Here is a 53,734-nt window from a genome sequence, read left to right on the forward strand (position 1 = left end):
TCTGTTTTCGTAGATGTTGCCTACAACCTCGCAATTAGTATGTCGTAGCCACAATTCACATCCGTGTTGTTTGGATTTAAGACGATACGCTCCACCGTAATGCCTTACAACCTCGTAATAAGTCGGTTCAGAATAGACATCCTTAGACATTTTGACAATGTCGCCTTCAAAGATTTCCTTGCCGTTCTTGTCCTTGAGTCCTGTTGTTTGCATGAGTTCGATTTCGTCAGTTTTGTAACAATAGATAAATCTATCGTCTGGTAAACCATTCTCAAAATAAACTTGTTGTGTCACTATTTCTTCGTTTTCGTAGTCAATAGCAAGAATGTCATCTGAAAAAAACATACGTTTTTCTGTTTTTATCCACGCTATATATCTTGGTGTCATGTTAAATCCTCCTAAGCATTAACAACTGGAAAATGAATATCACCAATCACTAAAGAGCCTACGCTGTAATAATAGCCGTTATGCTCTGCTTCACAATTGGCAATAGCTACAGGGTTCTGATTATGGAAGATAGTTACTTTGTTTTTATAACCAGTTCCCCAATGGTCGGGGATTTCTTCCGGTTCTCCAATTTCAACATTAGTAATCACAGCGTCAAGTGATACATCTTGGAACTCCCCATCTGCTGAGGCACAGCAATCACTTTCAGACATTTCAATAGTGACCTTTGTGCCGTCTTCAAGCAGCAAAAAGTCCTTATCCCATTTCACAATACGCTTAAAGAGCAACAATTCTTTAAGCTCTTCCAACGACCCGTACCTTGCATTTTTCCAATCAGGCTCATAATAGTCTGGTAGTTTAATAGTTTCTGTCATAGTAACACCTCGTCTCCAACTTTCACTTTTTCATACACGTCCTTCGTAACCACGAACACCCCGTAATCACGAATCGTAAGCGTGTATAGTTTTCCATGTCGTCCTTTCTCGACCACCTTACCAAATATCTCAGCGCCTGCGTTATCTGCCTTGTAGATAACCATCGGCTTCTTTTCTTCCAAATCTCGAATCCTGTCCATCTGCCAGATGTTTAATCCAGCAGACAATAAAATCCAAATAGCTATGAATCGTTTCATGTTCACTCCCTGTAATTATTGTAAATTTCAATAGCTGGAATTGATTCATTGTCAATAGCAGAAGTAATTATTAGCTCGTTTCCAACTTTTTTTTGAAATTCTAGCAACTCCTCTATCGAATTGATTTCGATAAAATGCCCCTCTGCACCGTTCGGAAATTCTCTTTGTATTCGACCTTTAGACGTTTTATGATTAACTCCTTCAGAAAGCCAACTGCCTTCTATCCTAGAAAATCGCTCATCATATTCTTCAAATGTCGAACAGCCTCTAACTTGTATTTTTGTGTATTTTTTAATCACGGCGTTAGGGATTCGATTTTCAACCCACCCGCTTGTGCTTGTTAGTAAAAATTCCATCACTCAACCTCCTCAAAATAACTATGAAATTTACTTAAATTGACAATAACGACCTCTTCGACAAAATGTTTTTCGATGTCAAAGTCTGGATCATTTTTTCCAAACTCTTTCTTAATGGCTTTTTCAGCCAGCGAAGGTAAATCGAATATGCTTGCTCCGTTTTTTAAGGCAAGCGGATTTCCATGTTGATTCACTATTCGATAACCCACATCAAACGGTCTGATTTCCCTTGGGACTTTTATGCATTTACTTTGATTCTTCATTCCTTCTTCAAGCGTTTGTATCATCCTTCTACCTCCTCAATCTCAATCCCTGGGCAATCAAACACCCAGCCGAAGCCAGCGTCTTCTAGTTCTTTGCGGGTGTGTGCTGTACGAAATTTTTTATCTAATGTTATATTCTTTAACGTCCAAGCGTGAAGGTGCTTAATCAAGGTTAAGTAACTATATGCTGATTCAATCCATTTAAACCTTACATAATACCTTTTCTCTTTCTCGACCTCGTAGCCGTCAAGCCATGCACGAGCGAAGAGATCTCTGTTGGATTTCTTTTGATACCATTCCGTAAATTCCTGGCTTCCATTGCTACAAGCATAATGCAACGCATCCTCTAGTTCTGGACTATGTTCTCTTGCACCCTCAATCACATCATCCACAAACTGCGGAACTTTGACTTTTTCTGGCTCGTCTAGTTGTTTCAAGTCTTCTAGAAAAATTTGACGAGCTAGTTCTCCTGTTTTACCATTCCACTTCCCCTCATATCTTTTGTATTTCTCAATTAATTCCTTAACATTCATCTTCCAACTCCTTAACTTATCTTATGGCTTTCCAGCTCTCCAAATTCATGCCCTTGGTTTACAAAATACGAACCAATCAGAACCGCATCTGCCTCGTCATCTTTGACGTTCAGGTCGAATTCATCAGACACCTTAGCAACTGCCTGCAGTTTCATCGATTTTTTGCTACGGTCTTTGTAACTAAACTGCCAATACTTGCGCCAGGTCGACACATTCACGAAGTACACATTGTCAGCAATCAGTCGGCCAAGAATGATACCTGTCACAATTCCAATACTAATCATAGACTGCTGATTTGGCCCCATGACTGAGTTCTTCTCGACCACAATTGATTCAAAATGGCAGTCGTACTTATGGAGCGCTCTCGATTGAATCGCTCGCAATTCACTAGCCATGAACCGCCCACGTTCAAAGAACGATTTGCTTTTATGCTTTAAGACACCACTCTGAACAAGATCAGAGCCGTGAAATACGGCCCAGCCTGTCGCAGTAGTTGAAATGTCTAACGATAATGTCAGAGATTTCATTGCAGTTCTCCCTTGAATCCACAGAGATCAAATAGGTTTCGTTTATTACTCTCAATAAACTCAAAGAACTTCTGAAGTTCGGCCAAGTGACGCTTTTCTCTCTTGATTCCAAGGCTCGTATGATACTCTGTCGGCATTTTAGGTGTCGCCTTAATATCTAACCAGTAGAGAGGCTCAAACACGTCGCCACTTGTATCAAGAGAAGCATCTGCATCTGTATTTCTAAAATGCATCTGCATATCATATTCAATTTTATTGGTGATCGTGATGGTCTTGTCCACGATTTCAAGTGTGATATCTGTTCCTGGTATGTCGATTTTGTTTAGCATTTATTTTTCTCCTTATGCGTGTTTTGTATTTTTGTTGATTTCTACCAGCCATTGTTCTGCAGTTTGCCGAATTTCTTCTGGAGCTGATAAATTGTGTTTCCCCCTAATTTGAGTGATTCGGTCATCCTTGTATTCCAAAGTGAAAAACGGCTTGTCTGGTTCATCTTTTGACCTAACGAATATGATTGTTGTTTTGCCGTTCGCATGATCTTGAGTATACCTAGCACTACCAACACAATGAGACAATGCCTTCCCTTCCAAAATCAATTCTCCGGAATTATAGGCCGGTTTAAAGAGATACTGGCCTACCGCTTTCTCGTATTTGGCCAAAGATTTCAGACGCTTCTCGAACTTGCGCTGTTCAATCTCGCTCTTGTGCTGTATGAGCAGCTTAACCGCATTATCATGCGCTTTGACTAAATCTTTCGGCATGATGAGATTGTCAGTATCAATGGGTATATCAAGCTCGTTCAACATGCTGATATAGTCTACATAGTAGTCAAAATTAACTTTGTTTTTTAAGAACCAATTCTGGAATCTGTTCATTTTGGCAGCTTTGGGGATTTTGTTGATGTCTTGATAAGTCAGGATTTTTTCAATACCAGGAACAAGCGTGCCACCTCTCAATTTGATGCGACGTTCTAGCTCATAATCTCTGAAGGACCTATCTGTATTTTTGAAAAATCGCTTATTTTCATGAAGCCATTTCTTTGTTACGACACGGCAATCAACCGCTTTTCTCACATGCCATCCATCATATTCAGTAACATCATAAGCGAGATCCGTAGCCATTCTCCAGGCATTTATTTTCTGAAGAAACTCGATTTCAGAGCGGTATTTATACATGTGTGGCAAATGATAGTAGCCCAACCCACGAGGAAATTCCAAGTACTTCAATTCGGAAATTTCTCGAATCTTATTCTCCCAATTGTTTTCAAAAAATATTGTTCCTGAATATGCTCCTTGGCCTGTGAAGTTAGGAGTAAGCCCAGGAGCGTAGACTCCGCATCTTTCAGTCAGTTGTGTAACTTGATTGTCGCTCATCTGCTCAAAGTTTGTAAGTTGCCTCCTAATAGATTGCTTGCCGTTCGTGTATCGCGACCAGAATCCGTAAGATTGGATTTCAATCCGTTTGCACGTCACAAGAATAATTGCGAAACTGTAGAATTTGTCGTAAAAGTCTAATCTGCTCGATTTTGTCAGACGTTTTTCGATAACTCTACAACCTGTCCGATCGCTCTGAATAGTTTGAGATTTGTTAGACCATTTGATGGTCGGGATCTGCGAATAGCACCAGTCAAAGAATTTTTGGGGCGGTTTCAAACGTCCGGCAATTATTTTTTGATTTTTTGTCATGCTAATTCTCCGAATAAATCGAGCTGACCGTCAATAACATTTTTCTGTTTTTTAACTTTTTTAGATTTTGGTTTTTCAGGTTGTTGGCCGACTACTACAGTCGCATGGATTGCCTCAACCTTTTTGGTTTTGCCAGTAAAGTACTTATAGACCCAACCGAATACGGTAGAGTCATCTACCATCGCACAAGTTCCTGACTTAAAGTTCTTAGCCTGGCTAGCGCAATAGTTCAAAGCTTCTCTAATAGATTTCTTATCACCCAAAACTCCTTCGAAAAGCTTTTCGTCCTCTTGATCACAAATCCAATTGTGTATTGCATCTTCAGCTGGTCCATGATCTCCTTTTAATTCCTCTAGCAATTTTGCCAGAGCCTTTTCTTTGATTTCATTCATGTCATTTCAAAAAAATGCGACTGCCTTTGTGAGAATTGGCTAAATACGGGCAGTCGCTCGTCCAAGGTCACATGACCTTTACTGACGTTTTCTAGTTCGCAGTTTTACAAGAATGCACGGCTTGTTGTTTTTTGAGTTGTTTCCAAAATGGAAAAAGTTGGTTTATTTAATCAGTTCATCCAATTCTGCCTGCGTCAACGGCTCGATACGTTGATAACCTTGGACAGTGTAGTTTTTCTTGTATTCAAATCCCAAATCCGCAAGGCTATTCTTGAAATAGTCTTTTTCTTCCGTGTCAGCGAAATACACTTCCAAGGTCATTTTTTGGGTATATCGTTTTAAGCCGTTTTCAGCCCCACTGACAGCTTTTTGTTGGTTTTGGGATAATTGCCCACCGTCTAAGATTTCGCCCGTCTCTGGGTCAAATTCTTGCGTTTCCTCGTCGATATGACAGCCAAGTATTGTTCTAAACTCTGGATGTTCATTTTGTTGCTGAGCTAAATCTTCTTCACGTTCTCGTTCAGCTCGCTCTTGAGCCAATCTAACTTCTTCTTTTTGCTTTTCAAAAGCGTGGTCTACCTTGATTTGTTCCAACACTTCAACCAAAGTCATGTCTTTCAACATCCGAATATATGGCTGGTCTGTCATTCCGTACTCGGCACATTGTCCTGAGATTGCTGAGATGGTTTTCTTATACTCTTCTTGCTTCTGATACTCAAATGTAATCATGTCATCAAGCGACTTCATCGTAACTTTCTTGAGTGTCACACCGTCAGCCATGAAATCGCCTGCCTTGATGTACTCAAGGGCTTTCTCGTCAAATAGACGAGGGTCAAGCATGTATTCTGACGCCTTATTTGTGATATAGCTCTTGACTGTATCCAGTCTGAGTGCTTTCTGATGGTCTTCAAACTCTTTGACATCTTTCGCAATCTTTTTGATAACACCGTCCAGCGGTTCAACCTGCTCGGTGATGTATTCGTTGAAATCATCAGCAGTTTTTGACAAATCCTTTTTGATTTTGATACGCTCGTCAGATATCTGCTTGAACAGTTTTCTGAGATCAGCTAAAACCTGCTTATCGTCCTTGATTGTCGAAGCAGTAACTGTATAATTCTGGTACTTCGTTACCACTTCTTTAATATTTTGTTCAAACAATTCACGGTCTAAAATCTCAACCTCTGCCTGAGTGACACTTACTTGTAATTCTTGCATGTTAGTACTCCATTTCTTCTAAGAGTTCGCCTTGTAACGGTTCGCTCTGGATCGACTCCTCAACTTGAGTAGGTTTAGGAACTGGGTGATTCGCCTCTTGTACTTTGTTGAATTGTTCAATCTGAGCCATCTTGCGTGCTACGACATCCTCTCGACTTTCTTGAGGTGTGACATCTTTGATACGGTCAAATGTTTCTCCACCGTCATCCTCTGTGTACATATTGCCTAAGTCCTCAGGGAAAGCCTCTCTAAGAGCATTTACCAGAGCCGTCTTTCTAATCATGGTAGCTGGCATAGAGTTCCAGGTGCTTTGTTTCTTGTCATATTCCTCACGGCTAACAAAGATTTCCACAGGTACCTTGAAATTTTTACGGTACACTCTTGCCCATCCGCCTATTAGTGTGTCTCCTGGGAGCATGATTGCCCCTTTGCGTTCGTGCATAACGCCCTCGCCATCCACTGTCACTACTCCAGCCTCAAATCCCTCATAGTCTTTACATTGAGCGGCACGTTTCAAGAAAGCCTCTTTGGAGACAATCAAACTGAACTCAGTGCCTCCATTACGATTTTTGTAAGCCACAATGTAGACCTCGTTAGCAAATGGGTTAAGATTGCGACCTTTACATAAAGCTAGAGCCTGACCTATTTGTTTTTCAGTCAACAGGTTTTGTGGGTCAAAATACTTTTTGATGTCTGCCCCAGTCAATGAACTTGGGTCAGTAGTAATGTCACGTTTTGTCTGTGCTACTAATTGATTATTTGTCATTTTCTTCTTCCTTTCGTCTTCTTCAAATTCCAATTTTCACGTTTTATACGTCTATTTTCGTTTTGTAATTTCAAAATAATATTTTGTTGGTTGTTGATAATTTCTCCGAGCTCAATTCCAAGATGCATATAATCAGCTCGCCAGTTGTCGATTTCTGCAAGTAGTTCCTCAATCATATTTCATCACCCACATATCGATACTGACCACATCCAACATAGATGTACTCGCTTGGGTCGAGTTCTTCTCGCTCTTCGGGTGGTTGCATCATATCTCTGTCATAATCAAACATGAGCATACACCTTTCCAAGTTCCAGCACTCGTTTCACATATCCGGCCTTGGACGTTAGCCCAAGATCCAGCAATTCGTTTTTTTCTTCATGGTTGGCCAAAAGCCACACACGGTTTTCAAGTTCAATTCTAGTCATTATCTTATCCTCAGCGTAACACTTTCATAATCACTTTCTTAGGTTCTGGCAAAGCTAACGGCTCTGGCTTCAAACCTTCAGGGCGTTCTTTATCAAACGTAAATCCTTGAAACTCTCTGCGGATGTTTTGACGGATTTCCTCACGTTCAAGCTCACGACCGATTTCAACCGCTTCGTTAAACGCTTGTATAATCTTCGTATCACGTTCTTCCAACTTTCGTTGTTTCTCAAGTTCGTGCAGCTCCATTTGTCGTGCTAAAATTCCTGCTCCGATAAATCCTAAAATCACTGCGCCAGTTCCTAAAATCTGGTTGATTAATGGTGGTTCAAACATTTTTTCTCTCTCTCCTTACGCTCTTAATTTTCGTACTTCTTTCTCTAATTCCAAAATCTCATAAACATCATTGACATCGTACATAATATCTTTCCCTTGCTTACGAAATCTTAATCCTTTACGTTCTAACTGCTTAACATAGCCATGAGTGAAGCCGAACTTCTTCATCAAAGCCTGTTGATTGATTGGCATGCGATCATTCTCTAACTGCTCCTTGACCTGCTTTTCAGCAAAGGCCAACAATTGATTCGTGAACAATTCAGCACTTTCGCCATCCAATCGTAATTGTAGCGTTATACCTTCCATTTTTTTACATCCTCTCAACTATGCGGGCAAGCATTTTTGTGATATAATTCAATTAGTAATTTTTGATTAGCGCCTGATTGCCGTCAGGTGCTTTTATTTTTAGGTTCTATAGACGCTTCCATTTGTTGCATAGTACGTCAGTTCGTTCATCTTTCTTGTGAACTGGTAGTCGCTTGTAATCAGCAACCGCTCTTTCAGCAAGCTAGATAATCCGTAATGTTCTTCTTCAAACTGTTCAATAATTTTCTGACGTTCTTCAGTAGTCGCTTGCTGACAAGGTGCGTCTAGACTCTGTGTCATTGCTAAATTTGAACGCATTAGTCTTCATGTTTCCTTTCGTTATTCTATCTACGAGGCTTTTCTCGTAAAGTTGCTCCAAGTGATTGCCTCCATAGTTCGTGGTTATAATCGTATTCGTCCTGTTTTCAAGTATCTGATACAGGACTTTTTGCATCCAGTTGTTCCCCTGCTTGATTTCATCGCCTACACTTGACTCTTTGCCAAGGTCGTCCAAAATCAAGAAGTCCACTTTCTGCAAGAACTGGATAGTCCGTCTTTCTTCCCACTTGGAATCCTTGTATCTAAAAGCGTCTTTCATCCGTGAGAATAGTTCCATAGAGGGAATATAGACCACTGAGCGCTTCAACTGGAACTTCTGGAAACTCTCGTTCAGCGTCTTGGCAATTCCAACTGCTAGATGGCTCTTGCCAACTCCAGGCGGACCGCTGATAATCGTATTCCCCTCATATCGCTCCTTCACATAGTCAACCGTCACACGCTTAGCGAAATTGACTGCTTCAGCGTCTTGGTTTGTGTGAATCTCAAAGTTGCCGATAGTAGCATTTTGTAAATCAGGTGGAATGATGCTCTCCTTAGAAAATAAAGAGTAGGATCTTGTATTTCTGATTTGAGCCTCAGCTTGAGCAAGTTGTTCGCCTGCTTGACTGTTGATTTTCTCCTGTTCACATTCAGGGCAATAAGTCCGCACATTCTGCGTGCAAGGGTTGACTGAGCGCCACATATAGACTCCCTCATGCTTGGGGCATTGGGTATCCAAAGTTTCTATCTGTAAAAATCTACCCTGCAATTCATCTCTTGATACTGCTCGCATAGCACCCTCCTAGAATCCCAGTCGTGGGTTGTAACCATCATCTGATAATTTCAAGGTATTTCCTTGATAAGCACTTGACCGCTTCGGTTTCTGTCTGTTCTCTACTAACTCAGCAGTCACTAGACCCTTCTGCTTCCAATCTCTCAAAATACTACTGAGATACTTGAAGTAAGGTTTACCATTACCTACGCATTCCTTGATTGCTAATTTGATAACCTCTTTACTATGGTCTTGTAAGAAGTAATTCAAATCTTCAATCTCAAACGGTGTCGGCTGTCTTCCAAACTCTGAAAAAATCCAATCGTGAACAATTCCAAGGTCATTTTCTGCTGGGGCGTCCTCTATACTATCTATATAGTTAGCACCACCACCCTCTGATTCACTCAGTCTTGATAAATTAGTATTGATATTATCAGTCTTGATTGTGTCAACTTTTTTTACTTCTTGAAGTAAAGTTTTTTTACTTCCGTGGTCAACTTTTTTTACTTCTTGAAGTAAAGTTTTTTTACTTCCGGAAATGTATAACCTGTTTGGTTTATTCACACCTTGCCGAAACTCTCTAAGCAATCCCATATCAGCAAGTTCTTTTTTTGCTGATATGATTGTTGGTTTACTACAATTAAGCTTCTCCATAAGTTGCTCGTTCGTATAATAGACGTAAACATCCCCTTTCTCATCAAACCATTTGTTTTGAATTGACAATGTCCGCCTATCAAAGAGAAACATATATATCTGCTTAGCTTTGTCACTCAGCACATTGTATGGCGGTTCATAAAGCCACTGAGGCATCTGATAAAAAGCATTGTTTTTCACTTCGCTTATTTTCAATCATTCTTTCTCCTTCGATACAAATATTTTAAAATAGAAAATATTATTTTGTTTAACTTGTTAAACATTTACTTTAAAAAAAATCTTTCACTTGCTTATTAAAAACTACTGCTAATTTTTGAAGCGTTCTAATTTTCACTGTTGACGACTGACCTGACTCAATCAAGTGTATTGTTGTTCGAGAAACATTTGACTTCTCTGCGAGTTCTTCTTGAGACATCTTCTCTTTCTCGCGCCATTTTCTTAAACGTTCTCCTTGCACGCACTCACCCCCTTATCTAAATTCATCCAAGCTGACTTCCAGTGCATCAGCAATTTTGCACATATTCGTCCATGACATCTCTTTCATCCTTCCAGCCTTTAGGTTAGAAAAATTAGATGGATGGACATTTGATTCTTTGGCCAATCTGTACATCGACCAGCCTTTTATTTTTAATTGTTTTTCAATTTTATTCCACATCAGAAATACCATATGTTGTGTTTTTCAATCACATCAGATCCTTTCTTATACAATATGTTGACAATCAAATATGTTTGGTTTATAATATATCTTGACTAAGACCTCTCACGTTTTAGTCAAAATTCCAATAGAAAGGAGGTAATGTTATGACTCATTATTGGTATAACGATCGCGTTGATACTAACAATAATCACGAAGTACATAAACTTTCTTGTAAGTATCTACCTGATACAATTCATTCCACGTATCTAGGAAAATTCGACTACAATTTTCAAGCCATGGAATATGCTAGGCAAACCGAACCCTACAAGCAGTTTGACGGTTGCTACTTTTGCATGCCAACCGAACATAACGGCTAATTTGACTGAGTTGCTTCCTGCAACTCTTTTTTATGCTCTCGATTGCTAGCAATTGTTGAACGATACTCTTGAATAAAATGGTACTTCATTGTCTCAATAAAGAACTTCCGTTCATCAATCAACATTTTCCTCAAAAATTCGCATTCTTTTCTTAGTGCAATCAATTCTTGTATTCCTTCTGCTGCTGTTTGAGTTACTTCTGCTAATTTTTCCATACCAGAAATATCAACATTAACATGTGGCTGTTCCATTATCGTTCCCCCTTATTTTACTTTCCAGCGCCCTGAGTTCAATCTCATGGCTGACTTGTTTCAATAGCTTCTCACACGCTATTTTAGCTTCTCTGTACGTTGTAGATTCGCTGATGAAGTAATCAGCAAGTTCGATGATTTTATCTTCCATGAATTTCTCCAAAAATCGGTCTTAAGACCGATGTCCCCCCTTCAAAAACAGTATATATTTATATTATCCTTAACAAGAAAGGAGCTGATGCAAATTGGCAAAATTTTTGAAGGGGACTGTGGTTCAGTGATTCAGTTTGGTTAGGTAACCAACGCGTTTTTACTGCGAGTGTGACTGCACGGAGCCTGTCGCTGACTATAAGAGGGACTGCAGCTCTGCTTATAGCGGGACTGACAGATAACTACCTAGCGGCACTCAAAGACTAGCCAAACCACGTTGATTGCAGTGCTGGACGCATGACCAGCGAAGTTTCAACCAGTTGCTTTACACCGACTGTGAAACCTTATCAAAGTATGCAAGTCTTGACCTAGTGTAAAGTAGGTTAAGACTTTTTTATCGCTCAGGAACTTGTGAATCGTTCAAAGAAATCTTAGAATCTAGTTCATCCACTTTCTCAGCAATATATGTCACGGTCCTCAATATCTCATTGAGGGCTGTTCTTTCTAGTTCGTTCATTTTTCTACTCCTATCGGTAAAAACTTTGCTTTATTTGTATTTATTAGCAATTTCATTTATTGTATCTAAAACAAATTTTTGCATCTTTTCTCGTGCTTGCAATTCATTTTGAAAGAAAGAATCAAGCATTTCGGTCAATCTATTCGAATATCCTCGCAATAGCATTACCGTTACCAAAAACGAAGTAATTACTGAGACGAGAACTGCTGAAAAAACACTTTCCATTTTCCTACTCCTTCCCTTTTTTATCACATCGGTATTCCACTATCTTACGAATAGTGAAAGATACAATCACAAATCCTGCTAGGATTATCAAACCAACATTTTCATCCATTGCTTTTCACGGCAAATGATGGTACACTATCAAGTAGAGGTTGGGGCTTCTGCCCCTTTCTCTACTTTTTGTTTTGAAGCTTACGTTTGTGTTCTAAGATTTGTTTGTGCCACAAACGTGCTTCTCTGACTAAGCCTAGTGCCAAGATGACGGTTGCAGTGTCCTTGGTTGCTAGGCTTTTTATGATGTGTTCCATCATTTGCCTTACCTCCTTTTCTTTAAGCTTGATTATAGTTTAACACGTTAAACATAAAATGTCAAGTGTGTTAAACAAAAAAATTTACTTTTTTTATTTAAAGATGTATAATAGATTAAACAATATATAGAAAGGAGTTTTTAAATGAAGTTAGGAGAATTGCTCAAATCATATAGAACGGAGCATAAATTATCGATGGATGCTTTTTGTGAATTATCTGATTTAACTAAAGGGTATATTTCTATGCTTGAAAAAAATGAACATCCGAAATCCAAAAAGCCCATTGTCCCATCTTATGACACAATAGAAAAAATTGCTAAAGGAATGCAAATTTCTACAGAAAATTTAATTGATATGCTTGATGATGATCAAGAAATTCAAATCAACGCCACTCCAGCTCTTCTCTCAAAATCTCCTATCCAATCCATCTACGACAAACTAGAACCGCCTGGACAAAGTAAAGTTATCACATACGCTGAAAAATTACGTGACGAACAAGAGAAACGAAGAAAAGCTAAGATAAACGAAGTATCGGAGAAAATTGTTCAACTCTATGGTTACGACTACTACGACCACGCTACTTCTGCTGGTACTGGGCAGTATTTGAATGATGTACGAGTTGAACAGATAGAGTTGCCAATAGATGTAGATGCTGACTTTGTAATCCCGATCAAAGGGGACTCGATGGAGCCTGATTATCATGATGGCGACCTAGTGTTTATCCAGACAAGTGTTGACTTGAATGACGGTGTTATCGGAGTGTTTAACTACAACGGAGAGGCATATATCAAGCAACTGGTTATTGATACAGAACAATCCTACCTACATAGCTTGAACCCTGATTACAAAGATATGCCAATCACACCAGAAACAGACTTCCGAATCATTGGAGAAGTCGTTGATTTATATAGGGAGAAATAAAAAAGGAGATTGAAATGTCTCACAAAAATCAAATTGAAATCTATCAATTTAACAGTCGTGCAAAATATTGGCTAGTTCGAGCAGAGGGTGGAAAGTATTACGATGATTTTAAATACAACCACTTCATTTCTATTCATCACAACCAAGTCACGCTTGCAGATTTACAGACTACTAACTTACTCCTCACAACAGAAAAAACTATAGAGCACTACAAGCAACAAATTGCAAGAGTGTATCAAGACAAAAGTCTATCAAAACACCAAATTACATTTACTGCTAAACGACTCTATAGCTTTATAGAAGATATGAGTGTAGGAGATTACGTCATAGTTCCATCATTTAAGTCTAACTATTTCTTGATTGGACAAATCACAAGTGATGTCTATGAAAAAGATATGCCGAAAGAGCAACTAACCCTAAACCATGGCTACGAACAGTCTACGGATATCAAACGTCGAGAAGTCAAGTGGATTAACGAAGTGCCACGAAGAAAAGTAAATCCAAAATTTCTATACAGTACACTGACAGTCCATCACACTATTTTTAATATCACAGATTTATCAAAATACATCAACGGTCTCATATCTCCGCTTTACTTCAAAGATGGGAAATTACACCTTCAGTTGAGAGTTAATACTAATGAACCTATCACATCAAGTATGTGGAAAAATCTCTATTCTATTATCGATGAATATAAAAATCCTGAAATTAATGAGGAAATCGTTGCCACTTCTAACGTAGAGAGTCCAGGAGATATAACTCTACAATCCATAAGTCAATTCATATCGGACAATCATTGGATGCTGAACTCAGGCTTAATAGGACTAGGGCTTTTGTTTGGAGATATTGATATCAAAGGTATTAAAGTGAAGGGACTCTTCCCATACTTGCAACAAAGAAAAACAGCCAGTTTGGAAGAACGCAAACTGACTGTAGAAGTTGAGACTATGGAAAAAGATGCCAAGCTGAAAGATGCACAGCGAGAAGTAGAAATAGAAAAAGCTCGCAAAGAACTAGAACTACTAAAAAATGTCAGGGCTTTTGAAATAACCGTTGACTCTCCTAATGTCTCTTACGAAAACGTAGCCCAAACGCAAATGGATTCCGATGAGAATCAGGGTGAGGGATGATTTTTACGACTAGAATAAAAATCACAAAGGTTATTAAAATAATATCCCTGTCTAAAAAGAAAAGAGTGAGAGAAAAAATAGAATATAACAATAAATATCCCCAAAGGATTTGAATGTTTTTCATACCAACTCCTCCTCTTTGCTTTCTTAATTTGATTTTAGCAAAAACAAACTGTTTAGTAAAGGTAGACAAGGCTAATCACCTAGTAAGACCTATTGCTATTTATTTCGATGACTAAATAGATGCCCGTAGCGCTGATTAAAACACTCTCTTTTTAAAGCGAGTTCTCCCTCGCCTGTTTTAATATCCGTGCGGACTCTATCAGCAAATTCATTGTGGCGCAATTCCATTTCTTTTTTAGATTGCTCCATCTTTTGACGCTTTTGATTGATGTGAGTAAAAAAAGAAAACATATTATCGCAGCACCTTTCATCACTATTCTACAACGAACAATAGTAAAAAGCAACTGTTTCCAAAATGGAAATAGTTGGCAACAATAAAAATAAATTTAACAAAAAACTTGACAAAAACAACAAAAGACTCTATAATGGATTTAATCTAAGTGAATGCTCCCCCCTGGGAGCCTAGAAGAGTCTTTGCATCTATGCAAGGGCTCTTTTTGATTTACGAAGGAGAGATATGGAAACAAAACCGTTCAAAACATTCCGAGAGCAGATAGAACTCCTAAAATCTCGAGGACTTACCATCCGAGATGAAAACAGGGCAATCAGAATTTTATCGACATACAGCTATTACGAAATCATAAACGGCTATAAAGAAATTGGTATTGAACAAGGAGAGAAATTTAAAGAGGGCGCAACATTTGAAAAACTCGTAGACTTTTTCCTCATGGACAAAAGCATACGAACAAATATCAATCTAGCATTACAAGAAATCGAGGCTCATCTTAGAACCGTTCTTTCCTACGTAGTCGCAGAACATTACACTGCAGACCAAAATAAATACCTTCAAAGAGAGAACTATGAACGAGGTGCTAAAAAATTCAAAGAGTCTGAACGATCTAAGTTTCTACGTAAATGTTATAAAATCACCCAAGATAAGACTCAACCATATAAACATTATCGAGAAAAGCATGGCAACGTGCCGCCTTGGATTCTTGTTAAAGGGATGACTTTTGGTCACCTAATCACTTTTTATAAACTACAAAAGTCGCATATAAAGACAGAAGTTATCCAGCGCATGACAGGACTAGACAAAGAAAATATAGATAATGATATTAAACAATTGTTCATCAATGTATTTTACTTCTTACTCTCCTATCGAAACAGATGCGCCCATCTTGGAAGAGTTTATAACTTCACAACAGAAAAGAACAAAATCAATTACAATAAATTCTTTCACAATCGATTGCACATCACAGAAGAAGATTACAAGAATGGGCAAGGACAAAACGGCTTGAGAACACTCATCTGTTCCCTAACCTTATTCAAAACTTGGGGTCCAGTATCACCAGTGGGATTATTGAACTTCCAAATTATGGAAGCTATCAACTCCTATCTGTTGAAATATCCAGAAGATAGAGATTATATAAACCAACAAATAGGCGGTGAACTTATTCCTATCGTCTAAACAAAAAAATCCCCACACTCTCCATCGCCAAACTTTGAGTGTGAGGATTCAACTTTCCATCTAGCAAGCAATGGAAAGGATGATAAAAAAATACACCTATAGTTTATCATAAGTTCTACACCTTTTCAACTATGCGGGCAAGCAATCGAAAAGAAAGGACTTTTTATGATAAAAAAATATATTACAAAAAAAGGAGAGACTAGATATCTCTTTCAAACATACCTGGGCATAGACCCTGCAACTGGAAAAGAAAAACGTACAACACGCCGTGGGTTTAAAACTATTAAAGAAGCAAAGGCTGCCGAACGTGACCTTCTCTTAGATGTTGAAGAGAATGGTTTTTCAAATAATGGAGATTTCCAGAACCCTACATTTGCTGAAGTCGCTGATTTGTGGCTTGATAGCTATAAGAGCACTGTAAAACCAACAACCTATCAGAACGTTAAGAAAAAACTTGATGTTATGATTGACTTGTATTTTACAGATATGAACATCCAACAGATCAGTGTCGCTTATTGTCAGAAGGTTGCTATAAAGTTAAGTAATCGCTATATACTCTATGCCAATTACTACTCTGTCATTAGCCGTATTTTCAAGTATGCCACTTCTCTTGACATCATTAAGTCAAACCCATTAGACAAGATTATCAAGCCTAAAAACAAGCCCTTAAAGGCCAAAGAGAACTACTACAGCAAACAGGAACTAACAGATTTTCTAAAAGTTTGCAAAGCAGATTGTAAAACAGTAGAGTATACCTTTTATCACTTGCTAGCTTTTACTGGTTTGAGATGTGGTGAGGCACTTGGACTCATGTGGTCAGATGTTGATTTTGAAAATAAACGGTTGGATGTTTCGCGGACAGCTGTCGTAGTTGGTAAAAAACAAACTGTTCAGGATCCTAAAACCAAGAGAAGTAAGAGAGTTATCACCTTGGATGATGAAACTCTGCATGTATTGAAACTCTGGAAACGTCAGCAGATAAAAGAATATTTTCGGGCTAGTGTGCCTTACAAACATGATTCAAATTATATCTTTACGAATAGTTTCGGAGGTTGGATTTCTCCTTCAGCTGTGAAAGAGAGACTTAGAAGATTCTTTTGTGAACATAACGATATCAAAAAAATCACTCCTCACGGATTCAGGCACACACACGCTTCTCTCCTCTTTGAAGCAGGTGTTACAGCTAAAATCATTTCAGATAGATTAGGACACAATAATGTTCAAACTACCCTTGATATGTACACCCACATCAATGATAATCAACGTGTTGAAACCGTGGATCAGCTCATGACTTTTATCCGTTCAAGCTAAAAGTAAAGTCGTATTCAATCTCGTATTCACTTTTAGATAGACACTATAAAACCAATGATTTCAAGGGTACAGGAAACCGTGAGCAGTTTATACCATAATCCGCTTTCAACGATAAAGAAAAGGTAAGAAAAATGAAACATTTAGAAATTGAATTGAAAACACTATTGAAAAAAGATGAATACAATCGTCTAAAAGACCAGTTCACAGACGTCACTCCTGTTCTTCAAAAAAACCACTACATGGACACACCTGATTTTGAACTGCGAGAAAAGAAAATTGCTATGCGCATTCGAACCTTTGAAGACTGGGCAGAATTGACACTCAAAGTCCCGCAGAGTGTTGGAAACATGGAATACAACCAAAAATTGCAACTAAAAGATGCTGAAAACTATCTGTCTAAGGAAGAACTTCCTCAAGGGCTAGTACTGGATGAATTGGCGAAACATGGCATCCAAAGCAAGAACTGGCAGGTACTTGGTTGTCTAACAACACTTCGCTATGAAATGCAAACAGCTATCGGTCTCATGGCTCTGGATGAAAGTCAATACTTTGATATGACGGATTACGAATTGGAGCTTGAAGTGGAAAATCACGAGCAAGGCAAACAAGATTTCCAAAAATTTTTAGAGGAAAATCAGATTTCTTATCAAAAAGCTCCTTCAAAATTGGTTCGATTTGTCAAAAGTATGAAAAATAGCTGAAATAATCTCCATTTTTTGGTAAAATAGAAAAGATAAAAATACAAAAATCCCAGTTCATATAGGTAAGGCAAATATCACTAGGATTTAAAAAGTTTACAGAGGACGGTCTATAATGTCAGATAGAAAAAACATGAAACTTTTCGCACTCAACTCTAACCAAGAGATTGCACAGAAAATTGCTGAAGCTGTTGGTGTCCCACTTGGAAAACTATCGTCACGTCAATTTTCAGACGGAGAAATCCAAGTGAATATCGAAGAAAGTGTCCGTGGTTATGATGTTTACATCATCCAATCAACAAGTTTCCCTGTTAACAACCACCTAATGGAATTGTTGATCATGGTCGACGCTTGTGTGCGCGCAAGTGCCCACAGTATCAACGTTGTCCTTCCATATTTTGGCTATGCACGTCAAGACCGCATTGCTTGTCCTCGTGAGCCACTTACAGCTAAACTAGTTGCCAATATGCTGGTTAAGGCTGGTGTTGACCGTATCCTGACTCTTGATTTGCATGCCGTTCAGGTTCAAGGTTTCTTTGATATTCCAGTGGATAATCTTTTCACTGTTCCCCTATTTGCAAAACATTACTGCGATAAGGGACTACTCGGTTCAGATGTTGTTGTCGTTAGCCCTAAAAATTCAGGTGTCAAACGTGCGCGTAGCTTGGCTGAATATCTTGATGCTCCTATCGCCATTATCGACTATCCTCAAGACGATGCAACTCGCAACGAAGGTTATATCATTGGTGATGTTGAAGGTAAGAAAGCCATCTTGATTGACGATATTTTAAATACAGGACGCACCTTCTCTGAAGCTGCTAAAATCGTTGAACGTGAAGGGGCTACAGAAATTTATGCTGTTTCTAGCCACGGTCTCTTCGTCGAGGGAGCTGCTGAACTTCTTGACAATACTAAGATTAAAGAAATTCTTGTGACTGATTCAGTAGCAACAAAAGAAAAAACTCCTAAAAACGTATGCTACATCACTGCTAGTGAGTTAATTGGTGACGCCATCGTCCGTATCCACGAAAGAAAACCAGTCAGCCCACTCTTTGCCTACAACAAAAAGAAATAAGGTGATTCTTTGATTTATTTGGACAATGCTGCGACAACTCCTATGTCAGCAGTTGCTATTTCAGCTATGACCAAGGTGATGCAAGAAACCTACGGCAACCCTTCTAGTATTCATGGTCATGGTCGTCAAGCTGGTAAACTCTTACGAGAAGCCCGTCAGGAACTAGCTCAGTTACTGGGGACAAAACCTCAACATATCTTTTTCACTTCTGGTGGGACAGAAGGCAACAATACTGCTATCATTGGTTACTGCCTTCGTCACCAAGAACAAGGAAAACATATTATCACAACTGCTATTGAGCACCATGCTGTCCTTGAAACAATTGATTACTTGGTTCAACACTTTGGGTTTGAAGCAACCATTATCCAGCCAGAAAATCAAGAAATCACCGCCCAGCAAATTCAAGAGGCCTTACGTGACGATACGATTTTGGTTTCTACCATGTTTGCCAATAATGAGACTGGAAACCTACTGCCCATTGCTGAAATTGGCCAAATACTCAAGCAACACCCAGCCGCCTATCATGTCGATGCAGTTCAGGCTATTGGTAAAATCCCTATACACCCAGAAGAATTGGGCATTGATTTTCTCACTGCTTCTGCCCACAAGTTCCATGGTCCTAAGGGAATCGGTTTTCTCTACGCATCTAGCATGGATTTTGATTCCTATCTTCATGGCGGAGACCAAGAACAGAAAAAACGAGCCGGAACTGAAAATCTAGCTGCCATCGTGGGTATGGTTGCAGCCCTAAAAGAAGACCTAGAAAAACAGGAAGAACATTTCCAACATGTACAAAATCTAGAAACTGCCTTTCTTGCAGAGCTAGAAGGAATTCAGTATTACGTGAATAGAGGACAACATCATCTCCCTTATGTTCTCAATATTGGATTTCCTGGTCAGAAAAACGACCTCTTACTCCTTCGGCTAGATTTGGCTGGAATTTCAATCTCTACTGGCTCAGCCTGTACGGCAGGCATTGTCCAATCCAGCCATGTTCTTGAAGCCATGTACGGGGCAAATTCAGAACGCTTGAAGGAATCCGTTCGTATCAGTCTCTCGCCAGAAAATACTGTTGAAGACCTACATACCCTCGCAAAGACCTTAAAAGAAATTATCGGAGGTTAGCCATATGGCATTTGAAAAAACCATTCAGTTAAAAAATTGTCGTTACGACTACACTCTTAGCCCTTCTGTTAAAAAATTCACCCTTAAGGACAACACCTTTTTTGAGACTAAGGTTGGTAACTATGAATTGACTCGCCTACTTGAAAAAGTGCCAAACAGCGGTGAAGGCTTCCAACTCAAAATCATCATTAACAAGGAACTTACAGGTGCTAAAATCAATATCACTGACAAGTTTGGGCTACGTCTAGTTGATATTTTCAAATCAGAAGACCACCACATTCATCAGGAAAAATTCTATTTCCTCATGGATAGCTTGGTAGAACGTGGTGTCTTTACAAAATCGGAAAGATAGAGCCAAAATGTTTGAACTGACCTATAAGGACAGCTATCATGTAGAGCGCACTCTCAAGTATGAGGATTACGAGGCTCTCATGCTAGCTCTGTCAGGATGTGTGACTCTGCCAGATACACTTTATGTAACTTCTTTGACCTTTAAAGGACAGGAAGTTTACCAAGGACTGGTCGGAGACCTCTACCGTTTTCTATCACATGCAGATTTTTTACAACAAAACTAAGATTTTTCTTAGTTTTTTCTTGTTTTTGTTGATTTTTTCACAATGTTTCTATAAAATAGAAGAATAGAAAGGTTGTGATTTTGTGAAAGATAAACAGTCTGCTATTCCAAAAGCTACAGCAAAAAGACTCTCTCTCTACTATCGAATTTTTAAGAGATTTCATGCAGAAAAGATTGAACGTGCCAACTCTAAGCAAATTGCAGAGGCCATTGGGATTGATTCAGCGACCGTACGTCGTGATTTTTCCTATTTTGGTGAACTAGGTCGGCGTGGATTTGGATATGATGTCAAAAAACTGATGACATTTTTTGCCGATTTGCTCAATGATAACTCTATTACCAATGTCATGCTGGTTGGTATTGGAAATATGGGCCATGCCCTTCTCCACTACCGCTTCCACGAGCGTAACAAGATGAAGATTATCATGGCCTTTGACCTAGATGACCATCCCGAAGTCGGAACCCAAACTCCTGATGGAATTCCTATTTACGGGATTTCTCAAATCAAGGATAAAATCAAGGATGCTGATGTGAAGACTGCTATCCTGACCGTTCCCAGCGTTAAGTCACAAGAGGTTGCCAATCTCTTGGTTGATGCTGGCGTGAAAGGAATTCTTAGTTTTTCACCAGTCCATCTGCATTTACCAAAAGATGTGGTCGTTCAGTATGTCGATTTGACAAGTGAACTCCAAACACTCCTCTATTTCATGCGAAAAGAGGATTAGAAAGCGAAAATCATTTTATGAAAAAACCAGTTATAGGGATTACAGGAAACGAAAAAACTCATCCTGATGATGACATCATGATGAGCTACGCAGCAAAAGGCTTTGTTGAAGGCGTTAAAGACGCTGGAGGGATTCCCATCATCCTACCGATTGGTGATCAAGAAATGGCCTGCCACTATATCAGTATGATTGACAAGCTCATCTTGACAGGTGGGCAAAATGTTGATCCAAAATTCTATGGTGAACCAAAAACCATTGATAGCGATGACTACCACCTTCAAAGAGATATATTCGAACTAGCCCTCATCAAGGAAGCTATCAAACAGCAAAAGCCGATTTTCTCTGTCTGTCGTGGGACTCAACTCTTTAACGTTGCCATGGGTGGAACTTTGTACCAAGATATCGAAGATCACTGGCAGGATTGTTCCGCCGAGTACACAACCCAACGCTTGGTGACAGAACCTGATACAGTTCTTCGAGAAATCTATGGAGAAATCTCCCATATCAACTCCTTCCACCACCAGAGCATCAAGGATTTAGCACCAAATTTAAAGATTGCGGCTCATGATCCTAAAGATGGTATTATAGAAGCTGTTATGAGTACGGATGATGTCGCCTTTCTCGGTGTCCAATGGCATCCAGAGTTTCTTTTTGAAAATCGTCCCAAAGATAAAAACCTCTTTGACTATGTCGTTAATGAACTTTAGATTAAATCTGTTTTTTCACGGTAACTAAAGTAACTAGAATATGAGACAATCAAATGGTCCAAGAGGACAATTCCCATCAGGTCGCAGGCTTCTTTAACAAGTTTAGTGACATGATCATCATTTCGGCTAGGGGCTACCGCTCCCGAAGGATGATTGTGGACCAAGATGAGAGAAGTCGCCATATGCTTGATAGCATAGTGAAGAATCTCACGTGGTTCAGCAATACTACGAGTAGCTGAGCCGATAAAAATGGTCTGTTGATGGATGATTTGATTTTGAGTATTGAGATAGAGCGCCACCAGGTGCTCTTGTTTTTTGTCCCCCAATTCCTGTTGCATCTTCTTGGCCAACTTTTGACTGCTGAGAATACTTTCCATCTCAAGAGTCTCGTGTTTATGAATACGATGCCCCAGTTCAATCATAGCTTGCAATTCTATGGCCTTAACACGTCCAATACCAGACAGACTCTGCAATTCCTGCAGGGTCATTTTTTTCAAATCCGTTAGGTTTGAAAGATTGTTCAAGACTTTCTGGGCAATTTCAAAAACACTAGCTTGACGTGTTCCTGTCCTGAGTAAAATAGCTAGTAACTCTTGATTACTGAGCGCTTCAACTCCTTCCTTGGCCAGTCTTTCTCTTGGTAATAGTGAATCTTCTTGGAATGAAATACTGTACATAAAAATCCTCCTCACTTTATTATTCGTGAGAAGGATGAAAAATTAGATTTTTTTCTCAATTGGGGCCACACTAGCCAAAAGTTTTTTCAAACCTACTTCTGGGAAATTGATTTTCAATTCCTGCGTAGCACCGCTACCTGAAACTTCCAAAACAGTTCCCTCTCCCCACTTCTTGTGGAGGGCAATGTCACCAATGGACCAATTTGCCTCGCTAGAAGCTGATTTTGCTCCAGCTGTAAATTGACTAAACGGAAGGCCACTTGACTGGATAGATTTTGGGGCAGCACTGCGTTTACGGTCTTGAAGAGCCTGGGCAAGACTCATACCTTGACCGAAGGCAAGGTCACCACTGCTATAAGATGCCTTAAAGCTTGTATTTGCTGGACGAGCCAGACCTTGATACTCAAGTAAGTCCGAGCTGATTTCGTTAATAAAACGAGTGGGACGGTTGTAGTTGGTACGACCGAAAAGCAAGCGTGAGTTAGCATTGGTCAGATAGAGAATTTTCTCTGCACGCGTGATACCTACATAGGCCAGACGGCGCTCTTCTTCCAATTCATCTGAATCCTCAGCTGCACGACTAAGTGGAAAGACATTTTCTTCCATCCCAATCAAAAAGACAACTGGAAACTCGAGACCTTTGGCAGCATGCAGGGTCATCAAGGTCACTTCTGATGTCTCCTGACTACCTGAATCTGTGTCCGCAATCAAGGCCAAGTCATTTAAAAAACGACTCAGTTTATCCAGACCAGTTTCTTCTTCTGGCCCATCAGAGGTGTCATCAAAGTTTTTCGTCACAGAGAGGAACTCCTCGATGTTTTCTACACGAGCCTTGCTTTCTAAGGTCGCTTGGGCGTTAAGAATATCGACGTAACCTGTTTTTTCTAGGACGGCCTCAACCAACTCAGTAATGCTTAAGTGGTCCAGTTGCTCTCGCAAATCTAACATCATATTTGCAAAATCCCAGATAGACTGGGCTACTTTACCCTTGATACCAGACAACATGATATTGGCTGAAGCATCTAGCATAGACATGTTTTGCATATTTGCAAAGTCACGAATTTTCTCAACAGTACCTGGCCCAATTCCACGTTTTGGTTCGTTGATAATACGCTCAAAACTGATATTGTCACTCAAATTAGCAATAAGATTAAGATAAGCGATAATATCGCGGATTTCCTTACGGCTGTAGAACTTGGTTCCACCAACCATGGTATAAGGAATGTTTGACTTGAGCAGGGCTTCCTCAATAGTACGAGACTGGGCGTTAGTACGATAGAGAACTGCAAAATCCTTGTGAAGGAAGTTTTGACTCCGACCAAGTTCATCGATAGTTCTGGCTACAAATACAGCCTCATCTAGCTCATCATTGGCACGATAGTAAACGATTTGCTCCCCATCAGCATTCTGGGTCCAGAGATTCTTAGGACGGCGGTTTTTGTTGTTTTTAATGACCTCGTTGGCCGCTTGGAGAATTGTTTTAGTGGAACGGTAATTCTCTTCCAACAAAACAACCTTGGCTTGGGGATAATCTTTCTCAAAATCCAAAATATTCTGCATATCCGCACCACGCCAACCGTAGATAGACTGGTCCGCATCCCCAACCACACAAATATTTTTAAAGCGTGAAGCCAAGAGTTTGACCAGTTGGTACTGGGCATGGTTAGTATCTTGGTACTCATCAACGTGGATGTATTGAAACTTCTGCTGGTAATAAGTCAAAACATCAGGATTTTGATCAAAGAGACGCAAGGTCAGCATAATCAAATCATCAAAGTCAACCGACTCCGACTGACGCAGTTCTTTCTGATAGGCTGTATAACACTGGGCCACAATTTGCGTGTACATATCTCCAGCTTGGGAGGCATAAGCCCCATCATCAATCAAATCATTCTTAGCGTTGGAAATAGTTCCTAAGATGCTCCGTTCATTCCATTTTTTAGGATCCAAGTTCAACTGCTTGAGAATGCGTTTCATAAGAGTTCGCTGTTCACCAGGATCCACAATAGTAAAATTACGGTTGTAGCCAATATGATCCGCATCGCGACGCAGGATACGAACACACATGGAGTGAAAAGTCGCAATCAAACAGTCCTGAGTAGCTGGATTGAGGCTATAAGCACGCTCTTTCATCTCACGCGCAGCCTTATTAGTAAAGGTAATGGCCAAGATATTCCAAGGATTGACCAGCTTTTCATCAATCAAATAAGCGATACGGTGGGTCAAAACACGGGTCTTTCCAGAACCAGCCCCTGCCATGATCAACAAGGGACCTTCTGTCGTTTGCACCGCCTCAGCCTGACGGTCATTCATTCCATTTAATAATGCGTTCATCTTCTCTTCCTTACTCTTGAAGTCAATATTTCTATTATATCAGAATTCAGGGAAAATAGAAACTTTATGGGGAGTAGCAAAATATAGTGGATTGAAACTAGAATACTACACTGTAGGTTTCTAAAACACTCGACTCTTTCACTCAATTTTTTCATAAACTAGCTCAATACTTCAATATAAAAAAGGTAAATTTAAGATTGGCAATACGAACGTTAAACAGAATTCCATTTCTCTTTTTAGAATCAAAACAACGATATCGTAAAACCTCTACACGAACAATAGATTGCGACACTAAAATATTCTCCCCTAGTTTTGCTTTACTAATAGTATATAGGAGGAGAGCTATGAATTCTAGACCCTTTGTTATGATGTGGTTACAAACAGAGTTGGAAAAAATCTTAAAATTAGAAAAACGCATTATACCAGGCATTAAAAGCTTGATACAATGCGTTTTATTATAAAAAGATCTACTGGATTTTTTATCAAAATAAACTTCCAGTAGATCTTTTCACTTTTTATTAATAAGTTCCTTCTTCACCTTGGCTAGTCAAGATTACCGGACCATCCTTAGTAATGACAAATTGGTGTTCATATTGACAAGATAGCCCACCGTCAATAGTCTTATGAGCCCAACCAGTCTTCATATCTGTATCAATTTCCCAGTCACCGGTATTGATCATTGGTTCAATGGTTAAGACCATTCCTTCACGGAGACGAAGCCCACGACCAGCAATACCATAGTTAGGAACCATTGGTTCTTCGTGCATAGTTGGGCCAACACCATGACCAACCAAATCACGCACTACACCGTAACCACGACTTTCAGCGTATTCTTGAATGGCTGCACCAATATCACCGATACGATTTCCAACAACAGCTTGCTCAATACCCTTGTACATGGCTTCTTTGGTTACATCCATCAAGTTTTTGACTTCTTCGGACGGTGTACCAACAGCATAAGCCCAACAAGAGTCTGCAAGACCACCAGAGTAACTCTGGGTGTATTTTTTCATTTGCTCAACATTGTTGAAGTTTAATTTTGAGACATTCAAATCAGATTTGGCAATTGGACCTCCCAAAACCATATCAACCTTAAGCAAATCACCATCTTTCAAGATGTAGTGACGAGGGAAAGCGTGAGCCACTTCATCATTAAGAGAGCAGCAGGTAGCATAAGGATAGTCCATCATTGCACCGTCAACCCCAATCTGAAGCGGAAGGAAATTTTCTTCCTTACAACGACGTCGGACATACTCTTCAACTTCCCACATATCTACGCCAGGCTTAATCAAATCACGTAAGCCGATATGAATACTTGCTAGAAAATCACCAGCCTTGTCCATAGCTTCGATTTCACGAGCTGATTTTAATGTTATCATTTTTTCTCCTAGTTTCTAATTAATTTTAACAGTCACATTTGCTTTTGAAACAATCTGATGACCATGATAAATATCGTAATCAATAATAGCTGATCGTCTAGTATGGTGGATAATACGTGCTTGAATGCGCAGTATATCATCTATCTGAACAGCCTGCAAAAAGTAGATCAGCATTTGCTCGATGATGAGATTGCGACCACTATTCACAACTAAATCTTGGGTCATGTGAGTCAGTATCTCCGCCAATACACCATTAGCCAAAACACCGTTCTTCTCTAGCATAAAGGGTTCCACTGTAATGACGACTTCATCATGGTGATAAGAAAGTTTTTGACCAATCTGCTCAGAAAAAGTAGGTAGAGCAGAAACTTGGGAACGACTCATCTTCGCCATGACATCTCGTCTGGTTACAACGCCAAGCAAGGTTTGATTGCTTCGAACAACTGGTACCATTTCAAAGTCTTCAGCAATCATCCGTTGACTCACATTGGCAATATTTGTCGATAATCCAACTAAAAATAGACTACGTGACATAACCTTATCAATTGTCGTACTTGGTGACTTATCACCAGCGTCTCTCATGGTTACAACTCCAACAACAACCTGATGTTGATTGATAACAGGGAAACGACTGCTACGATTCTTACGAACTAAGTCCAAATAATCTTTAACAGTGTCAGTCTCTCTCAGAAAACCATACTCATGACTTGGACGATAAAGCTTCTCAACTGTCAAAATATCAGTCTTGATTTGGACATTTGACAAGGCTCTATTGATCATAGTCGCAACAGTGAAAGTGTCATGCTTGCTTCTCAGAACAGGAATTCCTTTTTGATTGGCCAGTTTAAGAACATCATCATGAACCTGAAATCCACCTGTAACCAGAACGGCATTTTCATTTTCAAGTGCTAACAGTTGGATACGGGTACGGTCTCCGACAATCAAGAGTCCCCCATCATGAAGGTAAGACAAAATATTTTGTTCGGTCATAGCACCGATTGAAAACTTACTAAATTCTCTCTCTAAACCTTCTTGCCCAGCCAGAACCTCAGAAGAAGTCACTTCAGCAATTTCAGCAAAGGTTAATCTTTCGATAGCAACTTTCTGAGATTTAACACGTATAGTACCACTTCTTGGACGAGTCTCTACAATTCCACGATTTTCAGCTTCTTTAATGGCCCGATAGGCTGTTCCATCACTAACTCCTAGATGGTTGGAAATGCTACGAACACTGACCCTTTTACCTACTGGTAATTCTTCCAAATAGCTTAGAATTTCTTGGTGCTTACTCATTAACTTCTCCCTTTACAAAGCGAAATTCAAGATAATCCCGCATTTTTCTTGTGTAGCGATCACTTCCTTTAAACTGACGAAACAAATGGAATCCAGACTTAAGAGCAACCCGTTGGCTAGCTTCATTTTCAAGGTGGGTAATGATGGATAATTGTTTTAAGCCAAATTCCTCAAAAGAAAGTTGACAAATTTTTCTAACAACCTCTGTCATAAATCCTTGCGACCAAGCATCTTTTCTCAAAAAATAGCCAAGCTCAGCTTCTTTTTTGATTTCATCTAACTTCTCAAATTTAATAGAACCAATCATTTGTTGATTTTTCTGGTCACAAATTGCCCACACTCCCAAAGGGGACTTCATAAAGTAATTGGCCAACGCATATTGGCTCTCTTCCAGACTTGCCTGAGTCGGGAAAATAAATTGAAGATTTTCTGGATTCGAAGCTATCTCATGGAAGTCCTGACTATCACTAAAAAAGAAAGGACGCAAATACAAGCGATCCGTTTCAAAAAAAGAAAACATTGCTAATTTGGTCCAAATATTCATAAACACCTCTACGGTTTAATCCTCAACAAGTGTAATATCCGCTCCTAGATTACGTAATTTTTCAATAATATCAGAATAACCACGTAAGATAAACTCAATATTGGTAATTTCAGTTTGTCCCTCGGCCATCAAACCAGCAATAACCAAAGCTGCGCCAGCTCTTAAGTCGGTCGCTTTAACACTGGCTCCACGCAAATTACGTCCACCCGTGTACAAAATATGACCATTTGTTGTCGAAATGTCCGCATCCATCTTTGCTAGTTCAAAAACATGATTTACACGTTTTTCGTAAATCGTATCAACAATTGTACCACGACCATTCGCTCTTAGTAAAAGTGGGGTAATCGGTTGTTGCAAATCAGTTGCAAAGCCTGGGTAAGGAGCTGTCTTAATATTGATTGCTTTCAAATTAGACTGCTCTTCGACAAAAATGCTGTCTTCAGATACAGTCATTCTCACTCCCATTTCTTCCAACTTAGCAATAAATCCTTCTAGGTGTTCGTAAAGAACATTATTTATACGAATCCCCTTGCCGACTGCAGCAGCTAAAGAAATATATGTTCCAGCTTCAATACGATCTGGAATCACCTGATGACGGGTTCCATGTAATCTTTCAACGCCATCAATAATGATGATATTAGTTCCTGCCCCACGGATATGGGCACCCATATTATTCAAGAGAGTAGCTACATCAATAATCTCAGGTTCACGGGCTGCATTTTCAATAATAGTACGACCATTCGCTTTAACCGCAGCAATCATCGTATTGATCGTTGCCCCTACACTAACCGTATCCATGTAAATACTTGCACCATGGAGTCCTGTATCTTTAGCAGATAACTTCATGTTATCTCCCTCGTAGCTAACAGTGGCACCCATAGCTTCAAAAGCCTTAAGGTGTAAGTCAATCGGACGAGGACCAAGATCACATCCTCCCGGTAAACCAACTGTCGCTTCACCAAAACGGCCTAAGAGGCTCCCATAAAAATAGTATGATGCACGAAGACTGTTGATTTTTCCATAAGGCATTGGAATATTTTGAACACCTCTTGGATCAATCTCCAATACATCGTCATAACGCTTAACAGTAGCTCCCATCAATTCCATGATTTCGACAAGACTAGCTACATCCGAAATATCTGGAACGCAATCTAAAGTCACCACATCATCAGCCAAGATAATAGCCGGAATTAAGGCTACAACACTATTTTTAGCACCACTAATAGTGATTTCACCTTGCAGTGGTAATCCACCATTGATAACAATTTTTCTCATTCTAAGTTTTCAATACTCTTTCAAGATTTCTAATAAGGTCTTTAAAATAAATTATATCATAAATGCAACCTTTTTTCCATCCTTTTCAATTTTATTGGATAAATCAGAGTTGATGAGTTAGTCACTGATACTCAATAAAAATCAAAGAGCAAACTAGGAAGCTAGCCGCAGGCTGCTCAAAATACTGTTTTGAGGTTGTAGATAAGACTGACGAAGTCAGTCACATATATACGGCAAGGCGATATTGACGTGATTTGAAGAGATTTTCGAAGAGTATAATCTTTCTCGAATCGCTATTGCCCCTTTTTTGCCCCCTGAAATCGAGTAGGAGCTAAGACTACCCCCCTTATCTAAGTATCGGAATACGGCTGTTCAACTAAACTTTAGAAAGAACTTCTCCCCCTTCTCTCAGTTCACAGAAGCGTTTTATACATAGCGTCCTATATTTCATGAACAAGACGTTTTCAGGCTAGCATCCTATCAGACAATCTATTTTAAAGATAACCGTGACTCAGGATCACCTCTATCTGTCGTTTTCTCTTTATAGTGATAGACCTCACGGGATAAGTCATACATCTTTCCTCGTGTATACAAGATATGAGGACGTTAAAAGGTTACAGTGAAAATAGAAAATCCTAGTCCGAATTCAATTACTCTCGTGATTTACGCATATAGGTTACGACTACCTTTTTGGAATTTAGAGTTTTGAGCCCCCTTATCTACTATATACGCCTTACTATCACGTTCCTGTTCGTAGAGCCACGATTTCGCTATCCCTTCCTCTGACGATTCTTATTTCCAGCATCAGACTTGGGAATCGCTATTTGACTCGCCGATAACTTTGACATCAGATATACTATAATAAAGTGAAAAAAGAATTAAACAATTTAATTTTGAAATTCAAATCAATTGATAACAATATTTTAGAAGATATGCTGTGCTATTCCAGATTCAGTTTGCTATACATGCCCGTCGTACCACAAAATCCCGTGTCTGATCAGACACGGGATTTTTTTATCTTCTTTACTGAGATGAATTGTCTTTTTTAGTTCGTGCCAACCTCAAGGCACGATTTGGATTGAGACGATTAAACAGTTCTTCCAATTTCTTTTCATTCCAAACGTCTGCAGCGGAAACAAAGTTGCCATCCGCATCTCGGAAAGATATCGGTTTATCTCCCATATCAATCTCCTAGTCTACAAATTCAAACTCAAATTTACCAATGCGGACTAAATCCCCATCCTTAGCACCACGCGCACGAAGGGCTTCATCAACTCCCATACCACGAAGTTGGCGGGCAAATTTCATGACTGATTCGTCACGATCAAAGTTGGTCATATTAAAGAGTTTCATCAGTTTTTCACCAGAAAGTACCCATGTCGCATCGTCATCACGACTAATTTCAAAGGCTTTTTCTTCTTCGTCAAATCCATAGTAAGCTTCTTCTTCCATATCGGACTCGTCGTAGAGCAAGAATTCTGGTGTCTTGTCTAACAATTCAGCTGTAGCATCTAAAAGTGTTGCCAGACCTTGCTTGGTCAATCCAGAAATTGGGAAGATAGCTGGTAACTCTTCAAATTCATCATAATTTTCAGCCAATTTTTTCTTAAAGTCTTCAAGATTTTCCTGACTCTCAGGCATGTCCATCTTATTAGCTACAATAATCTGTGGACGCTCCATGAGGCGAAGATTGTAAGACTCCAGCTCTTTATTGATAGCTAGGTAATCCTCATATGGATCACGGCCTTCGCTAGCTGACATATCAATGATATGGAGGATGACACGTGTACGCTCAATGTGGCGGAGGAACTGGGTTCCCAAACCAACACCTTGACTAGCCCCTTCAATCAAACCTGGTAAATCGGCTACTGCAAAGGATTCACCTGATTGGGTACGAACCATACCAAGATTTGGTACAATGGTCGTAAAGTGGTAGGCTCCAATTTTAGGTTTAGCTGAGGTAATAACACTTAAAAGTGTTGATTTCCCAACAGATGGGAATCCTACTAAACCGACATCTGCCAAGATTTTTAGTTCCAATTGTAACTCACGTTCCTGACCTGGTTCTCCGTTTTCAGAGATTTCCGGTGCAGGATTTTTTGGTGTCGCAAAGCGGATGTTTCCACGTCCACCACGACCACCGTGGGCTACAATAAATTCTTGACCATGTTCAATCAAATCTGTCAAAACCTTGCCAGTCTCTGCATCACGAACAGTCGTACCTTGTGGAACACGAACTCTGAGATCCTCTGCACCACGACCATGCATCCCTTTGGTCATTCCTTTCTCACCAGAATCAGCCTTGAAATGGCGATTATAGCGGAAATCCATGAGGGTACGTAGACCTTCATCTACAACGAAGACGACATTGCCTCCACGACCACCATCACCACCCCAAGGACCACCATTAGGGACATATTTTTCACGGCGAAAGGCAACCATACCATCGCCACCATTACCAGCCTTGACCTTAATCTTGGCTGTATCTAAAAACATACTCATTATTTCTTCTCACTTTAAAAAAGGGCTGGGAAATCCCAGTCACTAAATTTTCTTGAATCTATTTTATAGATTACTGAGGGCACCAATTGCAGTTGCAAAAATTCCCAATAAACTTGCTACTAGCATGATAATCACGATAAACAAGGTTATTTTCTCAAACATCGTTTTTTTACGATTTCCATTATCTCCAAATGCCATTTTTCTCTCCTTCGTTACATTCTATTTTCTATTATCTTAGCATGAATTGAGCTAGTTTTCAATAGTCACTTGCTACTGGTGCGATAATCCATAAAATGATATAAGCTACAATTCCCGCTCCGTAACAGCAAGCAAGAACACCCCATATTACACGAACAATAGTCGGATCCATATCAAAATAATGGGCTACCCCAGCACAAACACCAGCAATTTTTTGATCACTACCACTTCTCATCAATTGTTTTTTCATAGCTATTCCTCTTTCTATTCTTCATGGTCTTTCCAATAATCTCTGATGCTGATTAACTGTGTTTTTGAAGCCTTCAGCATGCGTCTAGAGCCTTTTACCGGTACAGCGACTACCTTTTGCGGAAGATACAAAACTGTTTTAAAAATACGCTGACTGACCGTATCATCTTTTGCTAAATCTTTCTGGAAATTATTTGAAATAATAGCATCAAGATAAAACTCATGCACCCGTTTCCCAAAGTTCTCAGCCGAAATCTCGTACAATTTTTCTGATAAGGTATGCTCATTCATGTCTGGTGTTGCAATCAAGGCCTCTAAAATAGCACCAGCCAAATCATGTTCTCCATAGTACAAGATTCCAAACATCTTGTCATTGATGAGATTGTCCAGATAAGGATTTCCATGAGCAATGACAGGCGTCCCACTAGCTAAGCTTTCCAAGTAGGTCAAGCCTTGGGTTTCACTTGTCGATGCCGAGATGAAGAAATCTGCCGCCTTATAATAAAGAGCCGTCTCACTAGGAGCAATCATACCTGTAAAGATAACGAAGTCTTGAATCTCTAGTTTCTGGGCTTGCTCTTTGAGGTCATCCAGATAAGGCCCATCCCCAGCAACTACCAGTTTCACCTTGTCTTCCTCTCTCAGAACTTCTGCAAAGGCTGCTAATACTGCTTGAATATTTTTTTCATAGGAAATTCTGGAAAGACTAAGCAACATCTTTTCATCATCTTGAATCCCTAATTTACTACGCAGTTCTTTCAAATTTTCCTGCTTGATTTCCGGACGCTCAAACTTGGCTAATTCAATTCCAGTTGGAATGACCCGTTTTTCAACCTTGACCTTATAGTCAGATAGCAAGTCACGGACAATCTCACTCGGGCAAATCACCCCATCCACATCATGTAAAAAACCTCTAACCAAATACTTGACCATACTAGGACGAATCAACATCCCCTTGGCAATATAATGCACATAGTCTTCGTACTGGGTGTGATAGGTATGGATGACTGGAATCTTCAATTCACGCGCAATCCAAATCCCCAACAAGCCAAGAGAAAATTCTGTCTGAGTATGGATGATATCCAGCTGATACTGTTTAGCAATTTCCAGTGCTTTGCTGAATCCTCGATAGGCAAAGCGGCGATCCTTAAAAGCAAAGAAAGGAACACTTGGAATGCGGATAATTTGCCAATCTTCATAACGATTGACATCCTTATCTGTTGTCGTAAAGATAAAAACAGCATGTCCCTGCTTTTCAAGTTCGGTTTTCAAGGTTCGAATACTGGTCGCAACACCTGAAACCTGAGGAAAATAGGTATCTGTAAATAAACCAATTCGCATAGATTACCTCACTTTTTACTTTCTCCCTAAAGCGGCTTGTTTTTCATAAAAGTCCAACCAGATTTGCAACAGATGCTCTTCAGAATACTCTCTAGAAATATTCTTAGCCTTTTCTTTGAGGTCTTTTAAGGCAGCAGGATTTGCTTGATATTCCAGAATAGCCACTTTCATCTCTTCTCTATCTGCTGTCGCCCGATAATTTCCCTCCAAAATCACCTTATAAAGATCCAAATCACGCAACATAATAGGAGCTTCACAACTAGCAGCCTCTAAAATAGTCATCGGGAAGAGCTCATTGTAACTAGGCAACAAGAAAAGGTCCGCTAGGGCATACAATTCGCGCATCCGCTCTGGCGATACAATACCTGGAAAAATCAAATTTTTAGGGGGATTCTCCATGATTTTCTTGTAGCGTTCATAACCATCTGTCATACCACCAAAAGAGAAACCACCCGCCCAGATAAAGGTAATCTGAGGCAATTCCTCAACCAGACGGATAAAGTCATCAATCCCTTTACGTTTCTGAACTTGACCAGCACCTACTACGATAAACTGATTGTCACTAAGACCTAGCTCTGTTCGCAGTCTGACTACCTCTTCTTGTGGAAGGGGATGCCATTTTTCCTTATTGACAAAGTTAGGAATATAGGTCACTTTTTCACGTGGAATACCAGCTGCCACCAAATCCTCGATAAACATCGGATTTACCACAACCAAGTGCTCCATCCGGTTGTAAAAAGAAAATACATAGCGTTTCACAATTCCCTTTAAGAAAAATGGAATTTTCAAACTTCCCTCAAGTGTATCAGGTAAGAAATGCACATATCCAATTTTCCTCCCTGATCGTTTCTTTTGGAATGTTGATAAATAATAGGGGAAATCAATGGTATGAAAGTGAGTCACATCTGCCTCGATTGGAAGATTTTCTGTAACAATCAATTGGTCCTTGGCATCACGGTGAAGAAGACGAACTAATTCACGGTAAGCACCTGAAACTCCTTGTCCTGCTACTTTCTCACTTGAACTCAACATATTGATGCGTAATTTCTTTTTTTCCATAGCTACTATTATATCATTTTCTTTGAATAAAATCAGCAAAAGAAAGGAGAGACTAAAGGAAAAGAGGGGAAATTTCCTCGCTTTTCCAAGGGTCTCTCACATGCTTTTATATGTTTACTTAATGCCTAGGGCAATGCGTGCATAGCGACTCATTTTTTCAACTGTCCAGGCTGGATACCAAACTAACTTAACCTCAGTATCCGTTACTTCTGGAACCTCTGTCATAGCATCATAAATCTGGTCCGTCAAAAGATCAGCTAGGGGACAACCCATGGTTGTCAAAGTCATATCAATCTCTGTTTGCCCTGTGTCGCCGTCAAAACGAATCTCATAAATCAAACCAAGATTGACAATATCGATTCCCAACTCAGGGTCAATAACTTCTTCCAAGGCTGATAAAATTCGTGTTTTGATGTTATCAATTTGCTCTTCTGTATAAGCCATATTCATCCTCACTCTTAGTCTTCAATAAAATCACGAAGCGGTTTACTACGACTTGGTTGGCGTAGTTTTCTCAAAGCCTTTGCTTCAATCTGACGGATACGCTCACGGGTTACGTTAAATACTTTACCCACATCTTCAAGGGTACGCATTTTTCCATCATCTAATCCAAAACGTAGACGCAAAACGTTTTCTTCACGGTCTGTAAGAGTATCCAAGACTTCATCCAACTGCTCACGCAAGACGATACGAGTCGTATAATCCACTGGATTTTCAATCACTTCATCTTCGATAAAGTCCCCAAGGTGGCTATCATCCTCTTCACCGATAGGAGTTTCAAGGGATACCGGTTCTTGAGCAATCTTCAAGATTTCACGAACCTTATCAGGTGTCATATCCATACGTTCAGCGATTTGCTCAGGTGTTGGATCTTGTCCCAATTCTTGAAGAAGATTACGCTGTTCACGAACCAATTTATTGATGGTTTCAACCATGTGGACTGGGATACGGATGGTACGAGCTTGGTCCGCAATGGCACGAGTGATAGCTTGACGAATCCACCAAGTTGCGTAAGTTGAGAACTTAAATCCTTTAGAATAATCAAACTTGTCAACCGCCTTCATCAAGCCCATGTTCCCTTCTTGAATCAAGTCAAGGAACTGCATACCTCGGCCGACATAGCGTTTAGCAATAGAAACAACCAAACGAAGGTTGGCCTCCGCAAGGCGCTGTTTAGCTTCGATGTCACCCGCTTCAACAGCCAGCGCCAATTCTTTTTCCTCTTCATTGGTCAAGAGAGGAACGACCCCGATTTCTTTCAAGTACATACGAACAGGGTCATTGACCTTAGCCGAAGTTGACCCAATCAAGTCCTCATCACTGAGTTCTGGTTCTTCTTCATTGCTAAGAACACGCGCACTCGGATTTCCTTCGTTATCTGTGATAGAAATCCCTGCATCCTGAATTCGTTGCAAGAGATCTTCAATCCCATCAGCATCCAAGGTAAAAGGAACGACAAGACTAGCATTGATTTCATCATCAGTTGCTGTCCCTTTTTGCTTATGATTACGGATAAATTCTGCTACTTGTACGTCAAATGTTGTTACTTCTTTTTGTTTTGTTGCCATTATTACTCCATTCTTCTCTTTTGGGAAATTAAACGTTCCAATTCTTCTAGGGCTGTGTCTGTATCTCCTACATGGCTAGCTTCCTGCACCTTCTTTTTGATTCTCATATTGTCCTGATTCAAGAGAGCCTTGTTACGAGTCATTTCTACTTCACTAAGTTCCTGCGGTGACATCTCAGCAGGTAAATCCTGAGCTAAAACCTGATACCAAGCTCTTTCAACTTCATCTGTCTGTTCTGCTAAAACTTCCGGAGGAAGATTGCCATACTGACCAAGCAAGTCATATAAGACCTGAAATTCAGGTGTATCAAATGTAAAATCTTCTCGTAAACGGTAATCGTTCAAAACAAGAGGGGATTCCATCATCCGATAGAGTAGATGGGCTTCTGCTCTCATAATAGCTGATAACTGCTTGGTGACAGGCATAGTGATTTGCGTCGGTCTGGAAATCCCTTCCATGCGATTCTGCCTTTGCGCCTGACGACTCTCATTAACAATCTGCTCAATCTGGGCATAATCAAAAGATGCCAGACTGTCAGCTAAAATATGAATATAGCTGTTTTGAGCAGTGATAGACTTTTCTTGAACAATCAAGGGAGCTATTTTTTCAATAAACTCAATCTGGGCCTGCAGATTTTCACTATTTTCAGGTTTGTACTGGTGAATGTAAAACTCAATCGGACTAATACGAGTTTTCGTTAATAGATAGGCCAAGTCTTCCGGACCATTTTTTTGTAGATACTCATCTGGATCCAAGTTATCAGGCATGCTGACGATTTGCACAGGCATATCACCAATTTCATCCAGTGCTTTCAATGTCGCAGCTTGCCCAGCCTTATCGCCATCGTAAACAAGAACCAACTTCTTGGTTAGCCTTTTCAGATGTTCAACATGCTCACGACTTAAAGCTGTTCCCATAGATGCGACAGCATTTTCGATTCCAGCCCGATAGGCTGCAATGACATCCATGAATCCTTCCATCAGGTAAATCTCACTGGTTTTACCAGAAGATTTTTTTGCCCTATCCATATGATATAATTCGTAACTTTTGTTAAAAATTGCAGTCGATCGGCTATTTTTATATTTAGAAGTTTGTGAATCCGTTTTCTGCCAGATACGACCTGAGAAGGCAAGCACCTTTCCTCGGTCATTTGTCAGGGGAAACATAATCCGATTGTGAAAGGTGTCTACAAATTGATTAGCATCTGAGAGGTAAAATAGTCCCGAATCCAGGAAATCCTCTTCACGATACTGACCAGCCAAACGTTGATAGAGATAGTTGCGTTCTGGAGGTGCTAAACCAATCCGAAAATGCTTGAGCACTTCATCTGTCAAACCGCGCTGATAAAGGTAATTTCTGGCCTCTTCCCCCATGGTCGTTGTCATGAGAATAGCGTGATAAAATTTGGCTGCATCTTCGTGCATATCATAAAGAGCTTGGTGAGGCGAAACTGGCTTTTGTTCACTATAAAGCGGTTTTTCAACCTCTATCCCGACACGCTGACCTAAGATTTGGACAGCCTCCATAAAGGGAACCCCTTGGTACTCCTCGATGAACTTAAAGACATCACCCGAGCGACCACAACCAAAACAGTGGTAAAACTGCTTGTCCTCTACAACGTTGAAAGAAGGTGTTTTTTCACCATGAAAAGGACAGAGCCCTAGATAGTTCCGTCCTGCCTTTTGTAAAGAAATCACATCTCCTATGACTTCCACAATGTTGGCATTGTTTTTGATTTCCTCAATGACTTGTTTGTCAACCATACACAATACCTCCATGTTATCATAGTTTACTTTATATAGTATACTTTATTTCAGAAAAAAAGTAAACCATTTCACTCATTTTCCCTACTTTATTCAAAGAGTTGATAATAATCAGAGATTTTCATTTTTGCTTTTTCTTCTTGCTTCAAATCTTGGATAATTCGTCCTTCTTTCATGACAATTAAACGATTTCCATATTTGAGAGCATCTTCCATATGGTGAGTAATCATAAGAGCTGTCAGCTGGTCTTTCTTGACAAATTCATCTGTCAATTCCATGAGGGCAACACTGGTCTTTGGATCAAGGGCTGCAGTATGCTCGTCTAACAAGAGTAATTCAGGTCGCTTCAAGGTTGCCATCAAGAGACTCAAGGCTTGTCTTTGACCACCTGATAAAAACTCAATCGGTGTATTCAAATGTTTCTCAAGACCGTTTCCCACTTTTTCAATAGTTGCCTGAAACTCATCCTTATAACTAGTCAAGCGTCGTGGTAACAATCCACGCTTTTCACCACGAAACTTGGCAATCAAGAGATTCTCTGCCACTGTCATACGAGGAGCTGTCCCCATCTTGGGATCTTGGAAGACTCGAGACAGATACTTAGCCCGCTTCTCTGGTGAAAACTTGGTAACATCCTCACCTAAAATACGGATGGTTCCGCTGGTTAGTGACAGGGTTCCTGCAATAGTGTTAAAGAGGGTTGATTTCCCAGCACCATTTCCACCTAAAATCGTGATAAAATCCTGTTCAAAAATTTCTAAGGAAACATCATTTAAAATAATCTTTTCTTCATCAAAGCCATTTTTAACGACTTTGGTTGCATTTTTTAATTCTACAATTGCTGTCATTTGCTTAATTTGGCTCCTTTCAAGATTGTTTGTTTAAATGTTGGAATCATGAGGCAGACTGCTAAAATCACGGCGCTGTACAAACGAAGGTAACTTGTATTAAAGCCAAGCGCAATAACTGCCCACACTAAGAATTGATAAGCGATGGAACCGACAACGATGGTAACCAGACGTTCTGCCAAGCTCAAACTCTTGAAAATAACTTCCCCAATAATCAAACTTGCAAGCCCCACAACGATAACCCCGATTCCTCGAGATACATCAGCATAGCCTTCTTGCTGAGCAATGAGGGCACCTGCAAGGGCAATCACACCATTTGATAAAACCAAGCCCATAAGCTCCATGCGCCCAGTATGAATCCCGAAACTTCTAGCCATATCAGGATTGTCACCTGTAGCAATATAGGCTTGTCCTAGTTTGGTATCCAAGAAAAAGAGCATGAGAGCAATAACAAGACTGACAAAGATAAGACCTGTCAAGAGTTGGTTCAAATCTGAATCAAAAGGCAAAACATCCTGGATTTGCTTGGTTCCAAGTAAGCCTAAATTTGCACGTCCCATAATCAAGAGCATGATAGAATGACAGGAAGTCATCACCAAAATCCCTGATAACAAGGTGGGGATCTTCCCTTTTGTATAAAGAAGTCCTGCTGCCATACCAGCCAAACAACCTGCTCCTACAGCAACAAGTGTCGCTAAAAAAGGGTTCACGCCTTTGGTTATCAGAGTGACAGCAACAGCTCCGCCAAGAGGGAAGGAACCTTCTGTTGTCATATCTGGAAAGTTCAAAATCCTAAATGTCATAAAGATTCCCAGACCTAGAATAGCCCAGACAAATCCTTGAGAAATAATGGAAACAATCATATTTTATTTAATCCTTTCTATATTCATCTTTTTAAAAAATGGGAAGAGTTTCCTCCTCCCTACCTTATTTATTCGATGACTTGTCCTGCTTCTTTGAGAACAGACTCAGGAATCGTAATACCTAGTTCTTGTGCTATTTTTTTATTGATGACTGACTTACCAGTTGAAAAGACATTGACTGGGGTATCGGCTGGTTTTGCACCTTTCAAGACTTGCGCAATCATTTTTCCAGTTGCCACACCAAGGTCATGTTGGTCAACTACAACTGATGCCAAACCACCTACTTCTACCATAGCTGTCGCACTTGGATAAATCGGTTTCTTAGAACTTTGATTGCTAGAGACAACCGTTGGAAATCCTGATGCAATGGTGTTATCAATTGGAACCCAAATAGCATCTACCTTGCTAGTCATAACAGTGACAGTTGAGGCAATTTCATTTGTTGAAGGAACTGCAAATGTTTCCACTGTCAGACCTGCTTTTTCAGCATAAGCCTTAAATTCTTCGACCTGTGTTTTTGAATTGTCTTCGCTACTTGAGTAAAGAGCTCCGATTGTTTTCACATTCGGTGTCAGAGCTTTGATGAGTTCAACTTGTTGTTGAGCTGGATTGTGGTCAGATACCCCTGTAACGTTGCCACCTGGTCTTTTCAAATCTTTAACCAAGTTAGCACCAATTGGGTCTGTAATAGCGGCCATGATAACAGGTAGGTCTTTTGTGGCACTAGCCAAACCTTGGGCTGCTGGTGTTGCGATACCAACCACAAGGTCATTCCCATTTGCAACCAATTGTTTACTCATTGTCGCAACCTTACTTTGGTCACCTTCTGAGTTCATAAAATCGATTTTAACTTGATCATCTTTATATCCTTCTTCTGCAAGTCCATCTTGGATCCCTTTATAAATCAAGTCAAGGGATGGATGGCTCACAAATTGAAGCACACCAATCTTGGCTATTTTCTTCTCATCCTTATTATTCTGAGCTTCTGATTTATTCATTGAAGAATAAATTAAGCTTCCTGCTACTAAGACTGCTAATGCAGCGATAATTCCAATTAAACGTTTATTTTTCATTCTATTTCCCCTTTTATTCCTTTAAAATACTTCACTTATCTAATACTCTTCGAAAATCTCTTCAAACCACGTCAGCGTCGCCTTACCGTAGATATATGATACTGACTCTGTCAGTTCTATCCACAACCTCAAAACAGTGTTTTGAGCAGCTTGCGGCTAGCTTCCTAGTTTGCTTTTTGATTTTCATTGAGTATAAACAAGCGACGCCATCGTTTTCTTTCCATACTAACCTCCATCAAAAAAGTCCTCACACAAAAAACTTGTGTGAGGACGTCGATGCGCGGTACCACCTCAATTATAGGGAATTTCCCTATCGCTCTGTCTCGCAATAACGAGATGCACTGTAAGGTGTGCTCACCGAATTTTTATGATTTCAAATTCTAAATAACATTCAGCCCAATTTTCATCATCATCACTTATCTGTTTTCAGCTACCACAGACTCTCTAAAAAGTTTATTATGATTACTTTTCTGAATGTTTAAATTATATCATTTTTCAACTACTTGTCAAGACTCTTTTAGCATTTTTTTGAAAGATTCAAAAACTTCCCCTATAGAAAAGAGGAAGTTTGATAGGTATCAGCCTGAATTACGCAATCCGGTCGCAATTCCGTTGATGGTGATATGAATCAATCGTTCTTGATCACTGGACAATTCTCCACGGCGTTGGCGTTTAATCAACTCCAACTGAATATAGTTGAGAATATTAAAGTAAGGCATACGGTAATCCAGACTAGCTTTTAGATATGGATTGTCAGCTAAGAGTTCGTCATGTCCTTCAATAGCCAGGATAACATTCTTAGTAACTTGCCATTCATTTAAAATAGTCTCATAGATGGCCTTAACTTGCTCGTCTTCACAAAGTTTAGCATATTCAAAAGCAATATTCATATTTGATTTTGACAAAACCATATCAACATTTGAAAGAAGCGATTGGAAGAAAGGCCAATTTTGGTACATATCTCGTAAAATAGCAATATTCTCTGGATTTTTATCGATAAATTCCTTGAAGCTTGAACCAACCCCGTACCATCCAGGGAACATAACACGACTCTGTGACCATGAGAATACCCAAGGGATGGCACGCAAACCACCGATTTCAGTAATCGTCTTACGAGCTGCTGGACGAGAACCAATATTAAAGCTTGAAATAGCCTTGATTGGACTTGACTCAAAGAAATAGTCATAAAAATGCTCATTACCAAAGACCAAATCACGGTAGATATCGTAACTACGGTCCACTACTTGATCCATAATGGCTTCATAACGATTTGAGGTATTGGTATCGCTCTTCTTCTGAGTAATCATACGGTTAATGGCTGCAGATACTAGCATTTCAAGGTTATAGTAGGCAGCATCTTTGTTACCGTATTTATTGCCAATTACTTCTCCTTGCTCCGTCAAGCGGATACGATCCTTGATAGACTTGAGTGGTTGAGAGGTGATAGCCTCATAGGTTGGCCCACCACCACGACCGACAGTCCCACCACGGCCATGGAAGAAGGTAACCTTAACGCCAAATTCATCTCCAATAGCAGTCAATTGTTGTTGAGCCTTGTAAAGGGTCCAACATGATGATAAGTAACCGCCATCTTTATTACTATCAGAGTAACCAAGCATGATTTCTTGGTAGTTATTGCGTGAAGCAATCCATTTTTTGGCAAGGCTAAGAGAAAGATATTTTCTCATTGTTTCCTCTGAATGATCCAAGTCTTCAATTGTTTCAAAAAGGGGAACAATCTGAACACGCGCCCTTTCCGTATCCACCAGTCCTACTTCTTTTAATAGGACAGCTAATTCTAGCATATCAGAAAGGCTGGTAGCATGCGAAATGATGGTTTGGCGGATGACATCATCTCCCAACTTATCTTTCAAAACACGAGCCGTCTTAAAAATAGCTAGTTCTTTTGCTAATAATTCTGATTTTTCTGCGTGAGTCGCAGAAAGAATTCGGGGATCTTCTTCTAATTCTTTCAAGAGAAGGTCACACTTTTCTTCTTCGCTCAACTCGCTATAACGAGAATGAATTCCTGCTGATTTCAAGAGTTCTGCCACACAGGCTTCATAGACGCTAGAGTCTTGTCGCATATCAATTGATGCTAGGTAAAAACCAAATATCTCTACTGCCTGCAATAATTCCACAAAATCACCTGAAATCAAGGACTCGCCCTTATTTTCTAGTAGAGAATCTCGAATGGCAATCAAATCCTTGTAGAAATCATTGGCGGTTTCATAACGATTCCCAACTTCCTTATCCTCAATCAGATAGGTTTTTGTTGCTTGAATTTTTGATTGAATATCAAACAAGGCACGACGGTAAAGCTCTTTTTCGCGGTAAATCGAGTTATCCTTGGATTGACGAGCCATTTCTCTGACTTGCTTACTGACGTTGACAATGCTAGTTGAAAGAGAAAATTCACGATAAAGTTGGTAAATCTTTTCATCATAGTAGTTCATGATGACTTCACACTGAGTGAGTGCAGACTGCTTCAAGGTCTCTGCTGTAACAAATGGATTTCCATCACGGTCACCACCTATCCACATACCCATGGTGATTGGCTTAGCCTGTTTTAAATTCAACCCATGCGCTTGCGCTAAGCGCTTATACTCCGTCGTCAAATGAGGTACAGCTTTCAAAAAGGAGCTGTTGTAGTATTCCATAGCATTCGTGATTTCGTTAGTCACTTTTAATTTTTTCTCACGAATCATGTCTGTCTGCATGATAATTTCGATGTAACGGCGCAAATCATTGTGCCATTTTTCTTTATTGATCAACCCCAACTTAACATCACGGTATTTACGCAAAAGACTATGAATATGATTTGTTAAATCCAACATACTTTTGCGTTGCACTTGTGTTGGATGGGCTGTCAAAACAGGGACAACATTTAAGTGTTCAAGAATTTCAACGGCATTTTCTTTTTCAGCAACCATTTTGATCGTTGTAGATAATTTACCTAAATAGTCCTGATCAATATTATTTTGATGATTGATTTCATAAGCTAAATCCACATCCTCTGAAATATTAATCAAAAGAGGTAAGATTGAAAAATAGCGTGAAATATAGACCATTTCATCATTTGATAAGCTAGTCACTAGACGGTTTAGACCTTGATAATCTTCCTGCGTTGATAATTCTTTCAACTGCATGATTTTTTCAAAGGTCTCTGGGGCAAGCATGTTTTTAGTGATATCTTCCAGCAATTCTGTTAGAATCAAGACTTCTTCTTGCACAACACTTTTATTACTATAATTTTCTAATTTTTGAAGAGACATAGACTATCCTTTCTTTATTCTACTTCACAGAAGGTTCATTGGTTGATTTTCCAATTCTCGGTACAACTTAGCGCGTTTTTCACTGGCATCAATATTTAAGACAAAGGCCACTGCCACTGACAAGACTAGAAGACTATTTCCACCCTGGGATAGGAAGGGAAAGGTTACTCCTGTAGATGGAATCAAGCCCGAAATCCCTCCGATATTGACAAATACCTGAACCAACATCATCCCTCCGACACCGAGTGCAACCATGGCATTGAAAGGATTCTCCGCTCGGATACCGACCAAGATAATCCGCAAAATCATGAAAAACAAGAGAGCTAAAATAAGACTGGCACCAACAAAGCCAAATTCTTCAATCACGATAGAAAAGACAAAGTCTGTATGAGCTTCTGGTAAATAACCTCGTTTTTCAATCGAGTTTCCAAGACCTAGACCAAACCAACCGCCATTGACCATGGCAAAATAAGAATTAGATAACTGGTGACCTGCATCAGCACGATCGGCAAAAGGATTAAAAAAGGCACTAAAGCGCTTGGCCACATAGCCAAATACTGGAATTTTTGAAAAGGTCTCAACACCGATTAGGCTGATAGTGGTCAAGACAAAGACAGAAGCGGCAGATACGAGCACCAGAATGGTTGAAAACCAGCGATAAGCGATTCCACTAACTGTATACATAATCAAGGAAACCAAGACTAAAATAGTCGCATTCCCTAAATCAGGGAAAATTCCCAAACTTCCAATCAGAACTAGGAGAACGAATCGCCAATCATTAAAAGCACGGGGAAGCCATTGATTTTGAGTCAAAACTTGAAAATCATAAATAGCTATTTCTTCTTGCTGTTTGGAGAATCGGTGAGCCAAATACCAAATAATAATGATTTTTAAGTACTCAGCTGGCTGAATAGTTACTCCTGCAACTGAAATCCAACCGTATGCCCCGTTTACGGAAATACCAATAAAACGAGCCAAGAACAATAAAAGCATTTCTATCAATATAACTAAAATGATTAGTCGCTCATTTCTCAAAAAATCTAGTCTCAATTTATAAATTAAGGCAATCAGTATCAAACTAACAATCCAAAAGATTCCTTGGTTTCGAACCAATTGCAAGGCGCTCTTGCCTTCTTCAATTAAAATAGCGCTAGTGGTCGAATAGACCACAATCAAGCCCAAAATAGATAAAAGCAAGTAGGGAATCAAGATGGAATAATTTAATAAGTGCCTCTTACTAATCTTCATAGTATCACCACTCTACTAGGATACAGACAAATCTGTTCCAAATTCCGTTTTATTTTCTAGTTTTGATTGCTATTATACCATTTTTTCAGAAAGAAAAAAACTCTTACCTTACAATCCTTCGAATTTTACTGTTTTTACAGAATTAAGGCAGAATTTGAAATCGTAAAACCATTTTGAATAAGAGTTGCTTCAATCCATTGACTCCGACGAATTAAGTTGCTTTCGTGAATGACAAAATCAGCCGCAATTTGTTCATAAGTGCGCTATTCTCGCATGTATTGAATAGTTACCTTGAGGAGATCGTCTAGGCTTAATTTGAGTTTTCGTACACCTTTTGCGCGTTTACGTTGATAAGCTGTTTTTAACACAGATAACATCTCTTCAAAAGTCGTGCGCTGAACACCTACAAGTCTCTTAAAACGGCTATCGCTTAATTGTTTACTTGCTTCATCATTCATAGTTTTATTGTATTGTATTTTTGTTTCGCAGAAAGTCTATCATCCCTTTCGTTCCAAGGTTTTTACGCTTTTAGCAACAAAGCTACACATTCGACGTACAAGGTAGTCTAAACTTACCTTATAAAAATCTGCAAGTTTGATAAGGTCATCTATAGAGATTAATCTGGTACCTGATTCCATTTTAGAATAAGCTGATCTTGTGCAATTTAAGACTATTTTTGCAACATATTCTTGTGTCAAATCAGTATCCTCACGTAAATCTCTAATCCTTTTCAACATCTAATGTCTCCTAAAATAAGTATAGTATAGTTGATTTCTTATTTTAGGAAATATGACAAATTGGCACACGAAAGTCTTTTATACATACTTATTAGGAAAGTGTTTACTCTATATGTATCTCTTTTTCCTTGTTAGATTTCATATTTTTTGATTTCTTGTAGTTCTTTATTGTACGATTAAACATTTCAAATGTATTTACAGCTTCTCTATGTTGCTCCTTCAGTTTTTCAATTCTTCCTTTATAGAAATATAAGTTCTTCTCTATTATATCTACTGAAATTTTTCCTTGAATACTATTTTCTAAATTTCCATAACTATTTCTCGCATCATTCAACAATACTTCTTCTAAATTAGTTAAATCATCAATTTTATTTTGGACTTGTTCAATCAAATTCTCTAGATATGATATTTGGGCAATGAAATCATGTGTTATATCTTCAAAATCATTCGGACTATTTTCCGCAGATATAAGAAAATCTAATTGTTCTATTTTTTCTTTAATTTTGCTAAGAGGAATTCTTCTATACATATACTGTGGTTCATACTGAAGATTAAATTGTCTAATCAAAGTTTTACCTTTCATAAAGCGATTTTTTTCTGCTGAATCTTTATGGTATACATAGTAAGAACTAGTTTCTCTGAGAAATACTTTAACTTTTTCTTCTTCCATATTGATTTGAATATTTGGTACAAAAATAAGTCCTTCTTGTCGGATGCCGAACTGTACCTTAATGTACATTCCATCGTCTACTACTTCTTCTATTTGATTAAGATTCAACTCTACCTCAAACTCATGAACTGCATCCGTATTTCTCTTGAAATCTTGATAGGATTTCCATACCACCTCTTCTGTCGGCAACTCTTTTTCTTTAATTAGCTTTTCCTTATTGTAAAGTTCAACTAAATTTTTATTATCTAAGACAACAGTTTCATTTTTGTTATTAAAATAGTCTTGAAAATAACTAACACTATACCGATTCGTTTTTACCAATTCCTGCTCTGAAATCTTAATCTCATCAAATTCAAATTGAACATGTTTTTCTTTCGGTATTATTTTTAATCCAAAAAATTCTGCTCGTTGAATCAATTAATTCATATTCTTCATTTTCGGAAGTAAAAATTCTAAGATGTTTATGATTTCCCTTTGAACAAACTTTTTCTTAAAATAAGTTTCATTATAAGGTTGTTTTCTACTCAATTTACTATCACGTACGACTTGTTTCATATTTGAATCAGTCATAAAAAAAGTAACATGCTTGTGTCTAAAATCAATTTTTAAATGTAAAGCTTTTGCTTTATTCTTGAAATCTTCAAAATTTTTCGAGTTCTCGATTAGAAAATATACTCGTTGTTTTATTTCATATTTGTAATTTGTTTTGCGATAAACTTCATACTGACGATGCGAATAACGATTTTCTATAATTTTTGCCCCTGCAATTTTTGAAAGACGATCAGAAACCATTCGTAGATTATGTTCTGCCTTATAATCCCATAGAAACTTTTTATCAGAATTCTGATCAATTGAATTTAGGATGATGTGATTGTGGATATGATCTTTATCGACATGAGTTGCTACAATAAAACGAAATCTACCTCCTGTCAACTCTTTAACTGTCTCCTGACCAATCCGATTGATTTGTTCAGGAGTGAGGTGGTCATCTGGAAAAAAGGACTGAATGATGTGATGAGAATGAATTTTTCGTTGTTTTACTTCTTGCCTATCATGACGAAATTCATAAAGAATATCATTACTTAAAAAATTATCATTGTACATCTTCACTAGTTCTTTATAACTAGGAAAATCTAAATAATTTCTCATACCAAAATCTGAAACTAGTGTTAGATTTTTTGTTTTACTTGGATTCAAAATATATTTGATTAGTTTACTACGATAATTTTTTCCATGAATCGCAAAGTGTTTAGTGATGACCATAAAATTTCCTCAATTTTTCAGATTGAATAAGAAAATCTTTCTCCACTTCTACTATTAACTCTTCTATACCTTTTCTCAACTCATTTAATTCAACTTCCGTTATTAAATTCGAATAATTTATGCTTCTGGCTATTTGATTAATATTATTTCCGATTCGTTTTAATTCAAAAATCAAATCTTGATAACTATTTGTATCAATGGTGATAAAATTCATACCAGGATCTAGTAGAGTTCGTCTAGCATATTCTGAGAATGATAAGCAGTTGCTTTTTGAGATATTTTCATTCAATTTGACTAATTCTAGGTCAGATAAAAAGACTTTTTTTAAATTTGTTCTATATCGGTGCTCCACTAAACTACCTCATGTATTTGTTACGAAAATCTTCACTAAAAGGACTTGTTTTTTCTACCTCGTTAATTAATTCCTGAATACAAGTTAACAAAATAGAAACATGTTCTTGAGTAACCTGATGATTTATTTTAGCAATTATGAATACTTCATGAACATCACGGCTAATTTGTTCCAACTTTTGTTTTTTCCAAAGGTTGAACCATTTTTCCATCTGTTTTTGTCCATCAGACAATAGTAAGCTTTTACGAAGAAAATCAGAAAAATTATCCTCTCCTTTCTCTCTCATTAAATCTAGTATTTGTTTTTCTTCCGTTTCTGTTAAGCGAAATTGTTTCCGAATACTACGTATATCTCTTTTCATATGACTTTTCCTCCTTTATTGATACCTGTACTTACAATGTAAGCTTACAGACACTGTCAGTACATTTTTCAAAACAGCTTCAACATTTTTGTAAGGCTTTGCGAGCTCAGATATTGTGTCCACAATATCCCAAAAATCATATCGCCAGCTGACTAAAACCTTCCAGTTTTGACAGCTAACGATAAGATAACTTGGTGACTCTGCCCCCAAACCCCCAGAGAAAAATCTTAGTTGGATTTTTTAAAGTTGAAAAAAGTATATCAGAGGGAATTTGGAAAAGTTATCACAGGAGAATGAGAGGATGAAAAAAGAGCCTTTCGGCTCTTAAAAAGTTGAACTTATCTCAATAGCAGAATTATCTACAAGGATTGTTTATTACATCCTCTTAGCTATATTGAACTCATCTAATCGTTCTCTTTTGTCTTTGGCATTCTGTATATACTGACTATAATCTTCTTTGAAATCGCTCAAACTTACTAAAGAAATATAAGAATCGTGCTCATTATCATAAAGATCATTACATGGATTTTTCTTATAAGCCGACTTAATATTTAGCATGTTCTTTCTAGCTAAATTATCAAAATATTTCAAAGACCTACACGACTTAGTCTGCTGATAATGCTGACAATAATGAGTACTATCATCTAGTACCTTATCTTTAGCTTCATCAGTATAAACAGCTATGACACCATTTGTTCTGTTATTTTTTCTATCCTCTAAAGAATACCTTAGTTCATCATAAAGCCAATCATCATAATTTCCAATCCAATTCTTTCTATAAGAAACAGCCTCTGGAGTTAATAATACAATTGTAACCGATGTATCTTTTAACTTCTCATATAGGTATTCCTGAATAATGTTCTCACTCATTTGACTTCTATCAACATCTTCTGATCTATTAATTACCTCAGTAGATTCATCAAATAAATCAACTAGTTCATCTTTAATCTCTTTTCCATCACTAAAACGGAACGAAATAAATATTTTGGTTGCCATTATCGTACCTCATTGACAATTTTATCAATCGTGGAAAAAACTTTAGTGAAATCCTTTTCAGTCTCCAAAGTTTCCCAGTAATTATCTAAATAACTATATTCTCCTGATTGTTTCATCTCATCAAAAATTTCTTTTGCAGCAAATCCAGTAGAGGCAATCGGAATGATTATCTTTCCTTTTTCTTTAGCTATTTGAAATTCCTCCATCATCCCTGAAGCAAGTTCTACCTTACCATCAACTAGCTTGTTACCAAATAAAAATATACACACCCCTGACTCACTAATCATTTGTTCACGGTTCTCGGTCCAACGTTCTTTTAACGATTTCTCTCCATTGGCATTTTGTGGAAAAGGAAACAAACCAAGGTGTTCAGCCACATGTCTATATTTAGTTTTATAAATTTGGTCCAGCGCACCGTTAATAACACTGCTTCCTATCCCCAGTCCAAACCCTGATATTATTTTATAATCTTTTGAAATAAGAAAACTAGATAAATCATAGCAGTATTGATTTACCTTTTCTTCACTCCAATTCTCATTATAATCTGATATACTACCTGAAATGAAGATTGTATTTTTTAAGTACTCCTCCTCAATTTTTTGTATCAAGTCAGATATTTCAGAATAATCATCTACTAGAACGGTCTCTATTCCATATCTCTGTAAATCTTTGATTTTTAAATCTTGTTTTATTTTAGCGTAATTATATCCCTCGATGTCTGCGTCATAGTCTCTCTCTAACACTTGTTTTTGAATACAATAATGTTCTCTCTTATTATCTCCCAGCAGGACATTTACCTTCCCCAGAATAGATTCTAAATTAGGATCTTCAAAACCAAAACCTACAAATAAAAATGTTTTAGAAACTAAGTCACCTCGTAAAGCTGTTACAAATAAAGAGTTTTTATCACTATATCTTTCATAATCATCTTTTGAAATAACTGCATCATTAGGCGAATCTACATCACCATGCATCTTATAAACAATGGCATCGCTATCACGAATACTAATTGCTAAATCATCTATCTTTCTCTTTATATCTCCTCTACGATTGTTTTTCTTTAAACCGTTTTCAATTACGTTATCATAGTTTGTCGTCCAATATGTAGAAATGGGTAGTCTTGTTAGTAAATTCGTTACTTTTGTTTCTGCTTCTTGACTAGAAAATTGATAAACTATTTCCTGATTTACAGAACCTCGATTTCCCATTTTAGAATTGATATAATATTGAGTCAATCCCACTAAATCTGACTCTTTATCAATATCTAAATCAATCTCATCCGCAAATGGCTTTACGAGCTTTTTCCAGTTAACAAATCCTGCGTCAACTGATGTTCCTGCGCCAGCAAAAACTGCCGCATTGCTATCTTGAACAGCTTTCGTAAATTTTTTAATAAATTGCTCTTTCCTCATCTTGAATCCTTCTATTATTTTTTATTCTCTTTCCATTTAGTAAATGGAATATCTGACTGTCCATGATTTTTAACCATAAAATCTTCAGAAAAAAGTAATTTTGGATATTTAAAGTAGAACTTTGGAATAATTGATTTATTTATTTTTTCTGAAAAATAGATACATATTTTCTTTCCAATTGCATCTGCATATCCCAATTCCCAAGCACACCACTGAGAATTAAGTGTCTTACTTGAAAAGTACAAAACAAATACATCCGATTGTTTTATACGCTCTTTGATAATATCGACTGTTGAAGTATTACACCATTCTCGTTTCAGATCGTATTTATCATTAACCCAGTCAATATATATGACTTGGCCATTTTTGTTTAGTTTTTTATAAAAGGTTATTATTTTTGCTTCATCTTGAGAGTTATGTGAAAGAAAGATATCAAATTTTTTTATCTTTTCTAGATCATCAATATATAGCCTCTTCTTCAATTCTTCTGGTCCTTTCCTATTTGTTACTATTTCATTATCAATAAAATTCGTTTTTCCTTTCTTTTTTCTACTCAATTTAAATGGTAAAGATAAGCTTTGAAAGTATGACTGAACTTCTTTTTTTAGCGATTGATTTCTTGTATGACCATTTATCGCATAGAAAAAATTATGGACTTTCTTCGAATCATACTTTGAAAGTTCTCTAATAATCTCTAATCTTTCATGTAAATCATGTGTTCTGAAAAATCTTTTACGATAATGATTTAGATACGGTGGATCTATTTCTTGGATATAATCTAATACTTTTTTTCTTTTTATAGATTGTAACTTTAATTTCGCTAAAGATTTTTTGCGAATTTCATCTACTTGATTCTTTCTTTCCTCATTACTTAAAAAATTTTTCCTTGTTCGTTTCCTTATATGTTTAGATGTCTCAAGAATAAAATCATAAATCTCTAAAGATATTCTTTTACGCCGAATTTTAACTAAATTCTTTTTAATAATACATTTACCATACCAATAATTTCTTTCCTTTTCCAGCTTAGAAATTTTGTCAGGAAACATATAAGTAAATTTATCAACATAGTCCTTGCTAGAAAATTTTTCTGGCATAGTCTCTATGACTATATTATGAGCCGGTTTAAACTCTTTTTGCAATTTTATATAAAATTCATTGTATTGTCTCATTACTTTGCCCATATAATCTGCCACCTCATAATATATATGTACTGTTTTATAACTCCTCTACGGAAATTATTACAAATTCCCTTTTTTAATTTGATACTTTTTTGCAACAAGAGAAGCCAGTTGATAATCGTATCTTTCACTATCGTAATAGAAAAAATAAAAATCCTGATAACCATACCACACGTTTAATCTTGTTTCCTCTTCTAATAATTCACAGAACTCCGTTGAATATTTCTTATAAAACATTGAAGTCATTACTTTAAATTGATCTTCAAATATTATTCCTCTATTTTGAAACTCTGTAACAATCTCTTCAAATTCTTTATCTAATATATCTCTTAATTTCATAGTGTTCCCCCTCTTGCTATTTGGTATAACATAGAGCATGACTAATTAAAATTTTCTCAATTTATTTTCCCCAGTCTCAACATTTACTTCTTACCTTACTCCACTCACCGAACAGAAACTCTTTGAGCTTGATGCAATTAATAATTGTCTTTCTAGTTCGCTTTGTCTATGGAGGAAGATAGCTATTGGATTTTGCCTCATTCACTTTCCTTTCGTAAGTATGAAAATATTTAGACCTAAGGTACAGAAAAACTCATCCTCACTATAATCATATAAACTCATTAAGCTACCATTCACATTTCTGATGTTTTTTGCATGTACTCAATACCATCCAAGTAGCACCTGTAACGCTCAAGCTCTTCAAAAGTAGTCACTAGATAAATGTTGGTATTCACCATATCAGATAAGGCGTCACTCATTACAATCCAGTGATTGTCCCATCATTAAAGATGAGGTTCTGGCTATCTTGATAACAATAGTGATGAGTTAGGAAATTTGTTCAACGTTTCTTAACAATCTCCATTTTTAAAGTCAGTTTATTATCTTCCCACTAGATTTAGGTGAAATGCTTATAATTCGTGCAAATTCTGGACGTGTCAGGTCATGTGCCTTTCGTATGAATTTTATATTGTTTCTAATCATGGCATCTTCTTTTACTCGATAATACTATTATAACATTTAGAAATTTAAAAACAGATTCTAAATCAATAGAACGTATAATTCTAAAATTAGAATTTTTAGTGATAATTCTATAAAATGTTGCTTTTCTAATAAACTTGTACTTGTTTTCTTCAGACTATACAAATATCACATTGTTGTAAGTTTGTAAATAACTCAAAAGTATTAGATATAATTTTAAAACAGTGTTTTAAACCGTAGTTGGCCAATACTATAGTTTGTTATTTAATTCTAACTAAAAAAATCATTATGCAAATCAAACAACTAAAAATGAATTTATGGTATACTAATGATAATAAATTGTTATCGGTAGGAG

General features: G+C 38.2%; 66 protein-coding genes, 3 pseudogenes and 1 other annotated feature. Of the genes and pseudogenes, 11 read left to right on the plus strand and 58 right to left on the minus strand.

From position 1 onward, the window contains the following. From HT679_RS02545 to HT679_RS02665, 27 genes are all read right to left on the minus strand, one after another. On the minus strand, positions 1-387 hold a 387-nt coding region (locus HT679_RS02545), incomplete at its 3' end, for a YopX family protein (RefSeq protein ID WP_173212752.1). A gap of 11 nt (positions 388-398) precedes the next feature. Further along, positions 399-821, minus strand: coding sequence for a hypothetical protein (locus HT679_RS02550; RefSeq protein ID WP_173212754.1), 423 nt, complete (start codon positions 819-821; stop codon positions 399-401). Further along, a complete protein-coding gene (locus tag HT679_RS02555; protein WP_049515369.1) occupies positions 818-1,078 on the minus strand; it encodes a DUF1372 family protein in 261 nt (86 codons plus the stop codon). The genes HT679_RS02550 and HT679_RS02555 overlap by 4 nt, the downstream gene beginning before the upstream one ends. 2 nt (positions 1,079-1,080) lie before the next feature. Then, complete coding sequence (locus HT679_RS02560) at positions 1,081-1,434, minus strand: hypothetical protein (protein WP_173212756.1); 354 nt, start codon at positions 1,432-1,434, stop codon at positions 1,081-1,083. Beyond that, positions 1,434-1,721, minus strand: coding sequence for a hypothetical protein (locus tag HT679_RS02565; protein ID WP_173212758.1), 288 nt, complete (start codon positions 1,719-1,721; stop codon positions 1,434-1,436). The genes HT679_RS02560 and HT679_RS02565 overlap by 1 nt, the downstream gene beginning before the upstream one ends. Beyond that, entirely contained in the window at positions 1,718-2,230 is a 513-nt protein-coding gene (locus HT679_RS02570; RefSeq protein ID WP_173212760.1) for a DUF1642 domain-containing protein, read from the minus strand. The genes HT679_RS02565 and HT679_RS02570 overlap by 4 nt, the downstream gene beginning before the upstream one ends. A gap of 11 nt (positions 2,231-2,241) precedes the next feature. Further along, positions 2,242-2,757, minus strand: a complete 516-nt coding sequence (locus HT679_RS02575) for a hypothetical protein (protein ID WP_173212762.1) — start codon at positions 2,755-2,757, stop codon at positions 2,242-2,244. Then, complete coding sequence (locus HT679_RS02580; protein WP_153199852.1) at positions 2,754-3,086, minus strand: hypothetical protein; 333 nt, start codon at positions 3,084-3,086, stop codon at positions 2,754-2,756. Before HT679_RS02580 ends, HT679_RS02575 begins: the two co-directional genes overlap by 4 nt. 12 nt (positions 3,087-3,098) lie before the next feature. After that, positions 3,099-4,442: a PcfJ domain-containing protein gene (locus tag HT679_RS02585; protein WP_173212765.1), complete on the minus strand. Its 1,344-nt coding sequence runs from the start codon at positions 4,440-4,442 to the stop codon at positions 3,099-3,101. Beyond that, positions 4,439-4,834, minus strand: a complete 396-nt coding sequence (locus HT679_RS02590; RefSeq protein ID WP_173212766.1) for a Cas9 inhibitor AcrIIA9 family protein — start codon at positions 4,832-4,834, stop codon at positions 4,439-4,441. Before HT679_RS02590 ends, HT679_RS02585 begins: the two co-directional genes overlap by 4 nt. Positions 4,835-4,996: 162 nt before the next feature. After that, the gene (locus HT679_RS02595) at positions 4,997-6,049 is read right to left on the minus strand and encodes a DUF1351 domain-containing protein (RefSeq protein WP_173212769.1); all 1,053 of its coding nucleotides are present in this window, start codon (positions 6,047-6,049) and stop codon (positions 4,997-4,999) included. 1 nt (position 6,050) lies between these two features. Further along, positions 6,051-6,815, minus strand: coding sequence for a phage recombination protein Bet (bet, locus tag HT679_RS02600; RefSeq protein WP_173212771.1), 765 nt, complete (start codon positions 6,813-6,815; stop codon positions 6,051-6,053). After that, positions 6,812-6,991 (minus strand): hypothetical protein, encoded by a 180-nt coding sequence (locus HT679_RS02605; RefSeq protein ID WP_173212773.1) that lies wholly within the window; start codon positions 6,989-6,991, stop codon positions 6,812-6,814. Before HT679_RS02605 ends, bet begins: the two co-directional genes overlap by 4 nt. Continuing rightward, complete coding sequence (locus HT679_RS11530; protein WP_275689795.1) at positions 6,988-7,110, minus strand: hypothetical protein; 123 nt, start codon at positions 7,108-7,110, stop codon at positions 6,988-6,990. The genes HT679_RS02605 and HT679_RS11530 overlap by 4 nt, the downstream gene beginning before the upstream one ends. Further along, a complete protein-coding gene (locus HT679_RS02610; RefSeq protein WP_173212775.1) occupies positions 7,097-7,240 on the minus strand; it encodes a hypothetical protein in 144 nt (47 codons plus the stop codon). The genes HT679_RS11530 and HT679_RS02610 overlap by 14 nt, the downstream gene beginning before the upstream one ends. Before the next feature lie 10 nt (positions 7,241-7,250). Continuing rightward, complete coding sequence (locus HT679_RS02615; RefSeq protein ID WP_173212777.1) at positions 7,251-7,574, minus strand: hypothetical protein; 324 nt, start codon at positions 7,572-7,574, stop codon at positions 7,251-7,253. Positions 7,575-7,589: 15 nt separating this feature from the next. After that, the gene (locus tag HT679_RS02620) at positions 7,590-7,880 is read right to left on the minus strand and encodes a hypothetical protein (RefSeq protein ID WP_057488003.1); all 291 of its coding nucleotides are present in this window, start codon (positions 7,878-7,880) and stop codon (positions 7,590-7,592) included. 99 nt (positions 7,881-7,979) lie between these two features. Beyond that, a complete protein-coding gene (locus HT679_RS02625) occupies positions 7,980-8,198 on the minus strand; it encodes a hypothetical protein (RefSeq protein ID WP_240149570.1) in 219 nt (72 codons plus the stop codon). Beyond that, positions 8,137-8,991, minus strand: a complete 855-nt coding sequence (locus HT679_RS02630; protein ID WP_173212779.1) for an ATP-binding protein — start codon at positions 8,989-8,991, stop codon at positions 8,137-8,139. The genes HT679_RS02625 and HT679_RS02630 overlap by 62 nt, the downstream gene beginning before the upstream one ends. Positions 8,992-9,000: 9 nt before the next feature. Next, positions 9,001-9,819 (minus strand): replication initiator protein A, encoded by an 819-nt coding sequence (locus HT679_RS02635; RefSeq protein ID WP_240149571.1) that lies wholly within the window; start codon positions 9,817-9,819, stop codon positions 9,001-9,003. A gap of 73 nt (positions 9,820-9,892) precedes the next feature. Then, the gene (locus HT679_RS02640) at positions 9,893-10,081 is read right to left on the minus strand and encodes a helix-turn-helix transcriptional regulator (protein ID WP_001161207.1); all 189 of its coding nucleotides are present in this window, start codon (positions 10,079-10,081) and stop codon (positions 9,893-9,895) included. Between the two features lie 12 nt (positions 10,082-10,093). Continuing rightward, on the minus strand, positions 10,094-10,279 hold the full coding sequence (locus HT679_RS02645) for a helix-turn-helix transcriptional regulator (RefSeq protein ID WP_173212781.1): 186 nt from the start codon (positions 10,277-10,279) through the stop codon (positions 10,094-10,096). A gap of 355 nt (positions 10,280-10,634) precedes the next feature. After that, positions 10,635-10,889: a hypothetical protein gene (locus HT679_RS02650; RefSeq protein ID WP_173212783.1), complete on the minus strand. Its 255-nt coding sequence runs from the start codon at positions 10,887-10,889 to the stop codon at positions 10,635-10,637. Further along, complete coding sequence (locus tag HT679_RS02655) at positions 10,870-11,040, minus strand: hypothetical protein (RefSeq protein WP_173212785.1); 171 nt, start codon at positions 11,038-11,040, stop codon at positions 10,870-10,872. The genes HT679_RS02650 and HT679_RS02655 overlap by 20 nt, the downstream gene beginning before the upstream one ends. 393 nt (positions 11,041-11,433) lie before the next feature. Next, a complete protein-coding gene (locus HT679_RS11535) occupies positions 11,434-11,556 on the minus strand; it encodes a hypothetical protein (protein ID WP_275689794.1) in 123 nt (40 codons plus the stop codon). A gap of 30 nt (positions 11,557-11,586) precedes the next feature. Beyond that, on the minus strand, positions 11,587-11,781 hold the full coding sequence (locus tag HT679_RS02660; protein WP_173212788.1) for a hypothetical protein: 195 nt from the start codon (positions 11,779-11,781) through the stop codon (positions 11,587-11,589). A 170-nt stretch (positions 11,782-11,951) separates the two neighbouring features. Then, entirely contained in the window at positions 11,952-12,089 is a 138-nt protein-coding gene (locus HT679_RS02665; protein ID WP_153192915.1) for a hypothetical protein, read from the minus strand. Positions 12,090-12,230: 141 nt separating this feature from the next. On the opposite strand from HT679_RS02665, the gene HT679_RS02670 reads away from it, so the two are divergent. Continuing rightward, the gene (locus tag HT679_RS02670) at positions 12,231-13,007 is read left to right on the plus strand and encodes a S24 family peptidase (protein WP_173212790.1); all 777 of its coding nucleotides are present in this window, start codon (positions 12,231-12,233) and stop codon (positions 13,005-13,007) included. A 14-nt stretch (positions 13,008-13,021) separates the two neighbouring features. Next, entirely contained in the window at positions 13,022-14,137 is a 1,116-nt protein-coding gene (locus HT679_RS02675; protein WP_173212792.1) for a hypothetical protein, read from the plus strand. Positions 14,138-14,356: 219 nt separating this feature from the next. Here the strand turns inward: HT679_RS02675 and HT679_RS02680 are convergent, their stop codons facing one another. Then, complete coding sequence (locus HT679_RS02680) at positions 14,357-14,551, minus strand: hypothetical protein (protein WP_173212795.1); 195 nt, start codon at positions 14,549-14,551, stop codon at positions 14,357-14,359. A gap of 226 nt (positions 14,552-14,777) precedes the next feature. Between HT679_RS02680 and HT679_RS02685 the strand changes: the two genes are divergently transcribed. The 9 genes from HT679_RS02685 to HT679_RS02725 all read left to right on the plus strand — a co-directional run bounded on the left by HT679_RS02685 (position 14,778) and on the right by HT679_RS02725 (position 21,943). Beyond that, positions 14,778-15,728, plus strand: coding sequence for an Abi family protein (locus HT679_RS02685; RefSeq protein WP_173212797.1), 951 nt, complete (start codon positions 14,778-14,780; stop codon positions 15,726-15,728). 165 nt (positions 15,729-15,893) lie between these two features. Next, a complete protein-coding gene (locus HT679_RS02690; RefSeq protein ID WP_173212799.1) occupies positions 15,894-17,039 on the plus strand; it encodes a site-specific integrase in 1,146 nt (381 codons plus the stop codon). A gap of 131 nt (positions 17,040-17,170) precedes the next feature. After that, on the plus strand, positions 17,171-17,740 hold the full coding sequence (locus tag HT679_RS02695; protein WP_173212809.1) for a CYTH domain-containing protein: 570 nt from the start codon (positions 17,171-17,173) through the stop codon (positions 17,738-17,740). A gap of 112 nt (positions 17,741-17,852) precedes the next feature. Continuing rightward, positions 17,853-18,812: a ribose-phosphate diphosphokinase gene (locus HT679_RS02700; RefSeq protein ID WP_001283809.1), complete on the plus strand. Its 960-nt coding sequence runs from the start codon at positions 17,853-17,855 to the stop codon at positions 18,810-18,812. Positions 18,813-18,821: 9 nt separating this feature from the next. Further along, complete coding sequence (locus HT679_RS02705) at positions 18,822-19,937, plus strand: cysteine desulfurase family protein (protein ID WP_173212811.1); 1,116 nt, start codon at positions 18,822-18,824, stop codon at positions 19,935-19,937. Between the two features lie 4 nt (positions 19,938-19,941). Then, entirely contained in the window at positions 19,942-20,289 is a 348-nt protein-coding gene (locus HT679_RS02710) for a DUF1831 domain-containing protein (RefSeq protein WP_000863540.1), read from the plus strand. A gap of 7 nt (positions 20,290-20,296) precedes the next feature. After that, entirely contained in the window at positions 20,297-20,512 is a 216-nt protein-coding gene (locus HT679_RS02715) for a DUF4649 family protein (protein ID WP_173212813.1), read from the plus strand. An 82-nt stretch (positions 20,513-20,594) separates the two neighbouring features. Then, a complete protein-coding gene (locus HT679_RS02720; RefSeq protein WP_000653417.1) occupies positions 20,595-21,236 on the plus strand; it encodes a redox-sensing transcriptional repressor Rex in 642 nt (213 codons plus the stop codon). Positions 21,237-21,253: 17 nt separating this feature from the next. After that, complete coding sequence (locus HT679_RS02725) at positions 21,254-21,943, plus strand: gamma-glutamyl-gamma-aminobutyrate hydrolase family protein (RefSeq protein WP_049524081.1); 690 nt, start codon at positions 21,254-21,256, stop codon at positions 21,941-21,943. On the opposite strand, the gene radC is transcribed toward HT679_RS02725, so the two are convergent. The 30 genes and pseudogenes from radC to HT679_RS02875 form a co-directional block, all read right to left on the minus strand. Beyond that, complete coding sequence (radC, locus tag HT679_RS02730) at positions 21,940-22,620, minus strand: DNA repair protein RadC (protein ID WP_173212815.1); 681 nt, start codon at positions 22,618-22,620, stop codon at positions 21,940-21,942. The two genes, HT679_RS02725 and radC, sit on opposite strands and share 4 nt — an antisense overlap. Positions 22,621-22,662: 42 nt before the next feature. Then, positions 22,663-24,954, minus strand: coding sequence for a DNA helicase PcrA (gene pcrA, locus HT679_RS02735; RefSeq protein ID WP_173212817.1), 2,292 nt, complete (start codon positions 24,952-24,954; stop codon positions 22,663-22,665). A gap of 518 nt (positions 24,955-25,472) precedes the next feature. After that, the gene (locus HT679_RS02740; protein ID WP_000631543.1) at positions 25,473-26,333 is read right to left on the minus strand and encodes a methionyl aminopeptidase; all 861 of its coding nucleotides are present in this window, start codon (positions 26,331-26,333) and stop codon (positions 25,473-25,475) included. A 15-nt stretch (positions 26,334-26,348) separates the two neighbouring features. Continuing rightward, the gene (gene spxR / locus HT679_RS02745) at positions 26,349-27,626 is read right to left on the minus strand and encodes a CBS-HotDog domain-containing transcription factor SpxR (protein ID WP_173212825.1); all 1,278 of its coding nucleotides are present in this window, start codon (positions 27,624-27,626) and stop codon (positions 26,349-26,351) included. Next, a complete protein-coding gene (locus tag HT679_RS02750) occupies positions 27,619-28,170 on the minus strand; it encodes a GNAT family N-acetyltransferase (protein WP_173212860.1) in 552 nt (183 codons plus the stop codon). The genes spxR and HT679_RS02750 overlap by 8 nt, the downstream gene beginning before the upstream one ends. 15 nt (positions 28,171-28,185) lie before the next feature. Next, positions 28,186-29,445 (minus strand): UDP-N-acetylglucosamine 1-carboxyvinyltransferase, encoded by a 1,260-nt coding sequence (locus tag HT679_RS02755; RefSeq protein ID WP_050087645.1) that lies wholly within the window; start codon positions 29,443-29,445, stop codon positions 28,186-28,188. Positions 29,446-30,468: 1,023 nt separating this feature from the next. Further along, positions 30,469-30,627 carry a hypothetical protein gene (locus HT679_RS02760; protein WP_050314293.1) on the minus strand — a complete coding sequence of 53 codons (159 nt, stop codon included), beginning with the start codon at positions 30,625-30,627 and terminating at the stop codon, positions 30,469-30,471. A 9-nt stretch (positions 30,628-30,636) separates the two neighbouring features. Further along, a complete protein-coding gene (gene obgE / locus HT679_RS02765; RefSeq protein ID WP_000061641.1) occupies positions 30,637-31,947 on the minus strand; it encodes a GTPase ObgE in 1,311 nt (436 codons plus the stop codon). A 63-nt stretch (positions 31,948-32,010) separates the two neighbouring features. Further along, entirely contained in the window at positions 32,011-32,145 is a 135-nt protein-coding gene (locus HT679_RS02770; protein WP_000863859.1) for a DUF4044 domain-containing protein, read from the minus strand. 58 nt (positions 32,146-32,203) lie between these two features. Further along, positions 32,204-32,380, minus strand: coding sequence for a PspC domain-containing protein (locus HT679_RS02775; RefSeq protein WP_025170615.1), 177 nt, complete (start codon positions 32,378-32,380; stop codon positions 32,204-32,206). A gap of 29 nt (positions 32,381-32,409) precedes the next feature. Next, on the minus strand, positions 32,410-33,735 hold the full coding sequence (locus tag HT679_RS02780) for a glycosyltransferase family 4 protein (protein ID WP_173212827.1): 1,326 nt from the start codon (positions 33,733-33,735) through the stop codon (positions 32,410-32,412). 15 nt (positions 33,736-33,750) lie between these two features. Further along, positions 33,751-34,794, minus strand: coding sequence for an alpha-galactosylglucosyldiacylglycerol synthase (gene cpoA, locus HT679_RS02785; protein WP_173212829.1), 1,044 nt, complete (start codon positions 34,792-34,794; stop codon positions 33,751-33,753). A 114-nt stretch (positions 34,795-34,908) separates the two neighbouring features. Next, complete coding sequence (locus tag HT679_RS02790) at positions 34,909-35,238, minus strand: metal-sulfur cluster assembly factor (RefSeq protein ID WP_173212831.1); 330 nt, start codon at positions 35,236-35,238, stop codon at positions 34,909-34,911. Between the two features lie 14 nt (positions 35,239-35,252). Further along, positions 35,253-36,362, minus strand: coding sequence for an RNA polymerase sigma factor RpoD (gene rpoD / locus HT679_RS02795; protein WP_000201906.1), 1,110 nt, complete (start codon positions 36,360-36,362; stop codon positions 35,253-35,255). Positions 36,363-36,364: 2 nt separating this feature from the next. After that, positions 36,365-38,125 carry a DNA primase gene (dnaG, locus tag HT679_RS02800; RefSeq protein WP_173212833.1) on the minus strand — a complete coding sequence of 587 codons (1,761 nt, stop codon included), beginning with the start codon at positions 38,123-38,125 and terminating at the stop codon, positions 36,365-36,367. An 89-nt stretch (positions 38,126-38,214) separates the two neighbouring features. Further along, positions 38,215-38,973: an ABC transporter ATP-binding protein gene (locus HT679_RS02805; RefSeq protein ID WP_070527393.1), complete on the minus strand. Its 759-nt coding sequence runs from the start codon at positions 38,971-38,973 to the stop codon at positions 38,215-38,217. Continuing rightward, positions 38,970-39,836 carry an ABC transporter permease gene (locus HT679_RS02810; RefSeq protein WP_173212837.1) on the minus strand — a complete coding sequence of 289 codons (867 nt, stop codon included), beginning with the start codon at positions 39,834-39,836 and terminating at the stop codon, positions 38,970-38,972. The genes HT679_RS02805 and HT679_RS02810 overlap by 4 nt, the downstream gene beginning before the upstream one ends. A 68-nt stretch (positions 39,837-39,904) precedes the next feature. Further along, positions 39,905-40,909 carry a tryptophan ABC transporter substrate-binding protein gene (trpX, locus tag HT679_RS02815; RefSeq protein WP_173212839.1) on the minus strand — a complete coding sequence of 335 codons (1,005 nt, stop codon included), beginning with the start codon at positions 40,907-40,909 and terminating at the stop codon, positions 39,905-39,907. Positions 40,910-41,172: 263 nt separating this feature from the next. Beyond that, positions 41,173-41,391 (minus strand) — a binding site (T-box leader). A gap of 96 nt (positions 41,392-41,487) precedes the next feature. Beyond that, the gene (gene ppc, locus HT679_RS02820) at positions 41,488-44,184 is read right to left on the minus strand and encodes a phosphoenolpyruvate carboxylase (RefSeq protein WP_173212841.1); all 2,697 of its coding nucleotides are present in this window, start codon (positions 44,182-44,184) and stop codon (positions 41,488-41,490) included. A 24-nt stretch (positions 44,185-44,208) separates the two neighbouring features. Next, positions 44,209-45,432 (minus strand): FtsW/RodA/SpoVE family cell cycle protein, encoded by a 1,224-nt coding sequence (locus HT679_RS02825; protein ID WP_173212843.1) that lies wholly within the window; start codon positions 45,430-45,432, stop codon positions 44,209-44,211. Between the two features lie 143 nt (positions 45,433-45,575). Further along, positions 45,576-45,890: pseudogene (locus HT679_RS02830) on the minus strand (transposase family protein); the annotation flags it as partial. 39 nt (positions 45,891-45,929) lie between these two features. Then, positions 45,930-46,169 (minus strand): helix-turn-helix transcriptional regulator, encoded by a 240-nt coding sequence (locus tag HT679_RS02835; RefSeq protein ID WP_173212845.1) that lies wholly within the window; start codon positions 46,167-46,169, stop codon positions 45,930-45,932. Positions 46,170-46,272: 103 nt separating this feature from the next. Continuing rightward, positions 46,273-48,102: pseudogene (locus tag HT679_RS02840) on the minus strand (SAG1250 family conjugative relaxase). Beyond that, positions 48,089-48,454, minus strand: a complete 366-nt coding sequence (locus tag HT679_RS02845; RefSeq protein WP_000401235.1) for a MobC family plasmid mobilization relaxosome protein — start codon at positions 48,452-48,454, stop codon at positions 48,089-48,091. Before HT679_RS02845 ends, HT679_RS02840 begins: the two are co-directional and overlap by 14 nt. 4 nt (positions 48,455-48,458) lie before the next feature. After that, a complete protein-coding gene (locus tag HT679_RS02850) occupies positions 48,459-48,815 on the minus strand; it encodes an SAG1252 family conjugative relaxosome accessory protein (RefSeq protein WP_173212847.1) in 357 nt (118 codons plus the stop codon). Between the two features lie 375 nt (positions 48,816-49,190). Further along, positions 49,191-49,811 carry a TIR domain-containing protein gene (locus HT679_RS02855; protein ID WP_173212849.1) on the minus strand — a complete coding sequence of 207 codons (621 nt, stop codon included), beginning with the start codon at positions 49,809-49,811 and terminating at the stop codon, positions 49,191-49,193. Further along, positions 49,811-51,223, minus strand: a complete 1,413-nt coding sequence (locus HT679_RS02860) for an SIR2 family protein (protein ID WP_173212851.1) — start codon at positions 51,221-51,223, stop codon at positions 49,811-49,813. The genes HT679_RS02855 and HT679_RS02860 overlap by 1 nt, the downstream gene beginning before the upstream one ends. Before the next feature lie 14 nt (positions 51,224-51,237). Further along, positions 51,238-52,404 (minus strand): toll/interleukin-1 receptor domain-containing protein, encoded by a 1,167-nt coding sequence (locus tag HT679_RS02865; RefSeq protein ID WP_173212854.1) that lies wholly within the window; start codon positions 52,402-52,404, stop codon positions 51,238-51,240. Positions 52,405-52,461: 57 nt separating this feature from the next. Then, positions 52,462-52,740 (minus strand): hypothetical protein, encoded by a 279-nt coding sequence (locus HT679_RS02870; protein ID WP_173212856.1) that lies wholly within the window; start codon positions 52,738-52,740, stop codon positions 52,462-52,464. A gap of 293 nt (positions 52,741-53,033) precedes the next feature. After that, positions 53,034-53,382 (minus strand): annotated as a pseudogene (locus tag HT679_RS02875) (XRE family transcriptional regulator). Between the last annotated feature and the right edge of the window lie 352 nt (positions 53,383-53,734).

The organism is Streptococcus sp. 4886 (genome assembly GCF_013276485.1).
Taxonomy (GTDB): domain Bacteria; phylum Bacillota; class Bacilli; order Lactobacillales; family Streptococcaceae; genus Streptococcus.

Bases quoted from the DNA above. Each gene is read 5' to 3' on its own strand.
- HT679_RS02550 (WP_173212754.1), bottom strand. From the start codon at position 821: ATGACAGAAACTATTAAACTACCAGACTATTATGAGCCTGATTGGAAA.
- HT679_RS02555 (WP_049515369.1), bottom strand. From the start codon at position 1,078: ATGAAACGATTCATAGCTATTTGGATTTTATTGTCTGCTGGATTAAAC.
- HT679_RS02560 (WP_173212756.1), bottom strand. From the start codon at position 1,434: ATGGAATTTTTACTAACAAGCACAAGCGGGTGGGTTGAAAATCGAATC.
- HT679_RS02565 (WP_173212758.1), bottom strand. From the start codon at position 1,721: ATGATACAAACGCTTGAAGAAGGAATGAAGAATCAAAGTAAATGCATA.
- HT679_RS02570 (WP_173212760.1), bottom strand. From the start codon at position 2,230: ATGAATGTTAAGGAATTAATTGAGAAATACAAAAGATATGAGGGGAAG.
- HT679_RS02575 (WP_173212762.1), bottom strand. From the start codon at position 2,757: ATGAAATCTCTGACATTATCGTTAGACATTTCAACTACTGCGACAGGC.
- HT679_RS02580 (WP_153199852.1), bottom strand. From the start codon at position 3,086: ATGCTAAACAAAATCGACATACCAGGAACAGATATCACACTTGAAATC.
- HT679_RS02585 (WP_173212765.1), bottom strand. From the start codon at position 4,442: ATGACAAAAAATCAAAAAATAATTGCCGGACGTTTGAAACCGCCCCAA.
- HT679_RS02590 (WP_173212766.1), bottom strand. From the start codon at position 4,834: ATGAATGAAATCAAAGAAAAGGCTCTGGCAAAATTGCTAGAGGAATTA.
- HT679_RS02595 (WP_173212769.1), bottom strand. From the start codon at position 6,049: ATGCAAGAATTACAAGTAAGTGTCACTCAGGCAGAGGTTGAGATTTTA.
- bet (WP_173212771.1), bottom strand. From the start codon at position 6,815: ATGACAAATAATCAATTAGTAGCACAGACAAAACGTGACATTACTACT.
- HT679_RS02605 (WP_173212773.1), bottom strand. From the start codon at position 6,991: ATGATTGAGGAACTACTTGCAGAAATCGACAACTGGCGAGCTGATTAT.
- HT679_RS11530 (WP_275689795.1), bottom strand. From the start codon at position 7,110: ATGCTCATGTTTGATTATGACAGAGATATGATGCAACCACCCGAAGAG.
- HT679_RS02610 (WP_173212775.1), bottom strand. From the start codon at position 7,240: ATGACTAGAATTGAACTTGAAAACCGTGTGTGGCTTTTGGCCAACCAT.
- HT679_RS02615 (WP_173212777.1), bottom strand. From the start codon at position 7,574: ATGTTTGAACCACCATTAATCAACCAGATTTTAGGAACTGGCGCAGTG.
- HT679_RS02620 (WP_057488003.1), bottom strand. From the start codon at position 7,880: ATGGAAGGTATAACGCTACAATTACGATTGGATGGCGAAAGTGCTGAA.
- HT679_RS02625 (WP_240149570.1), bottom strand. From the start codon at position 8,198: ATGCGTTCAAATTTAGCAATGACACAGAGTCTAGACGCACCTTGTCAG.
- HT679_RS02630 (WP_173212779.1), bottom strand. From the start codon at position 8,991: ATGCGAGCAGTATCAAGAGATGAATTGCAGGGTAGATTTTTACAGATA.
- HT679_RS02645 (WP_173212781.1), bottom strand. From the start codon at position 10,279: ATGTGGAATAAAATTGAAAAACAATTAAAAATAAAAGGCTGGTCGATG.
- HT679_RS02650 (WP_173212783.1), bottom strand. From the start codon at position 10,889: ATGGAACAGCCACATGTTAATGTTGATATTTCTGGTATGGAAAAATTA.
- HT679_RS02655 (WP_173212785.1), bottom strand. From the start codon at position 11,040: ATGGAAGATAAAATCATCGAACTTGCTGATTACTTCATCAGCGAATCT.
- HT679_RS11535 (WP_275689794.1), bottom strand. From the start codon at position 11,556: ATGAACGAACTAGAAAGAACAGCCCTCAATGAGATATTGAGGACCGTG.
- HT679_RS02660 (WP_173212788.1), bottom strand. From the start codon at position 11,781: ATGGAAAGTGTTTTTTCAGCAGTTCTCGTCTCAGTAATTACTTCGTTT.
- HT679_RS02665 (WP_153192915.1), bottom strand. From the start codon at position 12,089: ATGATGGAACACATCATAAAAAGCCTAGCAACCAAGGACACTGCAACC.
- HT679_RS02670 (WP_173212790.1), top strand. From the start codon at position 12,231: ATGAAGTTAGGAGAATTGCTCAAATCATATAGAACGGAGCATAAATTA.
- HT679_RS02675 (WP_173212792.1), top strand. From the start codon at position 13,022: ATGTCTCACAAAAATCAAATTGAAATCTATCAATTTAACAGTCGTGCA.
- HT679_RS02680 (WP_173212795.1), bottom strand. From the start codon at position 14,551: ATGTTTTCTTTTTTTACTCACATCAATCAAAAGCGTCAAAAGATGGAG.
- HT679_RS02685 (WP_173212797.1), top strand. From the start codon at position 14,778: ATGGAAACAAAACCGTTCAAAACATTCCGAGAGCAGATAGAACTCCTA.
- HT679_RS02690 (WP_173212799.1), top strand. From the start codon at position 15,894: ATGATAAAAAAATATATTACAAAAAAAGGAGAGACTAGATATCTCTTT.
- HT679_RS02695 (WP_173212809.1), top strand. From the start codon at position 17,171: ATGAAACATTTAGAAATTGAATTGAAAACACTATTGAAAAAAGATGAA.
- HT679_RS02700 (WP_001283809.1), top strand. From the start codon at position 17,853: ATGTCAGATAGAAAAAACATGAAACTTTTCGCACTCAACTCTAACCAA.
- HT679_RS02710 (WP_000863540.1), top strand. From the start codon at position 19,942: ATGGCATTTGAAAAAACCATTCAGTTAAAAAATTGTCGTTACGACTAC.
- HT679_RS02715 (WP_173212813.1), top strand. From the start codon at position 20,297: ATGTTTGAACTGACCTATAAGGACAGCTATCATGTAGAGCGCACTCTC.
- HT679_RS02725 (WP_049524081.1), top strand. From the start codon at position 21,254: ATGAAAAAACCAGTTATAGGGATTACAGGAAACGAAAAAACTCATCCT.
- radC (WP_173212815.1), bottom strand. From the start codon at position 22,620: ATGTACAGTATTTCATTCCAAGAAGATTCACTATTACCAAGAGAAAGA.
- pcrA (WP_173212817.1), bottom strand. From the start codon at position 24,954: ATGAACGCATTATTAAATGGAATGAATGACCGTCAGGCTGAGGCGGTG.
- HT679_RS02740 (WP_000631543.1), bottom strand. From the start codon at position 26,333: ATGATAACATTAAAATCAGCTCGTGAAATCGAAGCTATGGACAAGGCT.
- spxR (WP_173212825.1), bottom strand. From the start codon at position 27,626: ATGAGTAAGCACCAAGAAATTCTAAGCTATTTGGAAGAATTACCAGTA.
- HT679_RS02750 (WP_173212860.1), bottom strand. From the start codon at position 28,170: ATGAATATTTGGACCAAATTAGCAATGTTTTCTTTTTTTGAAACGGAT.
- HT679_RS02755 (WP_050087645.1), bottom strand. From the start codon at position 29,445: ATGAGAAAAATTGTTATCAATGGTGGATTACCACTGCAAGGTGAAATC.
- HT679_RS02760 (WP_050314293.1), bottom strand. From the start codon at position 30,627: ATGGGAGATAAACCGATATCTTTCCGAGATGCGGATGGCAACTTTGTT.
- obgE (WP_000061641.1), bottom strand. From the start codon at position 31,947: ATGAGTATGTTTTTAGATACAGCCAAGATTAAGGTCAAGGCTGGTAAT.
- HT679_RS02770 (WP_000863859.1), bottom strand. From the start codon at position 32,145: ATGGCATTTGGAGATAATGGAAATCGTAAAAAAACGATGTTTGAGAAA.
- HT679_RS02775 (WP_025170615.1), bottom strand. From the start codon at position 32,380: ATGAGAAGTGGTAGTGATCAAAAAATTGCTGGTGTTTGTGCTGGGGTA.
- HT679_RS02780 (WP_173212827.1), bottom strand. From the start codon at position 33,735: ATGCGAATTGGTTTATTTACAGATACCTATTTTCCTCAGGTTTCAGGT.
- cpoA (WP_173212829.1), bottom strand. From the start codon at position 34,794: ATGGAAAAAAAGAAATTACGCATCAATATGTTGAGTTCAAGTGAGAAA.
- HT679_RS02790 (WP_173212831.1), bottom strand. From the start codon at position 35,238: ATGGCTTATACAGAAGAGCAAATTGATAACATCAAAACACGAATTTTA.
- rpoD (WP_000201906.1), bottom strand. From the start codon at position 36,362: ATGGCAACAAAACAAAAAGAAGTAACAACATTTGACGTACAAGTAGCA.
- dnaG (WP_173212833.1), bottom strand. From the start codon at position 38,125: ATGGTTGACAAACAAGTCATTGAGGAAATCAAAAACAATGCCAACATT.
- HT679_RS02805 (WP_070527393.1), bottom strand. From the start codon at position 38,973: ATGACAGCAATTGTAGAATTAAAAAATGCAACCAAAGTCGTTAAAAAT.
- HT679_RS02810 (WP_173212837.1), bottom strand. From the start codon at position 39,836: ATGATTGTTTCCATTATTTCTCAAGGATTTGTCTGGGCTATTCTAGGT.
- trpX (WP_173212839.1), bottom strand. From the start codon at position 40,909: ATGAAAAATAAACGTTTAATTGGAATTATCGCTGCATTAGCAGTCTTA.
- ppc (WP_173212841.1), bottom strand. From the start codon at position 44,184: ATGTCTCTTCAAAAATTAGAAAATTATAGTAATAAAAGTGTTGTGCAA.
- HT679_RS02825 (WP_173212843.1), bottom strand. From the start codon at position 45,432: ATGAAGATTAGTAAGAGGCACTTATTAAATTATTCCATCTTGATTCCC.
- HT679_RS02835 (WP_173212845.1), bottom strand. From the start codon at position 46,169: ATGTTGAAAAGGATTAGAGATTTACGTGAGGATACTGATTTGACACAA.
- HT679_RS02850 (WP_173212847.1), bottom strand. From the start codon at position 48,815: ATGAAAAGAGATATACGTAGTATTCGGAAACAATTTCGCTTAACAGAA.
- HT679_RS02855 (WP_173212849.1), bottom strand. From the start codon at position 49,811: ATGGCAACCAAAATATTTATTTCGTTCCGTTTTAGTGATGGAAAAGAG.
- HT679_RS02860 (WP_173212851.1), bottom strand. From the start codon at position 51,223: ATGAGGAAAGAGCAATTTATTAAAAAATTTACGAAAGCTGTTCAAGAT.
- HT679_RS02865 (WP_173212854.1), bottom strand. From the start codon at position 52,404: ATGGGCAAAGTAATGAGACAATACAATGAATTTTATATAAAATTGCAA.
- HT679_RS02870 (WP_173212856.1), bottom strand. From the start codon at position 52,740: ATGAAATTAAGAGATATATTAGATAAAGAATTTGAAGAGATTGTTACA.